Source organism: Nesterenkonia sp. K-15-9-6 (assembly GCF_052656005.1).
In genome coordinates this window covers 170,221-226,642 of the sequence record NZ_JBQYEY010000003.1, presented here as the reverse complement: position 1 = coordinate 226,642, position 56,422 = coordinate 170,221, and the positions used below count along the sequence as shown (strand labels likewise).

Here is a 56,422-nt window from a genome sequence, read left to right as displayed (position 1 = left end):
CGGGCCAGCCAGGCCTTCACGTCGGCGCGTCGTTCCCGCACGAAGCGCATGCCCGGTCCGGCCAGCCCCACCTGGGCGTTCCACACCATGGCCTCGCAGTCGCGGGCCGTGCCGCGCATGACTGCCGAGACCACGGGCCGCAGCGCGAAGGAGAATCGCAGGTGCTCGAGCCGACGCAGCACCTGCTCCTCGGTGACCTGGTCGAAGAGCGCACAGAGCTTCTCCGGGGGCACCATCTCCGCCAGGTGGAGGAGGGAGCCCGGGGAGAAGCTCATGAAGGAGACGTCGACCTGCGGAGCCGAGGCCGCGGCGTGGCGAGACCGGGCCCCTCGGCCCGGGACCAGCGAGGTCTCCGGGTCCCAGCCGAATCGCAGCAGGATCTGCAGCACCTTCTCCTCCAACCGGTGCCCGAAGGGCGAGGGGTGCTTGAGCTCCACCGCCAGGCCGACATCCCGGCCCGCGTCGACCAGCAGCTCCAGCAGATCCTCGAACGTCATCAGCTGCTCGCCGGGGCGCCCATACTCGGCGGGCAGCCGCGGCGTCTTCCAGGAGTGCACGTCGAGCCGGCGCATGTCGGCCAGGGTGAGGTCGGCGACCGCGCCGTGGCCGTCCGAGGTGCGGTCCACCAGGGCGTCGTGGAAGCAGACCACCTCTCCGTCACGGGTCAGGTGCACATCGATCTCGATGCCGTCCGCCCCTTCGTCCAGGGCACGTCGGTAGGCGGCCCGGGTGTGCTCCGGGAAGAGGCCGGAGGAGCCCCGGTGGGCGTAGACCTTCGCCCGACGGCGGGGACGCAGGGGGGTCATGAGGTCCAGGTCCGCCGGCAGCGGGTGCAGCGCGGGGTCGGGGATGCGCCCCACCGGGTGGGCCTGGGGCAGCGGGGACACCGGGCCGCTGGATCCGTGTCGACGTCGTTCATCAGCCACGGCTTCACGCTATCCCGCCGAGACCAACGGCGTGCGACGCCCAGGCGACGCGCCCCGGCGACTCCGGGTGAACAGCAGACGACAGGTCGGCCCCTCCCCTGCCCGGGGCTGTGGGGCGACCGGCCGCGCCGTCCATCAGGCGTCCCGATCCTCGCCAGGGGTTGCGGATGCGGAGCCCTCGGGGGCGCGCGACGGCGACTCGGGCGCCTCGGCCTGGACCTTCTGCAGCTGCTGCTCGGCCCGCTGAGCACGCTTGCGTGCACGCTCCAGCTTGAGCTCGCGGCGGCGGGCGTCGCTGTCACTGCGACGCTCCTTCAGCTGGGTCCGACGCTCGGCACGCAGCTCCTTCTTCCTTCCGCGCCGCTCCTTCCGGTCGGCGCGGAACTTCTCGCGCTCCAGCGCGCGGCGCATGTCGTCGATCAGTGCCTGGGGGGTCTGCTCCGGAAGCTCCCCGAAAGTGCGGTGCGCGGCGCGGACGATCTGCTTGGCCAATACGTGGTTGGCCGCTCCCCCGACCACCGCGCCGATCCCGAAGGGGATCGCACGGGCCACCATGGTGGTCCCCTGGCGGATGAAGAAGCGCTTGACGAACTGCCGCTTGATCTGGTCCACGACGAGGCCACCCACACTGGATGAGCTCGCCAAGGATCGCATCGGCACCAGGGTGGAGAACGGTCCGGCGCCGCGGCCATCCACCTGCTCGGAGAGCTCCCCGAGCAGCTGGCGCCCTTCCTCGCCCAGCATGATCCCCATGACGAGGACCTGGGCCCGCTGCGGGTCCTCCGTGGAGACCCCGGACAGCTCGGCCACAGACTGCGCGTACAGGGCGCTGGTCTCCAGGAAGCCGCCGGTCGCCACTGCCGAGAGTCCCAAAGACACGACGGTCCCCACCGAGGGGATCGCCGCGGTCGCGCCGATGGCGGCGCCCGCTCCGGTCATCACGCGGACGAACTCCTTGTCCAGTTCTCGCGCCAGCTGCCGGTTGCTCAACGTCGGGTGGTTCTTCCGCAGGTGACGCAGATTCGCCATCACCAGGGGGCGCTGCACGGTGACGGCGCGGGTCAGGAAGCTCTCGGCGGCCGGGGTCAGGCTCCCGTCGTCGGCGAAGGCCTGTCGGGAGGCGAAGGTCAGCGCCTGCTGGCCGAAGAAGGTCGCGGCCGCGCCCCGCATGATCGACCGGCCGCGCCGCTCCTTCTTCCGGCGGGGAGCCGGCGCCGGGCGTGGACTGGAGGGCCGGGGCGCCGGTGCCGGCGCCTCGGCAGGGGCGGGCGTGCGGTCGAGGGCACCACCGCGGGGGATCAGCGAATCAGGGGTCATTCTGCGGCTCCGATGGGTCGTCAGCTCCTCTGCCGCGGACGGGCCGCGACCGGGAGACGGGGACGGGGCGTTCTCCAAGGGAGACTAACGCATCCACCAGGACGCGGGGCAGTCGGGGCGCACCGCTGACGGGTCAGTCGGTCGCTCGGCCCGTGGGACGCGTCAGGGCGCCTGAAGATCCACCCAGACGAGGCGGTCGGCGAGCACGGCATTCCCGGCGGGGTCCACAAGGTCGAAGCCGAACTCACCCTCTGCGGGCCAGAAGATCCCGGAGTCGCTGACCTCGGCCTCGGCGTCGGGCAGCACGAGGGAGACGCGCCGATCCGGCTCCCCCTCGACGGCCCGGGTGGCGTGCTCGTCGGTGTCCGTGTCGTCTCCGGCGCGCGCGTTGAGCGGCTGGTCCGTGACGGCCTCCGGGAGCGGGTCCTGCACTGCCGGGGAGTCCAGCAGCGGCAGGTCACGGTCGTCCTCGGGCTCGGCCTCGGCCGGGGCGCTGTCCCCGGGCCCGGCGCCGGGCTCGCCGACCACCACGAAGGAGGAATCGGGCTCGAGGGCTCCGGCCTCCCCGACGTCGTCATAGATGTAGGCGCCGCCCTGAGGGTCAGCGGACACGTAGTCCTCGATGAAGCGACGCTCGTCGGCTGCTCGGACGTCGTCGAAGCTGCGGGCCTCCTGCTCCGGCGTCTGGCTGTTGGCGATGACGTGGAGGGTCTCGCCGTCGTCGCCGATCTCCACCGGCACGTCCCACAAGGAGGTGGCCGAGAGCCGCAGGACGGACTTGTCCAGATCGGAGTAGTCGGCCTGGGGCAGCGAGTTGTCCGGCATGTCCTGCCACAGGAAGTCCTGGAAGGTGCGGACCTCGTCCTCGAGGATCGGGTACGCCGAGTAGACCACCATCCCGTGCTGGCCGGGGAACTCGCCGTAGCCCAGGGCGTCGCCGGGGCCGCCGATGCGGCCGTCGCCGTCGAGGTCGGTGCCCGAGTCGATGCCCGAGTTCGTCGGGGCGGTGTAGACGTAGGGCAGGTCCAGGCCTGCCGGGGCCAGATAGCGGGCGTTGAGGGTGTCTGCGATCCGACCGTCGGAGTCGTGGGTGGTGCCGGTGAGGACCAGGATGTCCGGGGCGTTCAGATGCGCGGTGCGGGCCACGGTCCGAGCGGCGGGGCTGTGCCCGCCGCGGAGGGTCTCCAGCACGGTCTCTGCCGAATCGCCCGTCAGACCCGCGTGCAGGGTGGCGACCCGGACATCGCCCTCGGCCTTCTCCACCGTGGTGTCCGCGGCGTCGGCAGCATCCGCGGCCTCCTCGGGCGCCGGCGTCGGCAGAGGCTGCCCGGGGGCCGGGTACGACGGCAGCGACGGCGCGGAGGACTCCTCGCCGTCGCTGGCATGTGTCGCATGCGCCGGACCGGCGGCTCCCAGGAGGAGCCCTCCGGCGATTCCGGCGGTCGCGCTGATCGCCAGGGTGCGGCGAAGTCCGTGCGCGGACATACGTGGGCCTGTAGGCATGCTGACCACCGTAGCGGCGGCCGGTGCCTCATCCAACCCAGATCAGCTCAAAGATTGAACAGTTACGGAGGTGTGACACTCGGGCGATGGAACGATTCATCGTTGTGACATGTTCGTGATGTGGATGCATGGTGACACACGCCACAGCGGGGCCGCCCTGACCGGGACGACCCCGCCGTCACGATGCGCCTCGGGCCTCAGCCTCCAGACCGCCGCCCGAGGCGTCGCCTCATCCTTGGTCAGGATGCTTGGAGAGGTGCACGATCGCCGCGACCAGACCACCCCAGACGGTGATCAGCGCGACGAGCATCATCACGATCGCTGCAGCGTCCATCAGCGCTCCCCTCCTTCCGACGCGGACGAGTCGGCGGGTCCGCCGCGGCGGCGGCCATCGGCGCCGACCAGCTCGTCATAGTTGTCCTCATCGATCTCCGGGTCCTCCATATGCATGGCCGACCGGGCGTTCCACGGGCTGAGCGTCAGCACCACCGCGAGCACGGTGACCAGCGCCAGGGAGCCCCAGCCGAATGTGGCCACCACCCAGGTGTCGAAGCCGCCGTAGCCCTCGGCGATCTTGTCGGAGATGTCCATGTAGAGCAGAACAGCCAGCACGATCGGCAGCACGATGCCGATCAGCGCCTTCCAGACCGTGCCGACCCGGAAGGAGCCGTAGGCGTTGAGGCCCGCGGCCAGCACGTCCATCTTCCGGAACACCCAGGCCACCAGCAGGACCGCGACGAAGGCGCCGCCCACGATGCCGATGTTGTTGGAGAACGCGTCGACGGTGTCCAGGATCGTCACCCCGGAGACCCCGCCGATCAGCACGATCGAGATGATCGCGCTGGAACCTCCGACGACGGCGACCGTCAGACCGCGCGACCAGCCCGTCTTGTCCTTCACCGCGGAGATCACGACCTCCAGGATGGAGATCTGCGAGGTGAAGCCCGCCAGGGTCAGCGAGCCGAAGAACAGCACACCCACCAGGGCGGAGGCGGGAGCCTCGGAGATGATCGTCGGGAAGGCCACGAACGCCAGCCCCAGCCCGGAGGAGACGACCTCGTCCACGGCCGTGTTGGCCGCCAGCGCCAGGAAGCCCAAGGCCGAGAAGACACCGATGGCCGCCAGCAGCTCGAACGAGGAGTTCGCGAACCCGACCACGAGACCGGACCCGGTGGCGTTCGACTTCCGCTTCAGGTACGAGGCATAGGTGATCATGATGCCGAACCCGACCGAGAGGCTGAAGAAGATCTGCCCGTAGGCCTGGATCCACACTGTGGCGTCCGTCAGCGCGCCCCAGTCCGGAGTGAACAGGGCGTTCAGCCCGGCGGCGGCACCCTCGAGGGTCAACGAATAGGCCACCAGGATGGCGAACATGACGAACAGCACCGGCATCCCGATCAGGGACACCGTGGCGATGCCGCGGCGCACGCCGACGGCCAGGCAGAACAGCAGCAGCGCCCAGACGGCGATCAGCGGCCAGCCCACCTGCGCCACGAAGTCCACCGACAGACCTGCGCCTTCGGCGCCGCCGCCGTCGTACTGCAGGTACTCGGCGAAGAAGAAGCCCTCGGCGTCGTCGCCCCAGGCCTGGGAGAGTGAGAACCAGGTGTAGCTGGCCGCCCAGGCGATGATGGCCGCGTAGTAGATGGAGATCAGGAAGCAGATCCCCACCTGAAACCAGCCGATGACCTCCGCGCCGGGGTGCAGACGCTTGAAGGCCATGGGCGGGGAGCCGCGGAACTTGTGGCCCACGGCGTAGTCGAACAGCAGGATCGGGATGCCTGCGGTGAGCAGGGCGATGAGATACGGGATCAGGAAGGCGCCGCCACCGTTCTCATAGGTGATGTAGGGGAAGCGCCAGATGTTGCCCAGCCCGACAGCCGAGCCGATGGCGGTGAGGATGAAGGCCTTCCGGCCTGCGAAGGACTCGCGGATCCGCACGCCGCCGGCCGAGCCCGAGGAGCCGACAGAGCTGCTCATGGTCTCTCTCCTGACGGAAGAAGAAGAATTGATTGGATAACCTCTTATCCTGACAGAACATCTGCGCTATCGTCACCAGTCAGGGCCGCGCGGCTTGCCCTCGGGACTCCACTTAAGGCCTAATGGAGCATGAGCGTCAGTTTTTCGAGAATGCGATGCGCCATGACCATGACGGCGTCGACGCCGCTGCAGACTGCTGACCAGGCGACTGCTCCCTCCGGGAGGACCTGGCGGCGCGCACGGCTCCGCCGTCTTTTTCATGCCTTCACCACGATCGAGACGCTGACCGAGACGACACTGCAGCACAAGATTTCACGGTAATACACAACCAAGGAGGACTTCATGGCTTCGCACACCGAAGCAGAAGTGAACCATTGGTCGGTGAGCTACGTCTGGCGAAGCCTCAGCAAGCCAGTCTTCATCCCGGCCGTCCTGATCATCGCCGCCGCCCTGATCTTCGCCACCTGGTTCGGCCGGGAGCACGGCGACGAGGCCTTCGAACAGCTCAACAGCAACATCGTCAACGGGATCGGCTGGTGGTACGTCGCCATCGTCACCGGGTTCGTGCTCTTCGCGATCTGGGCCGGGCTCTCCAAGGCGGGCAACATCCGACTGGGCCGGGATGACGAGAAGCCGGAGTTTTCGATCCTGTCCTGGTTCACCATGCTGTTCTCCGCCGGCATGGGCATCGGCCTCGTGTTCTGGGGCGTGGCCGAGCCGCTGTGGCACATGGTGGCCCCGCCGGACATCAGTGGTGAGGTCGGCGTCGACGCCGCCGGTGAGACCCTGATGGCCACTCAGGCCGAGCTGTCCGGCACGGCCATCGGCCAGTCGCTGTTCCACTGGGGCCTGCATGCCTGGGCGATCTACGTGGTCGTCGGGCTGGGCCTGGCCTATATGACCTTCCGCCGTGGGCGCCCGCTGTCCATCCGGTGGCTGCTCGAGCCGGTCTTCGGCCGGCGGCTCATCGAGTCCTGGGTCGGTCACGTCATCGACGTCGTCGCGATCGTCGGCACCGTCTTCGGCGTGGTCACCTCGCTGGGCCTCGGCGTCCAGCAGATCGCCGCGGGGCTCGAGTTCATGGGCTGGGCGGAGTCCAACACGGCGCTGCTCACCTGGCTGATCGTGGGCATCACCGCCATCGCCACCATTTCGGTGATCACGGGTGTCCACAAGGGACTGAAGTGGCTGTCCAACATCAACATGACCATGGCCGCCGCCCTGGCCATCTTCGTCCTGCTGGCCGGCCCCACGCTGTACCTGCTGCAGCAGCTGGTGGCCAACGCCGGCGAGTATGCCTGGGCGTTCCCGCAGCTGATGTTCGAGACCGGCGCCTCCTACGCGGGCGGCGACGGCGGCGGCTGGTCCGCCGACTGGACCATCTACTACTGGGGCTGGTGGATGAGCTGGGCACCCTTCGTGGGCATGTTCATCGCCCGCATCTCCCGGGGCCGCACCATCCGTGAGTTCGTCTTCGGCGTGCTGCTGGCCCCGACCCTGATCGGCATCATCTGGTTCTCGATCTTCGGATCCTCCGGAATCTACTACCAGCTGACCGAAGGCGTCATGGTCGACGCCGAGGGCAACATCGGTACCGAGGCCGCGCTGTTCACCTTGCTGGAGCAGCTGCCGATCGCCTCCATCACCGCAGTGGTGGCGATCCTGGTGATCGCGTTCTTCTTCATCACCTCGTCCGACTCCGGCTCGCTGGTGGTCGACATCCTCTCCCACGGCGGCCGTCCCGACACGCCTCGCCTGACGCGAGTGTTCTGGGCTCTGGTCGAGGGTGCGGCGGCCATCGTGCTGATCGCCGCCGCGGGCGAGGCGGCCGACGCAGCTCTGCGCGTGCTGCAGGTCAGCTCCATCGCCGCAGCCGCCCCGCTGTCCATCGTGCTGGTGCTGGCGGTGATCGGCATGATCCGGATGCTGTACTACGAGGGCGCGACGGCGCCTCGCTATGTGCGGATTCGCCCGCAGGCCTCCCCGGCCTCCCTGGTGGACACCGCCCGCGAGGTGGCCGGGGCCGAAGAGGGCCCCGCGGTGGAGCGGAGCCTGCGCAAGATCGTCGCGGGCCAGGGCCGGGCCCTGTCCGGGTTCTTCGGCGGCACGTCCTCGACCCTGTCCGGCCTGCCATCCGGCACCGGCCGTGGGGTCACGGACAGCACCGTCACCACCACGGACGAGATGGTCTTCGCCATCCACGACGTCCCGGCCCACGCGACGCAGGTCAACCCGGAGACCGGCACGCTCAACCTCGACGAGGAGGCGTATTACCACGACCCGATCGCCGACGAGCAGTTCGACACCCCGGAGTTCGCCGAGTCCGCCGAGGGCTGGGAGCAGGAGTCCGGGCACCTCTACGACGAAGTCGTCGGCAACGGCGACTCCGGCGAGGAGGAGGAGAACCCGCAGGCCTGACCCGCTGAACGGTCCCTGAGAACGCCGCTGGGCCCCGTCCGAATCATCGGACGGGGCCCAGCGGCGTTCTCAGGCGGCTGCGATCATAGGACACCGCAGCCAGGCGGGGGTCAGGAGCCGGGATTGAACTCGGCCGGGTTCGGGCCGAGGCGCCCGCCCTTCTCCAGACCGTCGATGGCCTCCAGCTCGGCGTCGGTCAGCTCAAAGCCGAAGACGTCGAAGTTGGCGGCGATCCGCTCGTCGGTGACCGACTTCGGGAACAGGATGCGGCCCTGCTGCAGGTGCCAGCGGATGACCGCCTGCGCCGGGGTCACTCCGTGGGCCTCGGCGGCGGCCCGCACGGCCGACTCGTCGAAGACCTGCCCCTGCGCCAGCGGGCTCCAGGCCTCGGTGGCGATGCCGTGCTTCTGGTTCGCCTCCACGACCTCGCGCTGCTGCAGGTAGGGGTGGATCTCGATCTGGTTGACCGCAGGGGTGCGGCCGCCCAGGGCCACGATCCGGTCCAGGTGCTCCTCCAGGTGGTTGGAGACGCCGATCGAGGTGGACAGGCCCGCCTCAGCGATGTCCTCCAGGCCCTCCCAGGCACGCAGGTACTGGTCGGTGGCCGGCGCGGGCCAGTGGGTCAGGTACAGGTCCACGCGGTCCAGGCCGAGCTTCTCCAGGGAGGTCTCCATGGCGGCCTTGGCCTCAGCGCGGCCGAAGTCCGAGACCCAGAGCTTGGTGGTCACGTAGAGCTCGTCACGCGGAATCCCCGAGGCGGCGATGGCGCGCCCGACGCCCTCCTCGTTGCCGTAGACGGCCGCGGTGTCGATGTGCCGGTAGCCGACCTCGAGGGCCTTTGAGACCACACGCTCAGCGTCCTCGGCGGGCACCTGCCAGACGCCGAAGCCGAACTGCGGGATCTCCGTGCCGTCGTTGAGTGTGACAGTGGGTACAGCAGTCATCGCTTCCTTCTCTCTCACGGGTACACAGGCGAGCGAGAGCGCTCACTCCAGGTGTGAACCACCAGGATGTCAGGTTCATTCCGGCAACCAGCCATTTGTCTCCGGTGGCGCAACAAAACGTCACGACGACGGCGCGCCCTCCAGCCAGGCGCCCCGCGTCATCACCGCGCGCACCTCCAGATCATCACCCAGGACCACGAGATCGGCGAGGGATCCCGCCGCGAGGGTGCCGACCTCCTCGAGCCCGACCATCTGCGCCGGGTGGGCCGTCGCGGCCTGGAGGACTTGGCCCAGGGGAAGCTGCGCGCGCTGCACGCTGTGCCGCACGGCGGCCGAGATCGTCAGCGTGGAGCCGGCGATCGAACCGAGCTCTCCGGAGGGCTCCACCACGCGGGCCTCGCCGTCGTCCACCTGAACCTCCAGGCTGCCCAGCCGGTACCGGCCGTCGTCGGCCGCCGCGGCGGACATGGCGTCCGAGACCAGCACGCACCGGTGAGGCTTCACCGTGAAGGCCAGCCGCTGCGCGGCCGGGTGGACGTGCACGCCGTCGGCGATGAGCTCCACCCACGCGTCCGGATCCTCCAGCAGCGCGGCGACCGGGCCGGGCGCCCGGTGATGCAGGGACGGCATCGCATTGAACAGATGGGTGCCCACACTGGCCCCGTGGGTCAGCGCCTCGCGGATCAGATCGTAGTCGGCGTCCGTGTGGCCCACGGCGGCGACGACGCCGGCATCGACGAGCCTGCGCACCGCCTCCAGGCCTCCGGGCAGCTCCGGGGCGAGAGTGACCATGCGGATCAGCCCGGTGGCGAGGAACTCGTCGAGCGCCTGCAGATCGGGCGCGCGCAGGTGCTCCTCATGATGGGCGCCGCGACGCCGGGCGTTCAGCCAGGGCCCCTCCAGGTGGACGCCGGCGATCTCGCCGGACTCCACCAGCTCCCGCAGCCCGGCCAACGAGTCGCGCATCACCGGGTAGGGGTCGGTGACCAGTGAGGCCAGCATGGTGGTGGTGCCGTGACGCAGGTGTGCCGCCCGGACCGTGCGGGCCGCCTCCGCGCCGTCGAGGAACGAGGCCCCTCCCCCGCCGTGGACATGGACGTCCACGAATCCCGGGGAGAGCACACCGTGCTCGATGCTGACATCTGCCGGTGCGGGCGGCTCCCCCGGACCCGACTCCACGATGCGCTCCCCCTGGAGGCGGAGCCACCAGGGGGACACATCGCCGGCGGGGGTCAGGGCCGCCGTCGCGTGGATCAGCGTCATCCGCGCTGCTCCGAGGCGGGGGTGGACTCGGCGTCCTCGTCCTCACGGCCGGGCGTCTTGAGGTTCCAGAGCCTGATCACCGCGCGGAACAGCACGTAGTAGATCACCGCGTAGCCCAATCCGATGGGGATCAGCAGCCAGGGGTCAGTACCGATGTTCCAGTTGAGCACGAAGTCGAAGAGACCGGCGGAGAAGCCGAAGCCCATCTTGATCTCCAGGAAGTTCACCAAGGCCATCGCCGTACCCGTGAGGAATGCGTGGATGACGTAGAGCGGGAACGCGACGAACATGAAGGCGAACTCGAGCGGCTCGGTGACACCGGTCAGGAAGGCGGTGAGGGCACCGGCGCCCATCAGACCACCGACGGCCTTCTTCTGCGACGGCCGAGCCGCGTGATAGATGGCGAGGGCGGCAGCCGGGAGGGCGAACATCATGATCGGGAAGAAGCCGGTCATGAAGGACCCGGCCGTGGGGTCTCCGCTGAGGAATCGGGCGATGTCACCGTGGACGACCGTGCCTTCGGCCGTCTCATAGGAACCCAGGATGAACCACGGCGGGTTGTTCAGGATGTGGTGCAGACCCAGCGGGATCAGCAGGCGGTTCATCATGCCGTAGACGAACCCACCGAGCACGGCGTTCGCCGCGACCCATTCACCCAGGGCCGTGATCCCGGCGTCGAAGAGCGGGTAGATGAAGCTCATCAGCACGGCGATGATGATCGCCGCCAGCGCGGTGATGATCGGCACGAAGCGCCGGCCGCCGAAGAACGCCAGGTACGGGGGCAGCTTGATGCGGTAGTAGCGCTGCCACAGCCAGGCCGCGACCAGACCGATGACGATGCCTCCGAGCACGTGGAAATTGATCAGGGCCTGCTCCTCACCCTCGGCCGGTGCGCCGAGCACCAGCGGCGACATCGCCTCAGTGACGGCGTCATAGACCAGGTACCCGATCAGGGCGGCGAGTGCGGTGGAGCCATCGGCCTTCTTGGCCATGCCGATGGCCACACCCAGGGCGAAGAGCAGCGGCAGGTGGGCGAACAGAGCGTCACCGGCACTTCCGACGACAGACGCGACCTGGTTCCAACCCAGTCCCTCCTCGCCGAGCAGGTCGGGCTGGCCGAGACGCAGCAGCAGAGCCGCTGCCGGCAGGGACGCGATGGGCAGCAGCAGGCTGCGGCCGAACTTCTGCACCGGCGCCAGGTTGATCTTGGGCATCGTGGATCTCTTCTTGGTCTCGGGGCCGCTGTCGGCGGTTTCGGGCGAACTCATCGGAGCGCTCCTTCCAGGGGCGAGTGAATCGGTGGTGGTGGGGTGGTTCTCTGTGAAGTCGGGCCGTTCAGGAGGACGACACGTCGTCCCGGCTGAGACTCATGTGGACCTGATAGCGGTCCCCGCGGTAGCGGGAGACCACATGCTCGGCCGGTCGGCCCGCCGCGTGGGAGACGCGACGGAAGACCAGCAGCGGGGTGGCCGGCTCGGCCTCCAGCATCCGTGCCGTCGGAGCGTCCGCCGCCTCACCCCACAGGGTCTGCTCGGCGGCGTCGATGAGGACGCCGTAGTCGGCGGAGAAGATGTCATAGAGGGACCCTGTGAGGTCCCGGCGGTCGAGATCCGGGAACAGGGAGGCCGGATACCATCCGGTCTCCACGGCGATGGGCTGCCCGTCGGCGCAGCGGACCCGGGTCAACGCCCAGGCCCGGCCACGCGATCCGGGGGTGTCCATCCCCAGCGAGGCGGCCGCCTCCGGAGGAGGTTCCACCGCCTCGCAGCTGATCAGCCGTGTGGTCGGGTGCAGCCCGCGGCGGCGCATGTCCTGGGTGAAGGACGCCAGGTGCAGCCGGCTCTCCAGCCGGGGCTGCACCACGAAGGTCCCCTTGCCGGGCACCCGCCGCAGCAGACCGTCCACGATCAGTGAGTCCACAGCCTTGCGGACGGTGGCGCGGGAGACCCCGTACTCGGTCATCAGCGTGCGTTCCGAGGGGATCATCTCCCCCGGCGTCAGCGACTCCGTGGCCAGGCGCGCGACGGCGGCGCTGAGCTGGATGTGCTTCGGCTCAGGACCATCGGTGATGCGCTGGTCCTGCCGCTGCTCGTCCTCCAGGGTCACGTGATCCACCTCTCGACAACTCGCTGCGTGATTGATACGGTCTGGTACGTACCAGTTGACTATGGCGTCGATCACAGGCGATGTCAAGGGCACCACCACACAGCCCGTCGGTCCTTCTCCCGAAAGCAGGAATCCATGTCCCTCCCGCAGGCACGGTCTACCCAGATGGCGCGAGAGATCGCCGAGCAGCCCGAGGCGCTGCGCGCCACCCTCGAGGCGCTGCTCCCGTCCCAGGGGCGTCTCAGCGAGCTGCTCTCCGGCCGACGCCACGTCCTCTTCGCCGCCCGCGGCACCAGCGACCACGCCGCCGTCTACGGCCGCTACCTGCTGGAGACCCAAGCCGGCCTCACCGGTGGACTGGCCTCCCCCAGCGTCGCCACGCATTACCGGTCCGACCTGGACCTCGCCGACTCCGTGCTCGTCAGCGCCTCGCAGTCCGGGCGCACGGAGGAGATCGTCGCCACCCAGCGCTGGGGCCGGGACCACGGTGCGGCCGCCGTCGCGCTGACCAACGGTGCCACCTCCCCGCTGGCGGCCGAGGCCGACGTCGCCCTGATCACCCGTGCCGGCGAGGAGCTCGCCGTCCCGGCGACCAAGTCCTACACCGCCCAGCTGGTCGGCATGGTGGTGCTCACCCTCGCCGCGCTGCGCCGGCGAGACCCGCAGGCCGCGGACGCCCTGGAAGAGCGGCTGCGTCACGTCCCCGAGGCCGTCGAGCGCCTGCTCGCCGCACGCGCCGGGGTGGACGCCGCCGTCGAGGTCCTCGCCTCCCACCGCACCACGGTGGCCACAGGTCGCGGCCTGCTCATGGGCACCGCCCTGGAGACCGCCCTGAAGATCGAAGAGACCTGCCTGCGCCCAGTGCGCGGGTACTCCTACGCGGATCTGCGCCACGGTCCCATCGCCGCCGTCGGTGAGGGCGTGGCCGCCGTCGTGCACGCCGCCGCGGACGGCCCGCTGAGCGAGCCGATGGTCCACCTGGCCCGCGACCTGCAGGAGCGCGGTGCCACCGTGATCGGCATCGGAGGAAACCCCGAGTTCCAGGCCGTCGCGGACGTCCACGTGCCCGGTGCCGACCTGCCGGAGACCCTTGCCCCGCTGGCCAACATCGTGCCCGCCCAGCTGATCGTCGAGGAGCTCTCCCGCACTCTGGGCCTCGACCCGGACGCGCCCCAGGGCCTGGCGAAGGTCACCCGCACCGACGCGTGACCTGCCCCGGCATCCCGCAGCTACACCCACCTCGACCGCACCACCCACACCCCTAGAGAAGGAGCCCCTCATGGCTGACCGTGCAGAGCAGATCCTGGCCGGACTCGGCGGATCCGAGAACATCATCGAGATCGAGCCGTGCATCACCCGGCTGCGCACCGAGGTCGAAGACGCCTCGCTCGTGGACGAGAAGGCCCTCAAGGCCGCAGGCGCCCACGGCGTGATGATCAGCGGCACCGTGGTGCAGGTGGTCGTCGGACCTGAGGCCGACACCATCGCCGAAGACATCGAGGACCTCCGGTGACCGCTGAGAGACCGGCAGTCTCACCGACGCGGGTGGCCGCCCCCTGCCCGGGGCGGGTCCTCCCCCTCAGTGAGGTGCCGGACCCGGTGTTCTCCTCCGCGATGGTCGGGCCCGGCATCGCCCTGGACCCGTCGCCGGAGGAGACCACCGTCTGCGCCCCGCTGGCCGGGAAGATCGTGAAGATCCACCCGCACGCCTTCGTGATCCAGGCCGAGTCCGGCGTCGGGGTGCTGGTCCACCTGGGCATCAACACGGTCCGACTCGAGGGTGAGGGCTTCGAAGTCCTGGCCGAGCAGGGCGCCACCGTACACCGCGGCGACCCCATGGTCCGCTGGACGCCCGGGGAGATCACCGGCGACGGGATCTCCACCGTCATCCCCGTGGTGGCGCTGGACCAGCCGGAGGATGCCGTGACGACGACGACGGCGGACCACGTCACCGCCGGAGACGACCTGCTGCAGATCTCCCGGTGACCTCACCGGCCCGCCGAGCCCGGGACGACGCCCTCATCCCTGGTCAGCGGGACGCTCCTGCCTTAGTCTGACTGCATCGACGACGTCGCGGAGCCAGCCTCCGCGGCGTCGTCACCTCCCGGTGCAGCTGCCGCCTGACACCGGCGGCACCCGCACCAGACGAGCAGCAGAGGAGCAGAGATGACACCGTCCCCCGAGGCCGCGGCGCGACGCGCCGTCGTCGGCCGTGCCCTGCTGATCCTGGCGGCCCTGGGTGCCGCCGGCGCCGCAGGTGCCGGCATCGCCCAGCTGGCCTCCGCCGCCGACGACCACCTGATCTACGACGCCTGGCGCGCCTTCGGCCTGGTGGTCTTCGCCGGACTGTTCGCCCTGGTGGCCTGGCGGCCGACCGCCTACCCCGGCGTGCTGGAGCTGGCCTTCCTGCACAAGCTCGGCCTGGCACTGGCCGCCTGGTCCCAGCTGGAGACGGCCGACGGCGCCTGGTTGACGCTCATCCTGGACGGTCTGCTCGCGGTGGGGCTGCTGGTGGCCTATGTGCTGCTGGGCTGCCACCGGGCCTGGAAGCGGGCCAAGCCCGCCGACGCCGTCGCGGACTCCCCGGCGGCGAGACTGGGGCGGAAGTCCTCCGGGACGTCCCCACGGAAGTCCTCGGGGACGGAGCCCGCAACGCTGGAGGCCACCAAGCCGATGCCCGACCCGAGCGGACGCGGCGACCGACCGACCTCCACCGGCAGCACCTCAGGATCCGGGACCTCCACCGGCCTGAACGCGGCCGACGGCGGCTCCGGCGGCACCCAGGGACCCAGTGACTCCCAGGGACCCAGTGACTCCCAGGGACCCGGGGGCATCCCCCGTCCGCCGCGCACCTCCCGCTGAGCGGCTCCCCTGCCCCTCCCTCCGGCCGAGTTGGTCTGGAGTTGTGGATACTCGAGTCGATCGAGTCGAGTATCCACAACTCCAGACCAACTCGGCGTAGGGGGGAGGTAGCCCGGCCGAGACAACGATGTCGGATTCCTGCTGGCGCCGACGGCGTCACCGGCGCATGCTGGTGACGTGACCACCTCACTGCTCCCCGACGCCGAGGCCTGCATCAAGGCCGTGCGCACCCGTGACGCCCGCTTCGACGGGCGGCTCTACGTGGGCGTGACCAGCACGGGGATCTACTGCCGACCCAGCTGCCCGGCTCCGCCGCCGAAGCGTGAGCATCTGACCTTCCACCCGACGGCCGCCGCGGCCCAGCGCGCCGGGTTCCGGGCCTGCCGCCGCTGCCGCCCGGAGGCCTCTCCCGGCTCCCCGGAGTGGAACATCCGCCAGGACACGACCGCCCGGGCGATGCGGCTGATCGCCGACGGCGAGGTGGACCGCACCGGCGTGGAAGGACTCGCCGCGTCCCTGGGATACAGCTCCCGGCAGGTGGAACGGGTGCTCCGCGCCGAGCTCGGGGCCGGGCCGATCGCCCTGGCACGGGCCCAGCGGGCCTCCACCGCGCGGACGCTCATCGAAGGCACCGCGCTGAGCTTCACCGAGATCGCCTTCGCCGCCGGGTTCTCCTCGGTGCGGTCCTTCAACGAGACGGTGCGCGCCGTGTTCGCCGCCTCCCCCAGCCAGCTGCGAGCCGCTCGCCGGAACGGACGATCCGTGGCCGTCGTCCGGCCGGGGCCGGCCGCTGACCGGGCACCCCAGGGCGACGGCGGCACCCCGCACCGGCTGAGGCTGCGACTCGCCTACCGGCCCCCGCTGCACGTGCCGAGTCTGTTCGGGCATCTCATCGCCACCGCCGTCCCCGGAGTGGAGACCTGGTCCCCGGCCTCTGGGACCTTCCATCGGGCACTGCGCCTGTCGCATGGCCTCGGGGTGGCCTCCCTGACCCCGGACGACGGCGAGCGCGGCCGGATCGACGCCGAGCTGCGGCTCACCGATCTGCGGGACCTGACCTCCGCGGTGCAGCGGTGCCGCCGTCTGCTGGATCTGGATGCGGATCCGGTCGGCATCGACGAGGCCATGAGCGCCGACCCGGTGCTCGCCGAGCTGGTGGCCAGCACCCCCGGCTGCCGCCTACCCGGCACCACCGACCCCGAGGAGCTGGCCTTCCGTGTGGTGCTGGGCCAGCAGGTCTCCACCACCGCCGCCGGTACGACGGGTGCCCGCCTCACCCGGGCCGTCGGCGACCCGCTGCCCGATGCCCTGCGTGTGCCCGACGGCCCCACGCATCTGTTCCCCACGGCCGAGGCCCTCGCCTCAGCGGAAGCCAACGCCCCCTCGGACGATGACGACGACGGCACGGCCCTGCAGGGAACGGCCTGGCCAGGTATGCCGGCGTCGCGCCGCGAGACCCTCCACGGGGTGGCGGATGCTCTGACCTCCGGGCGGCTGCGTCTCGATGTCGGCGCTCCCTGGGCGGAGGTCCGCCGCGAACTGGCCGCCCTGCGTGGGATCGGCCCGTGGAGCGTGGAGATGATCGCACTGCGCGGGCTGGGGGATCCGGACGCCTTCCCCGCCACCGACCTGGGAACCCGGCTGGCTGCGCAGGGACTGGGCCTGCCCGGTGACCCGCGCCCGCTGACCGCACGCGCCGAGGCCTGGCGGCCCTGGCGCTCCTATGCCACCGCCCTGCTGTGGGCGAGCAGCGACCACGCCGTCGCCCGCCTGCCGCAGCCCTCACCCCACACGAAGGAGACCAGCCCATGAGCCGGACGCCCACACAGGACGCAGAGGCTTCCCAGGCGACACAGAACACCCAGTCAGCACAGGGTGCGCGGTCGCACAGCATGATCGACTCCCCGGTGGGGCCGCTGGCGCTGGTGACCGACGGCGAGGCGCTGACCGGCGTCTTCATGGCCGAGCACCGTCATGCCGCCACGGATCGTCGGGGTGAGGCGGTGGCTCTCGGTGACGCCGCCGCCGTCGTGCGCCGCGCCGCCGAGCAGCTGGGCGAGTACTTCGTCGGCGACCGCCGGACCTTCGACCTGCCCCTGGCGCCGGAGGGCACCGCCTTCCAGCAGCGGGTGTGGGCGGCGCTGCAGGAGATCCCCTACGGGGAGACCTGGAGCTACGGACAGCTGGCCGCGCACCTGGGGAGCCCCGGCGCCTCGCGGGCGGTGGGGCTGGCCAACGGCCGCAATCCGATCTCCATCATCGTGCCCTGCCACCGGGTGATCGGCGCCGACGGCTCGATGACGGGCTACGGCGGCGGCGTTCCCCGGAAGGAGCATCTGCTGGCCCTGGAACGCGGGGAGCAGCCGCTGTTCCCCGCGACCGGGGGACCCGTGCCCAGCTGAGCGGCGCCGGAGGGCAGCCAGCTGGGCGCAGATCCCCCACAGCGACCGGCAGGACCAGGGCGGAGAAGATCAGGGTCAGGCCCAGCGGAACTCGACGCCGCCGCCGAGATCGTGGCGACGGGCATCGCGCTCGGCCTCCGCACGGAGCCGGTCACGGCGCCCTGCCGTGTGCCCTGCCGTGTGCCCTGCCGTGCGCCCTGCCGTGCGCCGTGAGGTCCGGCGTGAGGTCCGGCGACCCCGACCCTGGGGCGCCCGGGCGTCCGCCTTCGGGCTCACGGCCGGCCCGTCGCCCCTGCCATCGCCACCGTCGTGCCCGCTGCCGTCAGCACCGGTGTCGCCGTCACCATCGGCGTCTCCGCCGTCCTCGGCATGGCGCATCCTCTGCTCGGCGGCCTCCACCATCGACTGCCGCACCTGCGTCATGGACCAGACAACGGCCGCCCCCAACAGCGCGGCGGCCGCGACGAACACCGTCGGCAGGCCGAAATGCTCGCCGATGAACCCGCCCAGCACCGCACCCAGCGGCATCAGCCCGAAGCCGACCGTGGTGATCGCGCCGGTCATCCGGCCCAGCACCTCACCGCTGACCAGGCGCTGGAACAGCGTGAAGGCGATGACATTGCCGGTCATGTTGAGGAAGCCCTGCAGGAGACCGGCGAGCAGCAGGACGTCGAAGCGGGGAAAGAGCACCGGCAGCAGCATGATCGGCACCTGCGCCAGGAAGGCGCCGAGCATCAGCGGCACCTCGGGAGCGCGCCGCGTCATCCGCTCCACCAGGAAGGAGGCACTGACAGCACCCACCGCACTGGCCACGGCGAAGAACGGGTACTGCGCCTCGGTGAGCCCGATCGCCGACCCCTGCCCCACCGCCCAGAGGACGAACACGGACATGAACGCCGTGGAGGCGAGGTTGGCGGCGCAGGACATGATCACCAACGGCCGCAGCACCGGGTGACGCCACACCAGGCGCAGCCCCTCGAAGACCGCGCTCAGACCGGCATCCGACGGCGACCTCTCCCCCTCGGCGGGCTGCTTCAGCTCCTCTGCGGCCCGCGGCTCTTCGGCAGCCCGCGTCACCGCGGTGGCTCGCGGCTGACCGGTGCGGCCCGCACGGTAGTCGCCGCGCAGCCCGAGGGTGATCAGCAGCACCGCCGCCGCACAGACCGCCGCGGAGAAACCCAGGAGCCAGCCGGCGCCGAGCACCACGAGCAGCCCGGCCACGGGGCGACCGATGAAGTCGTTGAAGACCTGCTCGGCGGCCATGGTGCGCCCGTTGGCGGCAGCCAACCGGGAGCGGGGCGCCACCTGCGGGACCATAGTGCGCCCAGCCAGATCCGCGAAGACCTGGGTGAGTCCGTAGAGACCCATGAAGAGGATCAGCACCTCGATGCGCAGCGCCCCGGCCAGGGCGACCGCGATCAGGCCCACCAGGACGACGACCCGCAGGCTCAGGGCCACGATCCGGACCCGGCGGCGGTCGGAACGGTCGATCACCACCCCGGCGAACAGCCCGAACAGGAGCCAGGGCAGCCAGAACAGCGCCGAGAGCAGGGAGATCTCCTGCGGAGACCGGGTCAGCGAGACGGCGATCAGCGGGATCCCGGTCATCAGGACGCCGTCCGCGAGATTCGCCAGCGCCACACTGCCCAGATGGGCCTGGAATCGGCGGCCGAGAGGCTCAGCTCCGGAGGTGCTCCCCTGGCGGACGCCGTCGTCGGACGTCTGCTCCGTCGTGGTGGTGTGCGCCATGGTGATCATCTCCGTAGACTGGTGCCGAGAAAAGTTTGCAGAGATTTCTCTGCAACAACTTCTATGCAAAGGTATCTCTGCATATGAGCGAGCGCAAGACCCCCGGCCCGGAAAGTTCTGCCCACGCGCCCGAGAAGATGCCCGGCGAAGCCGACCTGCAGATGGACGCGAAGACCATGAAGGCCTTCGCCCATCCGCTGCGGATGGCGATGTACTCCTACCTGTCCGACCAGGGCTCGGCCACCGCCACCCAGTTGGCCAAGCATCTGGACGAGAGCACCGGGCAGACCAGTTATCACCTGCGACAGCTGGAGAAGCACGGCCTGGTGGAGGAGGATCCGGAGCGCGGCACCGGCCGCGAGCGGTGGTGGAAGCCCTCCGGGTTCAGCCTGCGGGCCGAGCTGGTCCGCAACGACCCGCACCAGATGCCGGTGGCTCAGACCGTCATCCAACACCAGATGCAGGAGCGCCTCCAGACCCTGCGCCGGTGGATGACCCACATCGAGGAGGAGCCGCAGCACTGGATCGAGGCCTCCGTGGACTCGAGCTCGACGGCGACGATGACAGCGGAGGAGATGCGCGCGATGCGCGACGAGCTGATGGCGGTCATCGAACGCCACACCGACGCCGCCTCCGAGCGGGTGAAGACCTCAGGTCCGGGCAACGACGACCGCCGCGCCCGCGTCTATCTCAGCGTGCTGCCGCTGCCCTCACCCGAGGCCTGAGGCCGTCACACGCCCAGCCGGCGGCGCAGCTCCCGAGCATGGCGGCGGGAGACCTCCACCCGGCTGCGCTGGCGGTCGTTCATCACCAGCACCAGCGCACCACGGAAGTCCGGGACGAGCTCGCGCACATAGCGCAGGTTCACCAGATACGAGCGGTGGACGCGGAAGAAGTGACCCTGCAGGCGACGCTCGAGCTCATTCAGCGAGAAGGAGACCAACACCCGTTCATCGCCGAGCTTCAGCGAGGAGTACCCCCGGGCCGCGGAGGCATAGACGATGGAGTCCCCGTCCACCAGCATGGTCCGACCGTCCTTCTGCACGGGGATCCTCACCAGCGGCTCCGGCTCGGCAGCCCGCGGGCGGACCGCCTGGCGCTCAGCGTCGGCCGCGGCAGGGACGCCGTCGTCGTGGCGCGCTCCCGGCTCGGCACGCTCCCCTCCCGAGGAGAGCGCACGCTCCACGGCCCGCTGGAGACGCTCGGCGTCGAAGGGTTTGACCAGATAGTCGGCGGCGGCGAGATCGAAGGCCTCGACGGCGTGGTCCGGGTAGGCGGTGGTGAAGATGACCTGCGGCCGATGCGGCATCTCCCGGAGCTGTTCGGCGATCTCCAGCCCGGAGAGCCCGGGCATCCGGATGTCCAGGAACACGAGGTCGTAGTCCAGGGAGTTCAGCAGCACCAGCGCCTCTTCCCCGTTGGTGGCCTCCCCGACCACCTGCACGCGCCCGACCTCCTCGAGGAGATAGCGCAGCTCCTCGCGGGCGGGGGCCTCGTCATCCACGATCAGCGCGCGGGGCATCATCCGTTCAGTATAGAGCTGGCATCCAGGGTTCCATGACGGGCGTCACAGCGCGGATCCCGCCCCGACCCGCACTCACAGATCCAGACGGCCGCCCGTCCTGCGATACACCCAGACCACGAGCACGGCGTCCACGATCAGCCACGTCACCCATGAGACCGCCATGTACCCCCAGTAGCCGCTGGCCGACGCCGAGGAGAGGGGCTCCATGAAGTTGTACTGCACCATCTGGAAGAGGTTGTTGAACAGGGCGTGGGCGAACACTGCGGGCCAGACGCTGCCGGAGAGATACCGCAGAGCGCTGACGAGGACGGCCGCCAGCAGCAGATCGATGGTCTTGGAGACGACGTCGCGCCCGTCGAGCTCCCCGGCGTGGGCGAGCGCTGCGAGGAGCGGCAGATGCCACAGCGCCCACAGGCCGCCGATGAGGGCGGTGGTCGCCGCGAATCCGTGCCGGCTCAGCAACGACGTGAGGTATCCCCGCCATGCCAGCTCCTCCCCCGCCACGGGGATCATGAACACGACCGCCACCGGCAGCGTCAGCAGCGCGGCCAACGCCGCGCCCTCCACCCAGCGCAGCTCGATCATGCCGGCCGCCCCTGAGGCGAGGAGCGGGACGACAGCGGTGATCACCAGAGCGATGAGAGCCACGAGCGACATCGCGAGGATCGAGCCGCTTCTGCCGCGCAGGGTCGCCCCGGAGGCGGCCCAGAGCCTCCACGGGGCCTCCCCCGCCTCGCCCCCTGGGGCCTGCCGAACCCGGGATCGATGGACGGCATGGAGGACCAGGATCGCCAGGAACGGCACCCATTGGAACACCGGAGTGAGCACGGTGAGATAGGCCGGATCCGCCCCGGCGTAGACAGGCATGGTCGCCAGCACCACTGCGGCCATGACGAGGACCGCGAAGGCAAGGACGAACGGCGTGGCCCTCGGGCGCCCGGCCGCCAGTTTTGTACGCTGTACAGACTCCATGATGGTCACGATAGAGGTGCCGCAGTGACGCGAACAAGTGGGAGGGCCCGGAAACCTGGCCCACGAGGCGATCTGTCGGTCCCGCTGGTGCTCGCCGCCGCGACCGCGGTGCTCGAGCGGGACGGGATGGACGCCTTCAGCCTCCGGGGCGTCGCCCGCGAGCTCGGCGTGGCCCCGAATGCGCTCTACACCTACGCACGGTCACGCGATGCGCTCCTCGAAGAGGTCGCGGACGCGGCGCTGGAGCACCTGGATCTCACACTCCTGTCCCCCGACGGCGCCAGCCCGAGCCCGGGCACGCCGCGAGCCGACCCAGACGAGGACCAGGAGGCGGCACGACGGCGCGTGGTCGACTTCGCGGCCCACGTGCTGGCGGAGTTCCGTGCGCATCCGGCGATCGCGCGTGTGCTGTTCGACCGCCCGATCGGCGGCCCGGGGGCCTACCGGCTCAACGAGGCGCTGATCGGCGCGATCCACAGGTGCGGCCCGAGCGTGCCGGTTTCCGCCCGCATCGCCTACGCCCTGACAGCCCTGGTCTTCGGCCACGCGATCATCGAGGTCACCGATGATGCCCGCACCCGCTGGCCGCCCCTACCTGATCCGGCCACGAGTCCGCTGAGCGTCGCCGGCGCCGAACCGGTCCCGGAGATCGAGGACGTCTTCCGCTGGTCCGTGGAGAACCTGCTGATCGGATGCGGCTGCTGACCGCGCCCCGGCCCGGACACGGCGTCAGAGCCGGCCTGGAGCCGCGCGGGCGCCCGTCACGTCATCGGCACACGCAGGTCCACCACGGTGCCGCCGCTGCGCGGAGTGGAGATGGAGAGGTCATAGCGGTCCCCGAACAGGGACTCCAGCCGCTCGGTGATGTTCGTCAGCCCCACTCCTGCGTGGCCGACGGCGTCCACCCCGGTCAGCACGCTGTCCTCATGGTCGCCCACATCCTGGTCCCCGCTGAGCAGCTTCGCCAGCACCTCGGCATCCATGCCGACGCCGTCGTCGGAGACCCGGATATGGGTGGTGCGGGTCAGCGGGTCCACCCGGGCCCGCAGCCGCACTGTGCCGCCCTCCTTCTTGTCCGCGATGCCGTGCTTGACCGCGTTCTCCACCAGCGGCTGGATGGTCAGCACCGGCACCCGGGAGGTCAGCACCTGCGGGTCGATGTCGTAGCGGACCTGCAGCCTGTCCCCGAAGCGGGCCTGTTCCAGGGACAGGTAGGTGCGCACGAAGTAGTACTCCTGGGCGAACTCGGCGAAGTGCCCCTCCTGGCGGACCGCGTAGCGGAAGAACTCGGAGAGCCGCAGCAGCAGCTCGCGGGCCTCCTCCGGCCGGGTGCGCGCCTTTGAGGCGATGGTGTTGAGGATGTTGAACAGGAAGTGCGGATTGATCTGAGCCCGGAGGGCGTCCAGCCGAGCGTGGGTGGCCAGGCGGCGCTCCCGGTCCAGCTCGGCGAGCTCCAGGTGCAGGGACAGCATGGTGGCCATGTCCTCCACCAGCTGTTTGGGCGGGATCTCGGTGCGCGCCTGGAACACCCCCAGGGAGCCCACCACCCGCGAGCCGATGGCCAGCGGTGCGATCACCGCGGAGCGCAGCGCACAGTCCGGGACCTTGCAGCCCAGCCCGGCCGCGTCCCGCACCACCACGGTGCGGCCCTTCTCGATGGCACGCACCGCCGCGCGGGTCTGCATCTCCCCGCCCACCCGGTGGTGGTCCGCCCCCGGCCCCACGAAGGCGAGGATGTCCTCCCGGTCCGTGATCGCGATGGCGTCCCCGGAGAGCATGGGACGCAGCAGCTCGGCGGTGCGGCGGGCCGCGTCCGGGGTGAGCCCGGAGCGCAGCGGCACCGAGCGTCCTGCAGCCGCCAGGTCCCGCACTCCGCGGGCCGCCTCGAGCCGGTCCCGCTCATCCCGGGGCGGGATGCGGCCGCCCACGCTGCCGCCCACTCGGCCGCCGCGGCGACCACGGGGCCCGCGCAGCGCCGACGGGTAGCCCAGCACGACGGCGAGCGTGAGCACCGTGCCGGCGCCGATGGTCGGCAGGATCGCCAACGGCGGATGCACCAGCACCTGGGTCACCAGGTACACCAGGGTCCAGATGGCCACCACTGCCCCGGCCAGGATGAGGCTACCGCGCATCGTTCCTCCTTCTGCCCGGCCGCGGCAGGCGGGTTCGACGGCGGCCGGCGGCGTCGTGCCGCTCCGCCCGCCGGGCGGCGATGGTCAGCCGGGCGAGCCGCTCGGCCTGCCGGTCCGCCGCGGTGCCGTGCATGATCCTCCAGGCCTGTTCGACGTCGTCGGGCGGTGTGGTGCGCAGGGAGACCACGACGGCGACGACGCCGGCCACCGGGGCGGCCACCAGAGTGGGGGCCACCAGCAGCTCCCGCCACCAGGCCGGCTCCAGCAGGCTTCCGGCGGTGAACATGACCACCGCGAGCGCCCCGCCGGTGAGCATCCCGGCCACCGCACCCCGGGCGCTCAGACGGCGCCACCAGATGGCCAGCACGATCACCGGGGTCAGCGCGGAGCCGGCGACGGCGAACGCCCAGGTGACCATGGTGGCCACCAGGGACGGCATGGCGGGGGTGAACGCGTCGGGCCGCAGGGCGATGGCCAGGGCGGCGGCGGTGGCGGCGGCCACCAGGGTGGTGAGCCGGCCCGCCCACACCGCCTGACGCTGGGTGGCATGCGGGTTGATGTGGCGTTCGTAGACGTCATGGCCCCAGGTGGCGGCGGAGGCGAGCAGCAGCCCGGCCACGGTGGACATCGCGGCGATCAGCGCGGCGGCGGCCACCAGCCCGAGCCCGGATTCGCCGCCGTAGATGCGCCCCAGCACCGGCAGGGCGTGCTCGGGGATGCGCAGCACCCCGTCGATGGTGAGCGGCTCCAGCCAGGGGTGGTCGGCCACGGCGGCGGGGATGATGTCCCGCGCGGCGGTGCCCAGCATGACCGCCAGCGCGTAGAAGGCGCCGATGAGCATCAGCACCCAGACCGTGGTGGTGCGGGCGGCCCGCCCGGTGGGGGCGGTGAAGTAGCGGTTCATCACATGGGGCAGCCCGGCGGTGCCGAGCCCCAGGGTGACCACCAGCGCCACCTGGCCCAGCTGCCCGTAGCGGGCGCCGGGCTCGCCGAACACGGCGGCCTCGCCGTCGTCGATGTGGTTGGTCTCGGGCTGCAGCTCCCAGCCCTGGGCGCCTTCGGCGGGGTTGCTCAGCGGCTCCTGGCTGAGCTGCTCCACTGCCTGCCCGTAGCGGAAGCCGTCCCCGGTGACCACCAGCGCCAGCCAGATGAGCGCGGTGAGCAGCAGCAGGAACTGGACGGCCTGGTTCCAGGTGGTGCCGCGCATCCCCCCGAAGGCCACGACGACGGCGATCACGGCGGTGGAGAGCAGCACCCCGGTGGCGTAGGGGCTCAGTCCCATCACGCCGTGGCCGACCAGCAGCTCCCAGGTGATGCCGCCGCCCACGGACTGCGGGATCAGGTAGAAGAGGATCACCAGCTGCACGATCCCCACGGCGGAGAGCCGGACCGCGTCGGACCCGAGCCGCCGGCCCAGGAAGTCAGCCAGGGAGAATTCGCCGAAGCGGCGCAGCGGGGCGGCCACCAGCAGCAGCACCGGCACGAACCCTGCGGCGAAGCCGACGGCGTACCAGGCGCCGTCGAGCCCGGAGACGTAGACCGCAGCAGCGACCCCGAGGAAGGAGGCCGCGGAGAGGTAGTCCCCGCAGATGGCCCAGGAGTTGGTGACGACTCCGACGCGCTGCCCGGCCAGGTAGAAGTCCACCGTGGAGGAATGCCGCGGGCGGGTGATGAAGGAGACCCCGAGGACGATGACCAGCACGGCGGTCAGCGTGATGATGGAGGCGGCGGTCATCGGCCGGCCTCCCGGTCGTCGTGACCGTCCTGCGGGTCGTCGGCGTCGGCGTCGGCATCGGCATCGGCATCGGCATCGGCATCGGGATCATGGAACGGCGATTCGGGCGGGACTGCGGCGTCGAGCAGGATGCGGCCGTCGTCGTCGTGCCGATCGTGCGGCTGCCTGCGGGCCTCCCTCGTGGTATTTTCCGCAGGCTCGTCGAGGACATGCTCCGTTCCGACCCCGGCATGGCCCAGCATGCGGGACTCCACCGAGGAGCTGAGAGTCGCGGCGGCGATGCCGATGACGGCGAAGACCACGTAGAGGCCGACGCCGGCAGTGAGGAAGCCGGGGCTGAGATGGCCGACCAGCTGGGCCTCGGACCACCAGTCCAGGGTCATGGTCAGCACCGGGAAAGCGGCCACCAGCAGCAGGAACACCACGAAATAGGTGGCTGCGATACGGCGCAGCGTGCGGAAGACGGCGTCGACCTCGGCCGGAGTGTCTCTGACCTCCGGGGAATCGCCCCAGGAGTCCCCGAACCCCCGCAGCCCCAGGTCATCGCGTCTCATGCCGCCAGTCTAGGCAGGCGCCCGGACCCTCCGGAGCGGCAGCGAGGCAACCCGGCCGACGGAGCGCTCATGCTGCGGGCCGGGCCCTCCACAGGCGCACGGCCACCCGGATCAGGACGACCGCGCCGCCGGCGGCGAGGATGAGCCCCATGCCGGGCAGCAGTCCGCCCCAGGAACCGGTCTGTGCGGACAGCTGGATCAGCCGGACCGTCTGCGCTCCGACAATCAGGGCCACCAGCGCCCCGGGGATGATCGCATGCGCGATCGCCAGGCCCCGCTTGGGGACGAACCCTCCGGCGAAGGCCAGGAAGCCGACGGCGAGAGTGACCACACCCGGCCCGTCGGTGCCGCGCAGCGCGAAGCTCTCCCCCGCGATCGGGATGACGACCCACGGCAGGAACGCGGAGATGATGAGCATCAGGCCGCCGAGGATCATGGCGGAGCTGCCGGCGTGGAACACGCCCCAGCCGGTGGCACGGCCCGCCTTGATGCGGGCGGTGATGCCGCCGAAGATGCCTCTCTCTGATCCGCCGGAGCCTCCGGCCCCTGCGGGCGAGCCCGTCGTGCTGCTGCCCATCGCTGCGCCGTTCGCCGTCGTCGTCATGCCCCGATTCTACGAGTGACCAGGGTCACAGGGGCCACCCCGTCCGGCGAATGACCGCCGGACGGCAGTCAACAGTCCACGAACGGCAGGTTCCGCGCCGCGAGCGGTCACCGACACCCCGCACCGACCGCTCGCAGACCCATACCCGCCGCTGGCGAACACAGGGGCGCCGTCTGCGGAGCATCGCTTGTGAGCTGACTCACAGTGGGGTTTCTTGGTCTCATGACCTGCGCCGCCCGAGTGTGGCGCGCAGCCGTCCTGGGCAGCACCGCACAGGATCACTCCGCATTGGAAGGGAAGGGAGCCTCCCATGGCCGACACGGCATATGAGAGCACCTCCGGCGGCGCTCAGCCAGAACAGGACAACTCCTGGCGTGAGCGCTACTGGAAGAAGAATCTGCGCCTGATGATCGTCCTGCTGGCGATCTGGTTCACCGTCTCGTTCGGCTTCGGCGTGCTGCTGATCGAGCCGCTGAACGCCATCGAGATCCTGGGCTTCCCGCTCGGGCTCTGGTTCGCCCAGCAGGGATCCATCTACACGTTCGTGATCCTCATCCTGGTCTACGCACTGTGGATGGACCGGATCGACGACGAGTTCGGCGTCTCGGAGCGCAACGGGGACGGTGAGCGAGCATGAGCGACATCCAGTTCTGGACCTTCTTCTTCATCATCCTGACCTTCGGGCTCTACATCTTCATCGCCTGGCGCTCGCGGGTGAAGGAGACCAAGGAGTTCTACGTCGCCTCCCAGGGCGTGCCGACCATCGCCAACGGTGCGGCGGTCGCCGCCGACTGGATGTCAGCCGCCTCCTTCATCGGCATGGCCGGCCTGATCGCCTTCCTGGGCTCGGACGGCTCGGTCTACCTGATGGGCTGGACCGGCGGCTACGTGCTGCTGGCCCTGCTGCTGGCCCCCTACCTGCGCAAATGGGGCAAGTTCACCGTCCCGGAGTTCGTGGGCGACCGCTACTCCGAGTCGGTGCGCATCGTCGCCGCCGTCGCAGCCATCGTGGTGTCCTTCACCTACGTGGTCGGCCAGATGAACGGCGGCGGCATCGTCTTCAGCCGCTTCCTGGGGCTCAACCTCACCTGGGGCGTCATCGTCGCCGCCGCGATCATCTTCTTCTACGCGGTGCTCGGCGGCATGAAGGGCATCACCTACACCCAGGTGGCGCAGTACACCGTGCTGATCATCGCCTACCTGATCCCCGCCGTCGCGGTGGCCCAGCAGACCACCGGCATCCCGGTGCCGCAGATCTCCTACGGGAAGATCCTCGCCGAGCTGGACGCGCTGAGCACGGAGTTCGGCCTGCATGAGTTCACCCAGGCGTTCGCCGGACGCGACGGCGGCCAGATCGACGTGTTCCTGGTGACCGCCTCGCTGATGCTCGGCACCGCAGGCCTGCCGCACGTGATCATCCGGTTCTACACCACCAAGACCGTCCGCGGCGCCCGGTACTCGGCCTTCTGGGCCCTCTTCTTCATCTCCCTGCTGTACCTCACCGCTCCCGCGGTGGGCGCGTTCACCAAGCTGAACCTGCTGCAGGGCGTGCAGGGCGCCACGGTGGATCAGCTGCCGGCCTGGATCGAGACCTGGGGCGCCACCGGCCTGGTGAGCGTCGCCGAGGGCGTCGACACCATCGAGACGGTGTCCAACAACGCCGCCTCCGGTGCGGATCTGATCGTCAACAACGACATCCTGGTGCTCGCCTCTCCGGAGATCGGCGGCCTGCCCGCCCCGATCATCGGCCTGATGGCGGCCGGCGGCATGGCGGCGGCCATGTCCACCGCGGCCGGGCTGCTGCTGGTCATCTCCTCGGCCGCCTCTCACGACCTCTACTTCCGGGTCTTCAAGAAGGAGGGCGCCTCCGAGAGCCAGCAGATGCTGGTGGGACGTGTGGCGATGGCCGCGGCGATCGTCATCGCGATCTTCGCCGGCATCAACCCGCCAGCGTTCGTGGCCCAGGTGGTGGCGTTCGCCTTCGGACTGGCGGCCTCCACGTTCTTCCCGATCCTGATCCTCGGGATCTTCTGGAAGCGCGCCAACGGAGTCGGCGCCACCGCCGGCATGCTGACCGGTCTGGTCTTCACCGCTACGTACATGATCTACACGCTGGAGGTGTTCGGCACCGGATCCAACGACCACATCCTGGGCATCAGCCCCGAGGGCATCGGTGCCGTCGGCGCCCTGGTCAACTTCATCGTCACCATCGTGGTGTCGAAGCTGACCGCCCCGCCGTCGCACGAGGTGCAGGAGATGGTCGAGTCCATCCGCTACCCGCAGCAGCGGAAGGTGGGCGCAGACGTCTGACGCTCCGGGTATCGGGCTCAGCCATCCCCTTGCCTGAGCCGCACATCCGGACGGTGGCGGCCCCGTTCGCGAGGTTCCTTCGAGACCTCCGGACGGGGCCGTCGTCGTGAGTTATGGGGTCCGGCCCACCTCACACCAACCCACCCCACCTCACACCAACCCACCCCGCCCCGCCGAGTTGGTCTGGAGTTGCGGGTATTCGACTCGATCGAGTCGAGTACCCACAACTCCAGACCAGCTCACGCCGGGGCGATGGTGTTCTCCCGCACCCAGCCCAGGTAGCCCGGGGAGCCGTCGAGGATCGGCTGGACGATCAGCTCGGGCTCCTCGTACGGGTGGTCCCTGGTCAGCAGTTCCTTGATCCCTGGGACGGCCGCGGCGGTGGTCTTCACCGTGAGCAGCTGCTCGGGGTCATCATGCACCTCGCCCTTCCAGCGATAGAAGCTGCGGACGGCGCTGACCTGCACGCAGGCGCCGAGGCCGGCGTCGAGAAGCACGGCGGCCAGGCGTTCGGCCTGCGGCTCATCCTCCACGGTGGTCTGGACGGACACGAACTCTGCGGCGGTGGGCTGGACATCGTCACACATGGCTCCAGTGTGCCGCACACCCCGCCGGTGACGTGGTCTGAAGTATGCGAAACTCGACTCGATCGAGCCGAGTACCCGAAACTCCGGACCAACTCGGCCCCAACGGACAGCCTGAGCCCGGGGGACGCCCTCAGTCCAGGTGCTTGGCGGTGGTGTCCGGGGCCAGGCGCAGCATCACGACGACGGCGGCCGCCACGCCCACCAGGCAGACGGTGAAGGCCCCCGCCAGCCCCAGCCAGGGCTGCAGCCAGCCCACGAAGAGCAGGGGCCCCACGCCCGCGCCGATGCGGGAGACCGTGGAGGCCCAGCCGAAGCCCGAGCCGCGCATCTCCGTGGGGTACAGCTCGGAGACGTAGGTGTAGAGCACCGGGATGGCGATCTGGATGATCAGCCCGAAGCCGAGCACCATGACCAGCACCAGGGACTGGACGTCCATGACCAGCGCGAGCCCCACCAGCAGGGCGGTGGCGACCGGGGCGCTGACCGCCAGCAGCGCCTTGCGGCCCGTGGCCTCCACCAGCACGGTGGAGATCAGCACCCCCACGAGCCCGACGCCGGCCATGCCGGCCGAGGTGATGAACGCACGGGACTGCTCGTAGCCGGCCTCGATGAGGAAGTGCGGCATCCACTGCAGGGCGATGTAGTAGACGGTCATCACCGCCAGGAACATCACCCACGCGACCGTGGTGATCCGCCAGCTGTGCGCCCACACTCGACGCAGCTGCACCACCAGGGAGCCGAGGGTCAGGCTGGAGGACTCCGTGCCCGGGATCAGCACGTACTCCCGCGGGGCCGCCCCGGTGCGGGCCACCATGCCGTCGATGATCCGCCGGGCTTCCTCGGTCCGGCCTTGTCGGATCAGATACATGGGGGATTCGGGGACGAAGAGCCGTACGGCGAAGACCAGCAGGGCGGGGAGGATCATGGCCAGAAGCGGCAGCCGCCAGTCGCCCCAGACGCCGACCAGCAGAGCGGAGACGAACCCGGCCAGCGCCGCCCCGATGGGCCACCAGCCGTCCATGGCGGTCAGCACCCGGCCCCGATGCTTGGCAGGGGTGAACTCGCCGACCAGGGCGTAGTCCACCGGCACGCATCCGCCCAGGCCGATGCCGGCCAGGAAGCGGAAGAGCACGAACCAGCTGAGGTCGTTGGTCATGGCCCCGGCGATGGTGAAGATCGAGAAGATCAGCAGCGTCCAGGCGAAGGCCTGCTTGCGGCCGATGCGGTCCGCGATGGTGCCCCACATGACTGCGCCGACCGCCATGCCGATGAGGTTGGCGGTCCCGATCCACGCGGCCTGGGAGGGCGTGAGTCCCCATTCCTCGCTGAGCAGCGGGATGAGGATGCCGTTGAGGGAGACGTCCCAGGCGTCGAACATGAAGCCGAGGCCGCCGATGAGGAAGATCCGGCCCTGAGTGTTCCAGCGCCACGGCAGGGACTGGACGATCATCTCCCCGGTGGGGCGGGCGTCACGGGGTGCGGTGGTGGTGTTCTGAGGCACGAGCACTGAGTGTAGAGCAGACGACGGCGGCCCCGGAGTCCATGGCCGAGCCGCCCTCATCGGACGTCATCTCGGCGTGGACTCTCGGGGCCGCCGTCGTCGTGCTGCTTCTGGGACGCGGGACCGACGAGCTCCGCAGAAGGGGCGTCAGTCCGTGGCGATCACTCCCAGGTGATCTCGAGCTCCTCGGCGGTCATGTCGACCACCGGGTCGCCCAGCCAGCGCGGGTCGCCGGTCCACAGCTCGTAGAGGTCGGTGCTGCCGCCTGAGCGTCCCTCGTACTCCACGTCGACGGTGATGCTCACATAGTCGGATCCCACCAGGTTCGGGTTGCTCCAGTCGAGCCGCGGCTCGATGTTCTGCAGGGCCTGCTGGTCGGAGGTCGACATCGAGCGCTCGATGGAGCCTTCGATGACTTCGGCGCCGGAGACCTCGTCGGGCATGTCCAGCCCGCAGCCGGCCTCCTTCTCATTGGAGGCCACGCAGTCCTCCACCTCGGTGATGATCAGGTCCCGCCAGGTGTCCTCAGCCTCTTCGGTCAGCGCCGGAGTCAGGTCCGCCGTGGAGACGTAGGTGTCGGTGGCGTGGACGACGCTGTCGCCGTCGAACATGAAGTTCTCGTGGGCGATGTCCAGCTCATAGGCCGCACCGAAGAACACGTAGGTGTCGGAGGTGGTGAACTCGACGCCATTGAGCGTGACGTCCAGGGAGCCCGCCGAGGGTTCGCTGATGCTGATCGCACCGTCGAGGAACCAGGAGTCGCCCTCGTCATCGGTGGAGGTCCAGAAGCGGTGGGTCACGGACTCCTCACCCAGGGTGAAGGAGGCGGTGACCTCCTCGCTGAACGCGTAGTCGCCCACCTCCACCTCGTTGACCGAGATCTCGGAGATCGGCGCGAGCTCCACCGAGACGTCCAGGACCTCCTGGGTCATATGCGTGGTGTCGGAGGGCGCGTCGATGAGCGAGAGCGCGCCCTCGGCGTCTCCCTCCGCGAGCGCAGTCAGATACGCCTCGACTGCTCCGTGCGGTGTGGAGTCTGCGCCCGGCTCGACGCTCGACTCACCCTCGCCCTCGCCACCGTTCTCGCCGCCGTTCTCCGCCTCGGCATCTCCTCCGCCGCGGCCGAGCACGAGGAACAGCACCACGGCGATGACGATGATCAGCAGCGCCGCCCCGCCGATCAGTCCGAAGATCAGGCCCTTGCCCGGCCCCTTGCCGGAGCCGTCGGGGCCGCCCGGGCCTCCGGGCTGGCCAGGTCCACCAGGGCCGCCGGGACCACCGGGACCTGCTGCTCCGCCGGCGCCATAGCCGGCCTGCCCGTACTGGTCACCATACTGCTGGCCGCCGTAGCCCTGCTGCCCGTAGCCTGGCTGGCCCTGCTGGCCGTACCCGGGTTGGCCCTGCTGGCCATATCCGGGCTGCCCCTGCTGGCCGTAGCCGGGCTGGGCGCCATAGCCTCCCGCTGCCTGCGGGCTGGTTGCGCCCGGCTGCCGAGGGTCGGGCTGGCCCTGCTGGGGGTCCTGCCCCGGCTGCCAGCCGCCTTGCTGTCCGTATGGGTTGTTCTCCGACATGAGTCGCCCCTCTGTCAGTCAGTCGATGCTGACTCCGGTCCTGATCACAGTGCGGTGGATGGGTCCACGTGCCGGAGTCCAGACCCGAAGGGCTGACCTCGATGCAGGCGCGAACCATCGCGGAACACACTGGTCCCGCACTCTCCCTCGGGCGCAACCCTACCTTCATCATGTAGCGGGTTCCGCATGGTGACAGTCATGCAGACGGAATGTTGTGAAGTCGTGACGTACGTGTCAGGGCGGCACGCATAGCCGCCCTGTCGGCGTCGTTCTGGTCCTGTGCCGACGCCGAGGGACGCTCTGCTGCGCTGCGGTCAGTCCAGGGTGCCCGCACGGAAGGAGCGGGCGGAGACCTCCAGCTCCTCGGCGGTGCGGATCAGCTGGTCCGCCCGGGCGGTCATGCGACGGGCGACGTCCTGGGAGGTGCCCTCATGGTTGTCCGCCCAGAGGGCCTCCCCGCGGGCGATGACCCGGCAGAAGGCGGCGGCCCGGTCGAAGGCGACGTCGATGTCCCCGGTATACATGCCCGCCAGGACCATGTCCGCCAGCTTGGTCATCTCATCGGACGTGGGCGGCTCGGGCACGCCCGCGATCGCAGCGGTGGTGGTGCCGTCCCCACGGCCGGTGCGGTAGTACTCGGCCAATCGGCGGGGGTTCTCCTGGACGGCGGCGCGGATGGCGTAGATCCGCCACAGGCTGCCTGCCAACGAATGGGCCGGGGAATCAGCCCACAGCTCCGCGATGGCCTCGATGCCCTCCGTCTCGGCGAGCCTGATGAAGCGTTCGGTGATCTCCGGATCGTCCGAGTCCCGGCCGTGGTACACCAAGGCGTGGGCGGTGTCGTGGGCGGCCTGCGAGATCGTCGCCGGGTCGGCGCCGCCCTCCTGCTCGTCGAACACCGCGGGCTCGGTCATCTTCGGTCGGCGATGGCGGGCTGTGCTGCTCATCACGTCTCCTTCCGGTGGGGGCAATTATGCCGTGAATCGTCGCTGGTCACCAGGGTGTCAGCAACATGTCCGGCAGGAGCGCGATTCCTGGGCGAGAGAAGTCCCACAGGGCCTCGGAGCGAGGCAGGCGGCTCGTCGCCTGAGCTCCTCGGGACGGCGACGACGCCGGCACCCGCCTCCGACCGCCCGGAGTGATGGGCTACGATGGAAGTCGTCCTCGAGCCGCCACGAGGTGCGCCCCGCGGTGCTCCGAGGACCGCATCGCGGGCCTTTAGCTCAGTTGGTAGAGCATCGGACTTTTAATCCGCTGGTCGCGGGTTCGAGCCCCGCAGGGCCCACCATTGAAACCCCTGGTCAGAGCGCCGACACAGCCGGCTCCCCCTCGGACCTCGATCGGCTGCCGCCGTCGCCCGGGTCTCATCCCCGTGCGGCCTGGGCCCTGCCCCGCACGGGATAGCGCAGATGCAGCACGCCTTCGCCTGCGATGACGACGTCAGGATCCTCGAGCAGCAGCGGACCGTCGCTGAAAGACCCGAAGAAGGGCTTGCCTCGGCCGAAGATGACGGGCACCAGGTCCATCGCCACGTAGTCCACCAGCCCCAGCTCCAGAGCTTGCCCACCCATATTGCCGGAGGCGATCCCGATCTCGCCCTCGCCGGCGAGCTCCTGGGCCAGCGCAACGCCGTCCTGGACGGATCCCACGAAATGGAACGGCGCCTCGGGATGCCAACCGTCGGGCTTGGGGCGATGCGAGACGACCACGACATGGTCGCTGGCGGGAGCGTGCCCCTCCCAGCCATTCGTGATGTCGAACAGGTGCCGTCCGATGACCCCCACTGTCTGCCGGCCCCACATGCCGCGCACGTACTCCGCGGAGGCTGCGGAGACCCGGAACGGGGCGCCACCATGCACATCAGCATGGGACTCGTCATCCTGCAACGGATGGTCACCGGAGAAGTACCAGTCGTGCATCGCGCCGACGTCGTCATCCTCCTTCGCGATGAATCCGTCCAGTGTGACGACATTGTGCAGGTAGGTCGTGGCCATCGTGTGCTCCGTCCTCAGTCGCGCGGTGTGGAGTGTGGGATGAGCTCCTGGGCGTGGCCGTGGAGGGTGCGCTGCCCGATGGGCTCGCGTCACAGACACATCACGCCACCTTCATTGAGTGAAGCCTGCATGAGGATCTGACGTCAAGGATCGTCATGGTACAACCCCGAACCGGGAAAACGGACAGTGCTGCGGACTGGCGCGCGCCGCCGAGATGGTCGGGCGCCGATGGACCCTGCTGATCCTGCGGGACCTGTTGGTCGGACCTCAGCGATACTCGGATCCCGCCGGCGCACTGCCCGGCAACCCCTCCCACCTGCTGTCCACCCGGATGACCGAGCTGGCGCAGAGTGTTCTGATCTCCCCACGGCCGCCCTCCTCGTCCTCACCTCCACCCACAGCTGCGCCATGACGCGGACTTCGCCACCTGGCATCATGAACTCATGGCTCATCTGCACCTCACCGGAGAACCTGCGGCCGACGACCTGCTCTCGAACGACCCCTTCGCCCTGCTGACCGGCATGCTCCTGGACCAGCAGGTCGCCATGGAGGTCGCGTTCGCAGGACCCCAAAAGCTGCACGAGCGCCTCGGCACCTTGGACCCGGCGACCATCGCCGACTACGACGCCGAGGAGTTCACCGCGGCCTTCCGCGAGAAGCCCGCGGTGCACCGCTTCCCCGGCTCCATGGCGACTCGCGTGCAGAAGCTGGCCGAGGCTGTCGTGGACGACTGGAACGGCGACGCCGCAGCGATCTGGACCCACGACGCCCCGTCCGGCCCCGAGGTGCTCAAACGCCTCAAGAAGCTGCCCGGCTTCGGGGAGCAGAAGGCGAAGATCTTCCTCGCACTGCTGGGCAAGCAGCTCTCCTTCGACGGCGAGGGCTGGCGGGAGGCCAGCGCGCCCTACGGCGAGGCAGATGCCAAACGGTCAGTGGCCGACATCTATGACCGAGAATCACTGCTCGAAGTCCGCGAGACCAAACGTGCCGCCAAAGCCGCGGCCAGGGCCGAGAAGTCCAGCTGAGGTCAGACGGCGGCCAGGGGCGCCGCGCGAACCCGCCCCCACCGGAGTCCGCGGATGACGTCCGGCAACATGCCGTTGACCTGATGCCCTCTATCATCGGAGCACACGGCCTGCCGACGCCCGGAAGGACACCACCCGATCATGATCAGCAATGGCGCTGACCACCCCGCACCCCCGGAGACCCCTGCCTCCGGCTCCCGCACCGCCGACGGCGCGCCCCCGCGCCACACGTCTCCGCGCCGCACCGCGTCCTGGACGCCGACTCTGGAACGCGACCCGGGGATGCCGGCGAGCACCTGGCGGCTGCGCAGCGACGCCTGGGAGTATCTGCGGTTCGCGGTGAAGCGCCTGGCACTGGGCAGCGACGACGTCGAGGTCCTCGCCTCTGACAGCGAGATCCACCGCTCCCTGCGCGCTCTGGAGACCATCGAGATGTACTGGGCCGGCTTCGGCCAGCGCTATGTGCGCACCATCGGCGAACTCCTGGAGGACGGCGACTACCGCACCGCCTTCGACCTGATCGGCCGCGTGGTGCACCGGCTGCGCGGCGACACCGTGCCGGATGAGCCCCGGGACGAGCACCTGGAGGAGCCTGAGCGACCCGAGACCACTTCGGACCCGGATCCGCGCCCGCGGTTCGAGGTGCTGATCATCGACGAGACCACCGCCGCCGATCGAGACACCATCCGTTCCGAAGGGCTGCGGCTGCGCTCGCCCGCCGACGCGTTCACCTATGAGTTCGTGGTCGTGCCCTCCGCGGACGACGCCGTCGCCGCGGTGCTGACGAATCCGCACATCCTGGCCTGCGTAGTGCGTCCGGGGTTCAGCGAGCACACCCACCAGCCGCTCAGCCGCGACCTCCGGGAGACCATCGCCCTGGCCCGCTCCCAGGTGTCCGAGGGGTCGGCGTCGTCGCAGAGCCAGCTGGCCTCGGTGCAGCGGGTGCTGCGCCTGGCGGACACGCTGGCCGCACTGCGCCCTGAGCTGGACCTCTACCTGATGGCCGGCGCCCACCTGGAGGAGCTGGCCGGGGCGCTCACCCACCGCTTCCGGCGGGTCTTCTGGCGCGAGGACCAGCTGGAGCTGCACTTGTCCCTGCTGCGCCGTGCCTCCCACCTGTATGACACGCCGTTCTTCACCGCCCTACAGGACCACGCCCGCCGCCCGGTCGGAGTCTTCCATGCGCTGCCGGTGGCTCGCGGAGGCTCCGTGGTCTCCTCCCAGTGGATCAAGGACCTCGCGGAGTTCTACGGGCTGAACCTGCTGCTGGCCGAGACCAGCGCCACCTCCGGCGGGCTCGACTCCCTGCTGGCGCCCACCGGCACCATCAAGAAGGCCCAGGACCTGGCGGCCCGGGCCTTCGGCGCCCGGCAGACGTTCTTCGTCACCAATGGCACCTCCACCGCGAACAAGATCGTCCACCAGGCGCTGACCGCACCGGGCGACGTCGTGCTGGTGGACCGCAACTGCCACAAGTCCCACCACCATGCGGTGGTCCTCACCGGAGCGAAGCCGGCCTATCTGGAGGCCTACCCGCTCAACGACTTCGCCTTCTACGGGGCTGTGCCGCTGGACCGCATCAAGCAGCTGCTGCTCGACTACCGGGCCGCCGGGCGCCTCGACGAGGTACGCATGGTGACCTTGACCAACTGCACCTTCGACGGGATCGTCTACGACCCCGAGCGGGTTATGGCCGAATGCCTGGCCATCAAACCGGACCTGGTGTTCCTGTGGGACGAAGCGTGGTTCGCCTTCGCCGCATTCCACCCGGTCACCCGGCGTCGCACCGCCATGAACGCGGCGAAGAACCTGGAGGAGCGGCTGAAGTCCCCGGCCCATGCCGCCGCCCACCGGGCCCAGCAGGAACGGCTGCACGACGCCGACGGCGCCCCCGCCCCGGACGAGGTCTGGCTGGCCGAGCAACTCATCCCCAGCCCGGAGGCCCGCATCCGGGTCTACGCCACCCAGTCCACCCACAAGACGCTGACCGCCCTGCGGCAGGGCTCCATGATCCACGTCTACGACCAGGACTGGGAGCGGGAGGCCGAGGAGTCCTTCCATGAGGCGTACATGACCCACACCTCCACCTCGCCCAACTATCAGATCCTCTCCTCCCTGGACATCGGGCGCCGTCAGGTGGAGCTGGAGGGCTACGCGCTGGTGCAGCGCCAGCTGGACCTGGCCTCCAGCCTGGCCCAGACGATCGCCCGCCACCCGCTGCTGCGCCGCACATTCCGTGTGCTCACCGCCCACGACCTCATCCCGGCCGAGCTCCGAGGAGTCGGCAGGCCCATGCCGCTGCGCCACGGGCTGGCGCCCCTGTGGGAGGCCTGGGCCCATGATGAGTTCGTCGTCGACCCCAGCCGCATCACCATCGAGATCAGCCGCACCGGCGTCGACGGGGACACGTTCAAACACGAGCACCTGATGGACCGGTACGGCATCCAGGTCAACAAGACCAGCGGGAACACGGTGCTGTTCATGACCAACATCGGCACCTCCCGCAGCGCCATCGCCTACCTGATCGAGGTGCTGGTGAAGCTGGCCGAACGCTTCGACGACGCCCTGTCCCGGCGCCACCCCGACGACCGTGCCACGCCCGAGGAGCCGCTGCCCCCGCTGCCGGACTTCAGCGCCTTCTCCCCGGACCACGCCACTGATGCGACGCTTCCCGACGGCGACATGCGCACCGCGTTCTTCGCCGGGCAGCAGCGCCGGAACACCGAGCATGTGTTCCCGGAGGAGCTGCGTGCCCGGGTCGCCGCCGGCGAGCGCCCGGTCTCCGCCGGCTTCGTGACCCCCTACCCGCCCGGCTTCCCGGTGCTGGTGCCCGGACAGGTCATCACCAGCGACGTGCTGGAGTTCATGGCAGTGCTCAGAACCCGCGAGGTCCACGGCTATGACCCGCACCGGGGCTACCGGATCTTCGCGACGCCGCCGTCGGACGTGTGACGAACCTCACGCCGCCGCGCGCCGCCACTCAGCGGCGGGCTCATCGGCGCGGCAGGGAGGAGGCGCCGTCAGAGACGCGCGCCATCCGCCGCGAGATCGCCGCGGCGAGCGCCGTCGCCGCCTCCGGCACCTTGTGCAGGTTCAGCACCGGCTCGAACAGTTCTGCCTCCAGCAGCACGATGCCGTGCTGGGCGCTGGTGACCAGGTCGACTCGGGCATAGAGCGGGGACTCCGCCGGGGAGGCGGCGTCGATGGCGGCCATGACCTGGTGGGCGAAGGACGCCTCGGCGGCAGTGGCCTCCACCGGCTGCGGGTCTTCGGAATACTCGCCGCCGGCCAGTCCCCCGCCGCGGGCCAGGATCGCGCCTTTGCTGATGGTGTGGGTGTGCTGGCCGTCGATGAAGTACAGCGCCTTCTCCGCGCCCGCGGAGAGTTCCGGCACCTCCGGCTGGATCATCACGGTGCGTCCTGCCGCCAGGATCTGCTCGCCCAGGCGCCGGGCGTCGTCGCTGGAGGCCTGCAGCAGCCCGGTGTGCAGGGCGCCGGCGGAGACCGTGGGCTTCAGCACGATCCAGTCGTCGTCGTGGGCGGCCAGGGCTGCGTTCAGCTGCTCAGCAGTGTCCGCCCACCGGGTGGGCACCGTGGCCACCCCGTGGGACTCGAGGTCCCGCAGGTAGACCTTGTCCAGATTCCAGTCCACCAGGGCCGGGGTGTTCAGCACCGGCACATGCCGATGCGTCTCATGCAGCCAGGCGCGGATCTCATCCTCCCTCCAGGGGTAGTCCCAGGGACTGCGCAGCACCAGGAGGTCGTAGTCGCCCTCACCCGGGGTGTGGGCGTGCCAGACCACGGGGGTGGCCCGCAGCCCGGCGGCGCGCAGCGCGGGCAGCAGCACCTCGGTGTCCGGGTCCTGCACCCCCGGCAGGTACTGATCGGTCACGACGACGCCGACATGTGCGCTCACGGTCCACCTCCGCTGATCCTCGGGACGCCTCGGCAGGATGACGACGCCGGGCCTCTCGACGATACAACGGCGGGCGGCACCGCCGCCCGCCGAGTCCTGCGCCTCACTTTTCTGCGGCCAGCACAGCGGCGCGAGCGGCGACCGCCCCATGTGTGGGGGCCACAGCGATCAGCCCGTCATAGAGCTGCAGGAGGCGGGCCCTGTCCAGCCTCCCGGTGCGCTTCCGATCGCCATGGACCGACTGGATGGCCGCCTCCAGCTGGAAGCGCCCCAGCGGCGCGCCGAGCCGGTGCGCCCGGTGCAGGAACGCCTCGGCCTGCCGGATCAGCCGAGGGTCCCAGAGGGCGGTGTCCTGCTCCTGGATGGGCGGCCACGGATCTGAGGCACGGGCCGGAGCGCGCGACTGGGCGAAGGTGAGCAGCGCGGCCAGCCCCCACGCCTCGTCGGCCAGCGACTCCCGGACGGCGTCGCGCTGGTCGAGCCAGTCACTCGCGTACGCCCCGTAGATGGCCTCCAGGACGGCAGCCAGCCGGGCCGGCATGTCCTCACGGGTGGGGATATGGAAGGGGATGCCAGCGTCGCGGATGCGGCGTTTGGTCCGGACCAGTCGCTGGGCCATCGTCGCCGTCGGGACGTCGTAGAGACTCGCCACCTGCTGGGCCTCACGGCCGAAGACCACCTGGAGCATCAGCGGGGTGCGCATGGACTCGGCGATCCCCGGGTGGGCGCAGGCGAACAGCAGCTCCAGACGTCTGTCCGGGATCCGGTCGACGTCGACCTCGTCCAGCTGAACGCCACGGGCCGCCAACCCCTCCGCAGCCCGTGCGTCAGGACGGTCCGCATCGATCGGCACCGAGGTGCGCACGGCCGCAGACCCGAGATGATCTCGCAGCCGGTTCCTGGCGACCGTCAGCAGCCACGCCTCCGGGCGCTCCGGCACCCCGCTCTCCGGCCAGGTGCGCAGCGCCCGCTCGAAGGCGTCGGCCAGGGCGTCCTCCGCCAGGGCGAGGTCCCGCACGGCGGCCGCCAGCAGGGCCAGCAGACGGGCCCGGGACTCTGCGGCCAGGCGCTCCACCGCCTCGCGGGCGGGCTCCGGGGCAGCGTCATGGGTGGTGTCGACCTCCGCCGGAGGCTCGTTCCGATGCACCGGTGCGCCTCCGACCGGTCAGCTCACCGGCGCTTCGCCCAGCCACTGACTGTCCACGAAACGGGTGGCCACGGGGCGGATCTCGATGTGCCCCCACTCGACGGCCGGCGCCCGTCCCGCCCAGGCGACGGCCTCGTCGAGATCCGCCACCTCCACGGTGACGATGCCGCCCAGGCGCTCCTCGCCGTCGGCGAAAGGGCCCTCCTGGATGCGGAGGTCCCTTGGTGAGCCGGAGACCGACGTCGTCGCGTGAGTGTCATGCAGGACTTCCAGACCACGCAGCACGCCGGCCTCCTCGAGCGATGTCGCGTAGGCGTCGAACGCCCGCATCCCTTCGGCGAGCTGTTCCTCGGTGAGCTCTCCGGGGGCGGGCTCCGGGTAGTAGAGCAGCAGGGTGCATCGCATGGTCACCACGTCCTTTCGTCGGGATGATGATCTGACACAGTGATGACGATCGGCGCGGGCCAGAATCGACACCTGCCACCGATGCGGCCTCTGCAGCCTCGTCTCCGTCAGTGCCGTCAGTGCGGCCAGTTCTCCGCCACGATGCCTGCGACCTCTTCCGAGGTGTCGTCGTCCCATTCCTCGACGTCCATACTGGACACCGTGACCCACGCGCCCTCGAGCCGGATGTCGATCGCTGAACCCGTCCGGAAGGCGTCCTGCCCGATGCCGGAGATCTCCTCGGCGTCGTCATAGGAATCCTTGAGCTGTTCCCACTCCTCCGGCTCGCCCGCATACTGCCAGGTGGGGAAGATGACGACGTCCACGGAGCTCAGGGCGAACTCGTCATCGGTCTCCAGGTCCCACACGCACTCGCCAGCGTAGAGGCCCGAGGCGAGGTCATGGTCGTCGGTCCCCTCCTCGAATGGGACCCCGAGGATCGACTCAAGGTCGTCCGGGGTGAGCAGCTCGCAGGTGTCGAGGTCCAGCTGGGCCCATGCCTCGTCCTCATCAGCCGGTCTGTCCCCGTCCGTAGAGCCGGCGTCGTCCTCAGCCGCGTCGGCGTCGGCCCCGTCGGCGTCGGTGTCCGGCTCCGCCTCGACGTCGGCGTCCGGCTCCTCGTCGGCGTCAGCCTCGTCCCCTCCGCAGGCCACCACTCCCGCGGCCAGGAGAAGGGCGGCTGACACACCCGGCAGCCTCCTCTGCGGCGTGGCCCGGCGGTCAGAGGCGTCCTGCGGAGAAGTGTCGCAGAGATGTTCGTCAGTGCCCGTGGCGGCGTCCATGCGGGTCCTGGTGTCCATGATGGTCATACTCCGTCCCGGCGGCTCCCCCGGCCGCCCTCATCAGGTGGCCCCAGATGGTAATGCACGCACACCGTCCAGCGGGAGGGTCGATCACCCGGGCCAGAGTCGGAGACTCCGGCGTGCACACGACGCTGACCTGTCAGCCGTCCAGCTGGGCCCGCCAGATCGGCCAGCCCCAGCAGAGGCAGAACGGATGCCCGGCCGGGTCGGCGTACACCTGGAATCCGGTGGCAGCGTCGAGGTCCTCGGCCGCCTCCAGCAGCTCCGCTCCGAGCCCCATGACCCGCTCATGCTCGGCCCGAATGTCCTCCACATAGAGGTCCAGGTGCATCTGCTGCGGCTGGCCGTCCGGCCACTCAGGCCTCACATGGTCCGGGGCGTGCTGCACGGCCAGCGGGTAGTCGCCGTCCACCTCCACCTCATACCAACTGGGATCAGAGGGTCTGACCCGGCCCCCGTACACGCCGGCCCAGAAGGAGGCGACTGTGGCGACGTCGTCGGCGTCCAGGACCACGATCTGCTGCGCGAATCTCATGGACGCATCCTGACATCCACGTGCGGGCCGGGTCCCGGGCTGCCGCCCGGTCTCGCCCACCCCCGGCTGTCAGCATCGCCGGGACGTCAGCGCTGGTTGATGCGCACCATGGCGCCACCGGGGTCCCGCACGGCGCAGTCCCGCACGCCCCAGTCCTGATCCATGGGCTCCTGGATGACGTCGGCGCCGCCGGCAGCCAGGGACTCGAAGAGCCCGTCCACGTCGTCGGTGGCCAACGTGACCGCCGCGAAGGCGCCTTTGGCCATCAGCGAGCGGATGGCGGCGAGCTCCTCCTCGGTGATGCCCGGGTCGAGACCCGGCGGGTGCAGCGCGATGGCGGTCTCCGGCTGGCCGGGAGGGCCCACCGTGAGCCACCTCTTGTCCTCATAGGAGACGTCCTGCCGCACCTCGAAGCCGAGCAGGTCACGGTAGAAGCGCAGGGACGCCTCCGGGTCCAGATGGGGCAGGAACGCGTGCTGAATGGTGATGTTCATGGAGCTCACACTACGGAGCGGGCGCCTGTCCAGCTTCTCGATTCCTGATCACTTCTCCACCTCGGGCCCGACCCCGGCGCGGCCGGCTGATCTGCTTGGCCACACAGGGCGGCAACCCCCGCAATGACGCCGCCGCCCGCCGTCGATACTCGCGGGGCGGCATACCCACCAGCTCGGTGAACCGGGTGGAGAAGGTGCCCAAGGATGAGAACCCGACCTCGAAGCAGATCTCGGTGACGCTGAGATCCCCACGTCGCAGCAGCGTCATGGCGCGCTCCACCCGGCGGGTCATCAGGTAGGAGTACGGCGACTCCCCATAAGCGAGCCGGAACTGCCGGCTCAGATGCCCCGCCGAGAGATGGACACCCCGGGCGAGACTCTCCACGTCCAATGGCTGGGCATAGTCCCGGTCGATCCGATCACGGACCTGACGCATCAGCACCAGGGTGGCGTGACGATTCTCAGCATCCCGGACCATCGGTCACCCCACGGGCGCGATGCGGGCCCGCAGCAGGCAGAAGATGTTGCCCTCGGGATCCTGCAGGACGTGCCATTCCTCCTGACCGGACTGCCCGACATCGGCGGGACGAGCCCCGGCGGCCAGCAGCCGGTCCAACTCGGCTGCCTGGTCCCGGTCGGTGGCGTTGAGGTCGAGGTGCAGCCGCGGAGCGTCCACTGGCGTCAGCTCGTCCCGAGGGCTGAGGATGATGGTGGGCTGGGAGCCTCCGAACCCGTCCCGGGCGCCGATCTCGATGCTGCCGTCGCCGGGGCGGTCCAGGACCACGAAGTCCAACACCTCGCACCAGAACTCCGCCAGCCGCTCCGGCTCCCGACATTCCAGCACCAGCTCACCGATCCTGCACGCCATGCGCAGCCCCTCCTTCGTCTCGTCACGGCCGTCCGGCGCCCCCGGGCGGCCTGGCAGCATCCTGCCACGTCCCGAGAACCCCAGGGAATGGGCCACCGACCCTGCTGCGGCAGATGCCGCCCCCGGTAGCCTGGGGATGCGGGCGACGACGACGCAGCGTCCCACCCGCTGCTCAGCTCGTCCGGCACGCTCAGGAAGTGACCCGATGGCTCCCACGGTCGACGACGTCCGCACCCTGGCCCTGTCCCTGCCCGAGGTCGTGGAAGGCACCTCGCGCGGGCATCCCCAGTGGTCGATCCGGGGTGCGGCCTTCGCCTGGGAGCGGCCGTTCACACAGGCCGACATCCGGCGCTTCGGCGATGAGACGCCGCCGTCGGGCCCGATCCTGGCCGTCCGCGTGGATGACCTCGGGGAGAAGGACGCTGTCCTCGGCTCAGGGGTCCCGGGCCTGTTCAGCACCCCGCACTTCGACGGCCACCCCTCCGTGCTGATCCAGCTGGACGCGGTCAGCGGCGAGGATCTGCGCGTGGCACTCGAGGACGCCTGGTTCGCCTGCGCGCCCGCGGACCTCGCCGAGGAGTTCCTGGGCCGGCGTCGGGACAGACGCTGATCCGCATCGAGTTGGTCTGGAGTTTGCGGTACTCGACTCGATCGAGTCGAGTACCGCACACTCCAGACCAACTCACGGGAAGGACGCTCACGGGAAGGGAGAAGGGAGCTCGCTCGCCGAGACGTCAGAAGAGCCCGACGGCCTGCCCATCGGCGTCGATGTCGATGCTCTCCGCCGCCGGGGAGGAGCCCAGACCGGGCATGGTCTGCATGGTGCCGCAGATCGGGTAGACGAATCCGGCCCCGGCGGAGAGCCGCACCTCCCGCACCGGCAGCCGCCAGCCGCTGGGCGCCCCCACCAGCTTCGGGTCCGAGGACAGCGACAGGTGGGTCTTGGCCACGCACACCGGCAGCCGCCCGTATCCGGCCTCGGTGTAGGCTGCGAGGTCCTTGGCGGCCGCCGGCGAGAGGTCCACGCCGTCGGCCCCGTAGACCTGCGTGGCGATGGTCTCGATCTTCTCCACCAGCGGCGCCTCGTCGGAGTACAGGAACCGGAACTCGCTCGGCTCCTCCGCAGCCTCGGCCACCGCATCGGCCAGGTCCGCGGCGCCGGCGCCGCCGTCGGCGAAATGCGTGGACACCGCACACCGCGCGCCCTCCTCGGCGGCCACCTGCGCGATGACCTCGTGCTCGCTGGGGAAGTCCGTGGGGAACGCGTTGACCGCCACCACGGGGGTCACCCCGTGGCGGCGGATGATCCGCAGCTGCGCCCGCAGATTCTCCGCGCCGGTGCGCACGTCCTCCGGGCTCTCCCGCAGCATCCCCTCGGGCAGCGGCCGCCCAGCCACCACCCGGTGCCTGCCGGAGTGCACCTTCAGTGCCCGCACGGTGGCCACGACGACGGCTGCGTCCGGCGCCAGTCCGGAGATCCGGCATTTGATGTTGAAGAACCGCTCCGCACCCATATCCGCGGCGAAGCCGGCCTCGGTGATCAGGTAGTCGGTGGCCCGGCCGCCGATCAGGTCCGCCACCACCGAGGAGTTGCCGGTGGCGATGTTGCCGAAGGGCCCACAGTGCACCAGGGCAGGCGTGTGCTCCACGGTCTGCAGCAGGTTGGGGCGGATGGCCTCCTTGAGCAGCACCGTCATGGCGCCGGCGGCTTTGATGTCCTCGGCGGTGACCGGCTCACCGTCACCGGTGGTGCCCACCACGATCCGTCCCAGCCGGGCCCGCAGGTCCTCCAGTGAGCGCGCCAGGGACAGAGTGGCCATCACCTCAGATGCCGCCGTGATGTCGAAGCCGGTCTGGCGGACCGGCCCGTTCGCCGTCGGCCCTCCCCCGGCGGGCCCCAGGCCGGAGACGATCTGCCGCAGGGAGCGATCGTTGACGTCCATGACCCGGCGCCAGGTGACCCGCTCCGGATGCAGCCCGGAGGGGCTGCCGCGGTGCAGGTGGTTGTCCACCATGGCGGCCAGCTGGTTGTGCGCCGCGGTGACCGCGTGGATGTCCCCCGTCAGGTGCAGGTTGAGCCGCTCCATGGGCACCACCTGGCTCCACCCGCCGCCGGTGCCGCCGCCTTTGATCCCCATGGTCGGCCCCAGGGAGGGCTGCCGGACGGCGACGGCGGCCCGTCGGCCCGTGCGCGCCATCCCCTGGCTGAGCCCCACCGCAGTGGTGGTCTTGCCCTCACCCAGCGGGGTCGGAGTGATCGCTGTGACCAGGATGTACTTGGCCTGCGGGCGGTCCGCGAGACGATCGATCGCGGCGAGGTCCACCTTCCCGACGCCCCGCCCGTAGGGCTCGATGAGGTCCTCGTCCAGGCCCAGCTCAGCGCCGATCTGATGGATGGGCCGCAGCTCGGTCCGCGAGGAGATCCCCAGGCTGTCCTGGGCGCTGAGCGGCACGGCCCCCTGACCGTTGCCACGAGCGCTGGCCTCCGTGCGGCCCTCGTCGGATCCGGTGTGACGGGTGGTGGTCATCCAGGTGTCCCTCCTTGAGGCGCGCTGGTCGGCGCCGACGTCGGTGCCCGGCCGGTGCGACCGGAGTGGACGTGACGGGGTGGTCGGCTGAGACTACGACGCCGCGGACCGCCGCGGCCAGACTCGCCGCCAGCGGGTTCAGTTCTCCGTGGCCGGATGCCCGTTGCCCGCGACGAACGCCTGCTTGGGCGTGTCCTTGGTGGGATCCACGAACGGCTTGGGCACCACCACGGCGGGCACGATGCCGGCCGGAGTCTCGATGTCCAGCTCCGTGCCGATGTCGCTGAGCTCGGTCGGCACCATGGCGAAGCCGATGTTGCGCTCCAACCGGGGGGAGAAGCAGGCGGAGGTGACCTCGCCGATGCGTTCTCCTCCTCGCCAGACGGGGAAGGCCTCGATCATGGAGCCGTCGTTGAAGGTGCCCAGCGGTGCGCCGCCGATCTCCACCCCGGCCAGACGACGGCTGACACCCTGCTCCTTGATGCGGGTCAGGGCCGCCTTGCCGATGAAGTCGGCCTCCTGTTCGAGATCCACCATCCAGTCGTATCCCATGCCGACTTCGAAGGGGTTGGTGTCGAAGGTGATGTCGCAGCCGTGGGCGAGGATGCCGGCCTCGATGCGCCGCATATGGCACGGCCCGATGACGCGCATCCCGAACGGCTCGCCGGCCGCCCAGACGGTCTCCCAGAGCCTGACGCCGTCGCGGGAGGCGTTCTTGACGTAGATCTCGAAGCCCAGCTCCGCGGTGTACCCGGTGCGGGAGACGATGACCTCCATGCCGTCCAGCTCATACTCCTGGAGCCGGTAGTAGCCGATGTCGAAGACGCCGTCGCCGAAGATCGCGGCCATGACCTGCCCAGAGAGCGGGCCCTGGACCTGGACGGGGCCGACGTCGGCCTCTTCGACGGTGACGTCCAATCCGGAGTTGATGGCCAGCCCGCGGGCCCAGAGCAGGATGTCGCTGTCAGCCAGGGAGAGCCAGAAGTGGTTCTCTCCGAGGCGGAGCAGGACGGGGTCGTTGAGGATGCCGCCGTCCTCGCCGGTGATGAATACGTACTTGCACTGTCCGACCTCACACTTGGTGAGGTCACGCGGGACGAGCATGTTGGTGAACTCGAAGGCGTCAGGTCCGGTGATCTCGATCTGCCGTTCCACGCCGACGTCCCACAGGGTCACCCCGTTGAGCAGCGCCCAGTACTCGGCGACCGGATCGCCGTAGTGCCGGGGGTGATACGTGTGGTTGTACACGCTGTACATCGCCACTCCATGCCGCCGCGACGCCCAGAAGAACGGTGATTTCCTCAGGCGCGGATACAGCAGGATCCGTGGGTCCGGGACGACGGCTCCGAGGCCGTCGTCGAGGGTCAGCGGGCCTTCATCGAGCGTCATGGGATCCTCCCCGGCTGCCACATCTTCGGGACACTTCCAGCATGACACTGTGTCGCGTACCACACAATAGGTTGCGCCCTGCGCGACGGTGACCCTTGCCCTGCGAGGCCGACCGCGTCATGCTCGAAAGGGATGAGGCCTGCCATGAACGCCCAGACGAGTCCGGAGAACGCCACCGCCCCGACGCATCGCCCCCCGGGGGCACCGGTGAGGTCCGTGGACCGCGCCCTGACCGTGCTGAGCATCCTGGCCCGCGACGGCGAGGCCACCCTCAGCCAGATGGCCCGAGAGCTGGGAGTGCACAAGTCCACCGTGGGTCGCCTGGCCGAGGTGCTGATCCACCATGACCTGGTCGAGGCTCCCGACGGCGCCGGCGGGTACCGCCTGGGCGTGGGCTGCCTGCGGCTGGCCGGCGCCACGGCGGCGCGGCTGGACCTCTCCCTGGAGGCCCAGCCCGTGTGTGACGAGCTCTCCGCCCAGATCGGCGAGACCACCAACGTGGCCATCACCCGCGACGGCGTGGCCATCAACGTCTGCCAGGCCGAGGCTGACACCGCCGTCGCCATGCGCAACTGGATCGGCCAGCACACCGCCCTGCACGCCACCTCCAACGGGAAGGTGCTGCTGGCGCACCTCTCGGAGGAGGACCGCCACACGGTGTTCGACGCCGGCTTGGAGCCCTTCACCACGCACACGCTCACCCGCCCCACCGAGCTGACGGAAGAGCTGCAGCGCATCCGCGGCCGCGGCTGGGCCTACGCCGTGGAGGAGTACGAGGAGGGGCTCAACGCGGTGGCGGCCCCCGTCTTCGACCACAGCGGCGCCGTCGTCGCCGGGATCAGCGTGGCCGGCCCGTCCTACCGTCTGCCGCCGGACCGGCTCCCGGACGTCCGGGAGCCGGTGATCCAGGCCGCCGACACCCTGTCGAGGCGCCTGGGCCACGGCGGCCGTCGCTGACCGCCGGCGAAACGCCGGCTCCTCCCCGACCTGGCACCCGGCCTGTCAGCCCTTCAGCCCTTCAGCCGACGATGCTCCGGATCGAAGGGCGCCGTGCGGCCCACGGTCAGCACCTCGGCCGGCAGCCGCACCCCCAGGTACTCCACCAGCAGCTCCGTGCCGAGCACCGCGCGCTCGGGCGGCAGGTAGGCCAGCATCACGAATCGCCCCAGCGACGGCGCCGGGCCCGCGCTGGTGACATAGCTGCGCCGCCCGCGGCCGTCCACCAGGGGTGAGCCGTCGACGTCGAGCACCGGCTCATTGCCGGTGGGGAACCGCGGCTCCGCGGCCCCGACGCCGGTGAGCGCGAGGGTGCACAGCACGGCGGCGGGCTCCTGGGCGCGGGCCGCAAGGTAGGCACCCTTGCCGAGGAAGTCCGCCTCCTTGACTGTCGGCAGCGCGAGCCCGGCCTCCACCGGGTCCCGCTCCGGGGTGAGCTCCGCGCCGAAGAGCCGATGCGCCTTCTCCAGCCGACCGGTGGTCCCATAGACCCCGCCCCCTGCGGCGATCAGCCCGTGTGGCCGCCCGGCCTCCCACAGGGCGTCCCACAGCGGCAGCCCGTGCTCGGTGGGCAGGTGGATCTCCCAGCCGAGGTCGCCCACATAGGAGATGCGCACCATCAGCGTCGGGATCCCGGCGAGCACCACCTCCCGTGCCGTGCCGAAGCGGAAGCCGTCAGCCGAGACGTCGTCGTCGGTCAGCGATGCGACGATGTCCCGGGCACGCGGCCCCCAGAGACCGATCGCGCAGGTCGCCGAGGTCAGATCCTGGATCTCGACGCGCCCGGCGTCGAGCTCAGCGGCCAGATGACGGCGGAACCAGGCCAGGTCCCGGGCGCCGTCGGCGGCTCCGGTGATGACCCGGAAGTGCTGCTCCCCCAGCCGCACGATGGTCAGATCCGAGCGGAAGCCGCCGCGGACATCCAGCAGCGGAGTGTAGGTGACCCGTCCCACGGGCCGGTCCGCATTCGCCACCGCCATCCGCTGCACCCCCTCCAGCGCCGCCTGGCCGGTGACGTCGAAGACGCTGAACGCGGTGAGGTCGAACATGGCTGCGTGCTGGCGCATCCTCAGATGCTCGGCCTCGATGATCGGTGACCACCAGCGGACGTCCCATTCGTGGACCCGGTGGTCGATCCGGCGCGCATACTCCTCCACCAGAGGCGCGTTGGCCGCGTACCACTGCGGCCGCTCCCAGCCCGAAGCCTCGAAGAACTCCCCGCCCAGCGCCTGGGTGCGCGGATGGAACGGACTGGTGCGCATCGGGCGACTGCTTGCCCACTGCTCACGCGGATGCGCGATCCCGTACACCTTGGGGAAGCCCTCAGCCGCCCGGGCCCGCACGTGGCGCCGGGTGCGGGCATAGGGCGGGAAGCGGGTGACATCGGCCCCATGGACGTCCACCTCGGAGGCCCCGTCGGTCATCCACTCGGCCACCGCCCGCCCGACGCCGGGTCCTTCCTTGATCCACACCGCCGCCGCGGACCACAGGCCGCGGACCTCCGCGGTCTCTCCGAGCAGCGGCGCACCGTCCGGGGTGAGGGAGAGCAGCCCGTTGATCGCCTGGGTGACCTCCACGCCGTCGCGGCCCTGCTCCCCCAGCAGCTCCGGGTAGAGCTGCCGGGCATGGGCCAGCTGCGGGGCGAAGTCCTCTGCGGTGAAGGGCATCTGGGTGGGCGAGGCCTGCCCTGGGGCACCGAAGGGCGGGATCTCGTCGGGCTCGTGGAGGATCGGCCGGTGCGCGTAGGAGCCGACCTCCAGATCCGGTCCGCGCTGTCGGGCGTACATGCGGGCGTCCATGTCCCGGACCAGCGGCAGGGAGATCCACTCCTCGGTGGCGGCCAGCTCCGGAATCGGCCCGAGGTCCATCATCTGGTGCACTGCGGCCACCAGCGGGATGCGGGCATCCGCCAGGGCGGCGATCCGGGGACTCCAGACCCCGCAGGCGACGACGACATGCTCCGCCTCCACCCGGCCGTGATCCGTGACCACCGCGCGGATGCGGCCCGGCACCCCGCCGTGCGGGCCGGCGTCGACCTCCAGCCCGGTCACCTCCGTGCGGTCGGCGACGGTCAGTGCCCTGCGCTCCTCGGCCCGGGCGCGCAGGAGCTCCGCGGCGCGGACGGCGTCGACGATGGCACCGGTGGGCGTGTGGAAGCCGGCCAGCAGCAGATCCTCGCGGATGTGGGGCATGAGCTCGCGGACGCGGGCGGGGCCGATGAGCTCGGCCTCCACGCCCCAGGCGGCCGCCGAGCTCATCCGGCGACGCAGCTCCTGCAGCCGCTCCGGAGTGCGGGCCACCTCGATCCCGCCGCGCTCGGTGAGCACGCCCAGTGCCCGGTACTGCCGCAGCGAGTCCAGGGTCAGCTCGGTGATCTCGCGCGAATGGTCCACGGGGAACACGAAGTTCGAGGCATGGTCGGTGGAGCCCCCGGGCTCCGGCAGAGGGCCCTTGTCCACCAGGAGGATGTCCCGCCAGCCGAGCTCGGCGAGATGTCGCACGATCGAGCTGCCGACGATGCCGGCCCCGATGACGACCACCTGTGCGCTGTCTGGAATGCTGACCATCGCTCTCACCACCATTGCCGGGCGATGTCTGTGCCCCGATGATAGTGCCGCGCTCCGGGGCCTGGCCATGGTGGATCGGAGCGGGGTGCGGGGCGGGGTTCGGGACAGGGTTCGGGACAGGGTTCGGGGCAGGGGTCGGGGTGGAGTGCGGGGCCCCGACGCGACGACGCTCATCGCCCACCCGAGCCGACTCCCGTCATACATGGCCCTCCTGCGGCGACGAGATTACGCTGAGCCAGGACGATGAGGGGCGGGGACGGCCACAGCCTCCCGCACGCCCGGAAGGAAGAGGACCTATGACTGCACCCGCCTCGGGCTGGTATCCGGACCCCGAACAGCAGGACCAGCTGCGCTACTGGGACGGCCAGCAGTGGACCCCGCACCGGACGCCGATGCCGCACCGCACGCCCCCGTCCGGGCACGCCCAGGCCGCGGGGTTAGGCCAGTCTCGCCAGCCCACCGGGTACGGGCAGGCCGCCGGGTACGGTCAGCCTGCCGTACCCGGCCAGCCCAGCGGATACAGCAGCCATTCCGGGTATGGCCAGCAGCCGGGCCACTCTCAACCTCCCGGCCACCCCGGACAGCCCCCGCATGACCAGCGTCCGCCCTGGGAGCAGCAGCCGGCGCAACGCTCCTCCGGCCGCGGCCTGATCATCGGGCTGGGGCTCGGCATCGGGCTGTTCCTGGTCCTCGTCGTCGTCCTCGTCGTGGTCATCGTCTCGCGCATCGGAGCCGACGAGGACACCACCACGACCACGGGGCCGGAGCGACCCCAGGAGAACCCCGAGACCCTCTCCGTCGACGACTCCGTCACGGTGCACGTCCCCGACGACGCCGAGACCCGCCTGCAGCTCAGCGTCGAAGAGGCCGGCCTCTACCACGTGGCCACGCAGAGCGAGCAGGGCACCGACCCGGTCCTCGCGCTGCAGGACGCCGACGGCACCGAGATCGCCTTCGCCGACGACGGCGGCACCGACTCCCCCAACGTCATGGACGGCGGATTCGAGACCGCCTTGGTCCCGGGCGAGTACGACGTGGTGGTCACCGAGTTCTCCGGCGACCCCGCTGAGGTGACAGTGACCACGGAACAGATCGCCGTCGCCGAGCAGCTCGAGGACGGGGAGCACACCGTGGAGGCTGCCGCGGACGCCGCCTGGCTGGCGACCGTCGACGTCCCGGACGGAGCCCGCGTGGTGCTCGACGTCCGGGGCGACGACGGAGCAGACCTGGTCCTCGACGTCGTGCTCCCCGACGGCTCCGAGGAGCGCAACGACGACCGCAGCGTCAGAGATCCGGAGTCGGACAGCGTGCTGGACCCGTATCTGGAATTCGACGTCGACGAGGGCGGGGTCCTGACCATCATGGTCTCCGGCTCCGGCTCCGGCGCCGCCTCCGGCACCATCAGCATCGAGGTCGAGGACTGAACGGTCGACGACTGAACGGTCCAGGATTCATCGGCCCTGCCGACCGGCCCCATCAGTCCCCGTGAGCAGACACACGGGAACCGGATCCGAGAACACAGTTGACCGCAGCGACTTCCAGGGGGACACTGGGAATGTGCCGGGCTGCAGGTAACCCCCGGGCTCCAACCTTTAGCCGCTTCGAGCGGCCACGCGCCGTGAGGCGTTCCCAGCCCGGCACCCCAAACCACATAGCGGACGCGCCCTCAGCAGGCACCGTCGTCAGCTCTGAACCCGCCCATGCCCTGACATGCGGCGGGTTCACCTGTCTGCAGAGCCCGCCGAGCCTCCCAGATCTGACCCATGACCCCGGATCCCGTCGCGGAGCCACCGACACAATCGATTCATCTTCCCGCTATACACTCTCCACGGACATCGCTTCACCGGGAGACCAGATGAGGACCACGGCATGAACGCACGACGACAGCGCCACTCGCAGGCGGTGGAGCTGCTGACCGACATCGGCCGGGAGGTCCGGACCGGGGTCAACCTGCTGTCCCAGCTGCTGGGCATGCCCGCCGCCGACCGCCGACCGCTCCGCGAGGAGCTCATCGGCCTGGAGGGCACCGCCATGGACCTCCATTTCAACCTGATGACGCATATCCGCAGCGTCTTCCTCACCCCGCTCCCCCGGGAGGACATCTACGCCCTCTCCCAGCTGCTGAACCGCACCCTCGAACATGTGGTGGCCGCCGGAGATCTCATCATCGCCCGGGAGAACCTGGTGCTGCCGCGCCAGAGCTCGGACCAGCTGGAGACCATGGGCCGTCAGGTGGACCTCACGATCGACGCGCTGGCCCGGCTCGACGACTTCGACCACCTCGAGGAGTACTGGATCCAGATCCAGCGGCTCACCAAGCAGGCCAATCGCACCCACCGGGAGTGGCTGATCTCCTCCGACAGCGCCTTCCAGCCCAACATCGCACTGCAGCAGGCGCAGATCGCCAGCGCGATGCTGCAGGCGGTGGAGTCGCTGCGGATGGTCAGCACCACGGCGGGGTCGATCATCGTCCGGGAGTCCTGAGGCCCGCCACGTGGAGATCCTGCTGCTCGTCCTCATCGTCGTCGTCCTGCTGCCCAACCTTTTCGTCGCCGGCATGCACGACGTCGCCAACTCCATCGCCATCCCCACCCGCACCCGAGCGCTGACCCCGCGGATCGCGACCCGGCTGGCCGCCGGGGCCAACGCGTTGGGAGTGCTGATGACCATCCCGCTGGGAGTGCACCTGTTCTCCTGGTTCGACTTCCCGCGGATGGACCCGCAGATGGTCCTGGGCGTCCTGCTGACCTCACTGATCTCCCTGCTGGGATGGAACCTGTGGACCTACTTCCGGGGGGTGCCGACGTCGACGACCCACGCCCTGCTGGCCGCACTGATCGGCGGCGCCCTGGCCTCGATGATCCTCGACGGTACGGACTCCAGCGCGGTGCTCGGCCTCCCGTGGGCGGCCCCGCTGGCCACCCTGCTGCTCTCCCCGCTGGTCGCCTTCGGCCTGGCCTATCTGCTGGTGTTCCTGGCGGTGCGGGTCGCCCGGGGGGCGGATCCCGACGCCGTCAACGAGACCAGCCGGACCGTGCAGGCGGTGTGCGCCGGGCTCACCAGCCTGGGCACCGGCCTGCAGCAGGGACAGCGGTTCGCCTTCATCCTGCTGCTGGCCCTTCCGGCGGCGAACATCGACCACTCCGGCGCCTGGATCCCCGTCGCCTACGTCGTCTTCGCGCTGCTCATCGGGCTGGGCTGCCTGACCGGCGGGTGGCGCATCGGCCACATGCTGGGCCACCGACTGGTCACCATCGACCCGCTGCGCGGCATGGTCTCCACCACGACCACCTCGGCGCTGCTGTTCGTCGGCTCCATGGCGATGTCGCTGCCGCTGTCGACCTCCCTGACCGCGGCCTCCTCGGTGATCGGGGCCGGGTCCAACCAGCGGTTCGCCACCGTGAACTGGCCACAGGCGATCCGGCTCTTCGCCTACTGGGCGGTGACCCCTCTGGCGGTCGGTGCGGCCTCCGGGGTCCTGCTGCTGGCACTCTCTCCGCTGCTGGAGTACTGACGCCCGGCACGCCCTGCCCGTTGGCCCCGGAACAATTGTCGGAATACGCGCACTTAAGCGAGGTTTAGCGACAATCCCTCCGGGGGCAACCCAGGGCGGAGCCGCTCAGCCGAACCGGCCGGAGACGTAGTCCTCGGTGGACTTCTCCTTCGGGTTGTTGAAGATCGTGGAGGTGTCGTCATACTCGATGAGCTTCCCCGGCTTGCCGGTGCCCGCGATGTTGAAGAACGCCGTCCGTTCGGAGACCCGGGCCGCCTGCTGCATGTTGTGCGTGACGATGACGACCGTGTACTCCTCCTTCAGCTCGGCGATGAGGTCTTCCACCGCAAGCGTGGAGATCGGGTCCAACGCGGAGCACGGCTCGTCCATGAGGATCACATCAGGCTTCACCGCGATGGTCCGGGCGATGCACAGCCGCTGCTGCTGACCGCCCGAGAGTCCCGACCCGGGCTTGTCCAGGCGGTCCTTGACCTCGTTGAACAGGTTCGCCCCGCGCAGGGACCGCTCGACGACGTCGTCGGCCTCCGCGCGGGAGAGCCGCGTCCCGTTGAGCCGGTACCCGGCCAGCACGTTGTCCCGGATGCTCATGGTGGGGAATGGGTTGGGCCGCTGGAAGACCATGCCGACCATGGTCCGCACCGTCACCGGGTCCACCCCGGGGCCGTAGATGTCATCGCCGTCCAGCAGCAGCTTCCCGGAGACGGTGGCCCCCGGCAGCACCTCATGCATGCGGTTCAGACTCCGCAGGAAGGTGGTCTTTCCGCAGCCGGACGGGCCGATGAACGCCGTCACCGACCGGGAGGCGATCTCGATGCTCACCCCCTCCACGGCGAGGAAGTCGCCGTAGTAGACGTTGAGGTCCTTCGCCTCGATGCTCTTGGACATGTCTCACTCTCTCACTGGATCGGCGCCGGGTGTTGCCCGGCAGGATGAGGGCCTGATCGGCGCTCCGGGCAGCCCCGCCCGGTCTGTCAGTGGCCCGTCTGTCAGCGCCCGGTCTGTCAGCGGCCCGTCTGCTTCGGCGCGAAGACCTTGGCCACCAGGCGGGCGATCAGGTTCAGCAGCATGACGATGATGATCAGCACCAGAGCCGCCGCCCAGGCCCGCTGATGCGACGGGTCCGAGAAGTTCGGGGAGGTCGGGTTCTGGAACTGACGATAGATGTACACCGGCAGTGCCGTCATCCATCCGGAGAACAGGTTCCAGTTCACGTTCACCACGAACCCGGCGGTCACCAGGAT

General features: G+C 70.1%; 53 protein-coding genes and 1 tRNA gene (2 of these 54 running past the window's edge). 20 read left to right on the top strand and 34 right to left on the bottom strand.

Annotated features, from left to right (window positions below):
- The 5 genes from SD455_RS03370 to SD455_RS03350 all read right to left on the bottom strand — a co-directional run.
- Positions 1-926: the 5' portion of a glycerophosphodiester phosphodiesterase gene (locus tag SD455_RS03370; protein WP_311026191.1), read on the bottom strand. Its footprint begins 163 nt before the window's first position; only the first 926 of its 1,089 coding nucleotides appear in the window; its start codon is at positions 924-926; its stop codon lies off the left edge, out of view.
- A 135-nt stretch (positions 927-1,061) separates the two neighbouring features.
- On the bottom strand, positions 1,062-2,243 hold the full coding sequence (locus tag SD455_RS03365; protein WP_311026190.1) for a hypothetical protein: 1,182 nt from the start codon (positions 2,241-2,243) through the stop codon (positions 1,062-1,064).
- Between the two features lie 162 nt (positions 2,244-2,405).
- On the bottom strand, positions 2,406-3,746 hold the full coding sequence (locus SD455_RS03360; RefSeq protein ID WP_445507240.1) for an endonuclease/exonuclease/phosphatase family protein: 1,341 nt from the start codon (positions 3,744-3,746) through the stop codon (positions 2,406-2,408).
- Positions 3,747-3,975: 229 nt separating this feature from the next.
- Positions 3,976-4,080 carry a methionine/alanine import family NSS transporter small subunit gene (locus SD455_RS03355; RefSeq protein WP_170922698.1) on the bottom strand — a complete coding sequence of 35 codons (105 nt, stop codon included), beginning with the start codon at positions 4,078-4,080 and terminating at the stop codon, positions 3,976-3,978.
- Positions 4,080-5,726: a sodium-dependent transporter gene (locus SD455_RS03350; RefSeq protein ID WP_311026189.1), complete on the bottom strand. Its 1,647-nt coding sequence runs from the start codon at positions 5,724-5,726 to the stop codon at positions 4,080-4,082. The genes SD455_RS03355 and SD455_RS03350 overlap by 1 nt, the downstream gene beginning before the upstream one ends.
- Before the next feature lie 342 nt (positions 5,727-6,068).
- On the opposite strand from SD455_RS03350, the gene SD455_RS03345 reads away from it, so the two are divergent.
- The gene (locus SD455_RS03345; protein ID WP_311026188.1) at positions 6,069-8,144 is read left to right on the top strand and encodes a BCCT family transporter; all 2,076 of its coding nucleotides are present in this window, start codon (positions 6,069-6,071) and stop codon (positions 8,142-8,144) included.
- A 110-nt stretch (positions 8,145-8,254) separates the two neighbouring features.
- Here the strand turns inward: SD455_RS03345 and SD455_RS03340 are convergent, their stop codons facing one another.
- The 4 genes from SD455_RS03340 to SD455_RS03325 form a co-directional block, all read right to left on the bottom strand.
- Positions 8,255-9,088: an aldo/keto reductase gene (locus SD455_RS03340; RefSeq protein ID WP_070161234.1), complete on the bottom strand. Its 834-nt coding sequence runs from the start codon at positions 9,086-9,088 to the stop codon at positions 8,255-8,257.
- 120 nt (positions 9,089-9,208) lie between these two features.
- Entirely contained in the window at positions 9,209-10,351 is a 1,143-nt protein-coding gene (gene nagA / locus SD455_RS03335) for an N-acetylglucosamine-6-phosphate deacetylase (RefSeq protein ID WP_445507239.1), read from the bottom strand.
- A complete protein-coding gene (locus SD455_RS03330; RefSeq protein ID WP_083277636.1) occupies positions 10,348-11,619 on the bottom strand; it encodes a PTS transporter subunit EIIC in 1,272 nt (423 codons plus the stop codon). Before SD455_RS03330 ends, nagA begins: the two co-directional genes overlap by 4 nt.
- 67 nt (positions 11,620-11,686) lie before the next feature.
- Positions 11,687-12,457: a GntR family transcriptional regulator gene (locus SD455_RS03325; RefSeq protein WP_311026185.1), complete on the bottom strand. Its 771-nt coding sequence runs from the start codon at positions 12,455-12,457 to the stop codon at positions 11,687-11,689.
- Between the two features lie 165 nt (positions 12,458-12,622).
- Here SD455_RS03325 and SD455_RS03320 point away from each other — a divergent pair, with 165 nt between their 5' ends.
- The 6 genes from SD455_RS03320 (at position 12,623) to SD455_RS03295 (ending at position 17,721) form a co-directional block, all read left to right on the top strand.
- Positions 12,623-13,666 (top strand): SIS domain-containing protein, encoded by a 1,044-nt coding sequence (locus tag SD455_RS03320; RefSeq protein WP_445507238.1) that lies wholly within the window; start codon positions 12,623-12,625, stop codon positions 13,664-13,666.
- 70 nt (positions 13,667-13,736) lie between these two features.
- Positions 13,737-13,970 (top strand): glucose PTS transporter subunit EIIB, encoded by a 234-nt coding sequence (locus tag SD455_RS03315; protein WP_070161229.1) that lies wholly within the window; start codon positions 13,737-13,739, stop codon positions 13,968-13,970.
- Entirely contained in the window at positions 13,967-14,443 is a 477-nt protein-coding gene (locus SD455_RS03310; RefSeq protein ID WP_139827800.1) for a PTS sugar transporter subunit IIA, read from the top strand. The genes SD455_RS03315 and SD455_RS03310 overlap by 4 nt, the downstream gene beginning before the upstream one ends.
- A 180-nt stretch (positions 14,444-14,623) precedes the next feature.
- Entirely contained in the window at positions 14,624-15,319 is a 696-nt protein-coding gene (locus tag SD455_RS03305; RefSeq protein ID WP_445507237.1) for a hypothetical protein, read from the top strand.
- A 177-nt stretch (positions 15,320-15,496) separates the two neighbouring features.
- On the top strand, positions 15,497-17,131 hold the full coding sequence (locus SD455_RS03300; protein WP_445507236.1) for an AlkA N-terminal domain-containing protein: 1,635 nt from the start codon (positions 15,497-15,499) through the stop codon (positions 17,129-17,131).
- Complete coding sequence (locus SD455_RS03295; RefSeq protein ID WP_311026181.1) at positions 17,128-17,721, top strand: methylated-DNA--[protein]-cysteine S-methyltransferase; 594 nt, start codon at positions 17,128-17,130, stop codon at positions 17,719-17,721. The genes SD455_RS03300 and SD455_RS03295 overlap by 4 nt, the downstream gene beginning before the upstream one ends.
- 75 nt (positions 17,722-17,796) lie before the next feature.
- Here SD455_RS03295 and SD455_RS03290 read toward each other — a convergent pair whose 3' ends face one another.
- A complete protein-coding gene (locus tag SD455_RS03290) occupies positions 17,797-19,470 on the bottom strand; it encodes an MFS transporter (RefSeq protein ID WP_445507235.1) in 1,674 nt (557 codons plus the stop codon).
- Between the two features lie 83 nt (positions 19,471-19,553).
- Between SD455_RS03290 and SD455_RS03285 the strand changes: the two genes are divergently transcribed.
- Positions 19,554-20,195: an ArsR/SmtB family transcription factor gene (locus SD455_RS03285; protein ID WP_445507234.1), complete on the top strand. Its 642-nt coding sequence runs from the start codon at positions 19,554-19,556 to the stop codon at positions 20,193-20,195.
- 5 nt (positions 20,196-20,200) lie between these two features.
- Here SD455_RS03285 and SD455_RS03280 read toward each other — a convergent pair whose 3' ends face one another.
- The gene (locus SD455_RS03280; RefSeq protein WP_311026178.1) at positions 20,201-20,995 is read right to left on the bottom strand and encodes a LytR/AlgR family response regulator transcription factor; all 795 of its coding nucleotides are present in this window, start codon (positions 20,993-20,995) and stop codon (positions 20,201-20,203) included.
- A gap of 72 nt (positions 20,996-21,067) precedes the next feature.
- Complete coding sequence (locus SD455_RS03275) at positions 21,068-21,967, bottom strand: CPBP family glutamic-type intramembrane protease (protein WP_445507233.1); 900 nt, start codon at positions 21,965-21,967, stop codon at positions 21,068-21,070.
- 87 nt (positions 21,968-22,054) lie between these two features.
- Here SD455_RS03275 and SD455_RS03270 point away from each other — a divergent pair, with 87 nt between their 5' ends.
- Positions 22,055-22,672 (top strand): TetR/AcrR family transcriptional regulator, encoded by a 618-nt coding sequence (locus SD455_RS03270; protein WP_070161218.1) that lies wholly within the window; start codon positions 22,055-22,057, stop codon positions 22,670-22,672.
- 56 nt (positions 22,673-22,728) lie between these two features.
- Here the strand turns inward: SD455_RS03270 and SD455_RS03265 are convergent, their stop codons facing one another.
- From SD455_RS03265 to SD455_RS03250, 4 genes are all read right to left on the bottom strand, one after another.
- Positions 22,729-24,099, bottom strand: a complete 1,371-nt coding sequence (locus tag SD455_RS03265) for a histidine kinase (RefSeq protein ID WP_311026175.1) — start codon at positions 24,097-24,099, stop codon at positions 22,729-22,731.
- Positions 24,089-25,834, bottom strand: coding sequence for a sodium/solute symporter (locus SD455_RS03260; protein WP_445507232.1), 1,746 nt, complete (start codon positions 25,832-25,834; stop codon positions 24,089-24,091). The genes SD455_RS03265 and SD455_RS03260 overlap by 11 nt, the downstream gene beginning before the upstream one ends.
- Positions 25,831-26,388: a hypothetical protein gene (locus SD455_RS03255; RefSeq protein ID WP_070158639.1), complete on the bottom strand. Its 558-nt coding sequence runs from the start codon at positions 26,386-26,388 to the stop codon at positions 25,831-25,833. Before SD455_RS03255 ends, SD455_RS03260 begins: the two co-directional genes overlap by 4 nt.
- 67 nt (positions 26,389-26,455) lie before the next feature.
- On the bottom strand, positions 26,456-26,992 hold the full coding sequence (locus SD455_RS03250; protein ID WP_311026172.1) for a hypothetical protein: 537 nt from the start codon (positions 26,990-26,992) through the stop codon (positions 26,456-26,458).
- A gap of 310 nt (positions 26,993-27,302) precedes the next feature.
- On the opposite strand from SD455_RS03250, the gene SD455_RS03245 reads away from it, so the two are divergent.
- Both SD455_RS03245 and SD455_RS03240 read left to right on the top strand, forming a co-directional pair.
- Positions 27,303-27,629 carry a DUF4212 domain-containing protein gene (locus tag SD455_RS03245; RefSeq protein WP_445507231.1) on the top strand — a complete coding sequence of 109 codons (327 nt, stop codon included), beginning with the start codon at positions 27,303-27,305 and terminating at the stop codon, positions 27,627-27,629.
- A complete protein-coding gene (locus SD455_RS03240; protein WP_445507230.1) occupies positions 27,626-29,302 on the top strand; it encodes a sodium:solute symporter family protein in 1,677 nt (558 codons plus the stop codon). The genes SD455_RS03245 and SD455_RS03240 overlap by 4 nt, the downstream gene beginning before the upstream one ends.
- 239 nt (positions 29,303-29,541) lie before the next feature.
- Here the strand turns inward: SD455_RS03240 and cutA are convergent, their stop codons facing one another.
- The 4 genes from cutA to SD455_RS03220 all read right to left on the bottom strand — a co-directional run bounded on the left by cutA (position 29,542) and on the right by SD455_RS03220 (position 33,908).
- Positions 29,542-29,889: a divalent-cation tolerance protein CutA gene (gene cutA / locus SD455_RS03235; RefSeq protein ID WP_445507229.1), complete on the bottom strand. Its 348-nt coding sequence runs from the start codon at positions 29,887-29,889 to the stop codon at positions 29,542-29,544.
- A gap of 130 nt (positions 29,890-30,019) precedes the next feature.
- Positions 30,020-31,339, bottom strand: coding sequence for an MFS transporter (locus SD455_RS03230; RefSeq protein ID WP_445507247.1), 1,320 nt, complete (start codon positions 31,337-31,339; stop codon positions 30,020-30,022).
- Between the two features lie 212 nt (positions 31,340-31,551).
- Positions 31,552-32,961, bottom strand: a complete 1,410-nt coding sequence (locus SD455_RS03225; protein ID WP_445507228.1) for a hypothetical protein — start codon at positions 32,959-32,961, stop codon at positions 31,552-31,554.
- A 314-nt stretch (positions 32,962-33,275) separates the two neighbouring features.
- Positions 33,276-33,908, bottom strand: coding sequence for a hypothetical protein (locus SD455_RS03220; RefSeq protein WP_070158634.1), 633 nt, complete (start codon positions 33,906-33,908; stop codon positions 33,276-33,278).
- Between the two features lie 265 nt (positions 33,909-34,173).
- Here SD455_RS03220 and SD455_RS03215 point away from each other — a divergent pair.
- Positions 34,174-34,249: transfer RNA gene (locus tag SD455_RS03215), tRNA-Lys, on the top strand.
- 76 nt (positions 34,250-34,325) lie between these two features.
- Here SD455_RS03215 and SD455_RS03210 read toward each other — a convergent pair.
- Positions 34,326-34,955 carry a dihydrofolate reductase family protein gene (locus SD455_RS03210; RefSeq protein ID WP_070162672.1) on the bottom strand — a complete coding sequence of 210 codons (630 nt, stop codon included), beginning with the start codon at positions 34,953-34,955 and terminating at the stop codon, positions 34,326-34,328.
- 214 nt (positions 34,956-35,169) lie between these two features.
- Here SD455_RS03210 and SD455_RS03205 point away from each other — a divergent pair, with 214 nt between their 5' ends.
- The 3 genes from SD455_RS03205 to SD455_RS03195 all read left to right on the top strand — a co-directional run bounded on the left by SD455_RS03205 (position 35,170) and on the right by SD455_RS03195 (position 38,932).
- Positions 35,170-35,367: a winged helix-turn-helix transcriptional regulator gene (locus tag SD455_RS03205; protein ID WP_445507227.1), complete on the top strand. Its 198-nt coding sequence runs from the start codon at positions 35,170-35,172 to the stop codon at positions 35,365-35,367.
- 31 nt (positions 35,368-35,398) lie between these two features.
- Positions 35,399-35,980: an HhH-GPD-type base excision DNA repair protein gene (locus SD455_RS03200; protein ID WP_445507226.1), complete on the top strand. Its 582-nt coding sequence runs from the start codon at positions 35,399-35,401 to the stop codon at positions 35,978-35,980.
- Positions 35,981-36,121: 141 nt separating this feature from the next.
- Positions 36,122-38,932 (top strand): aminotransferase class I/II-fold pyridoxal phosphate-dependent enzyme, encoded by a 2,811-nt coding sequence (locus tag SD455_RS03195; RefSeq protein ID WP_445507225.1) that lies wholly within the window; start codon positions 36,122-36,124, stop codon positions 38,930-38,932.
- 40 nt (positions 38,933-38,972) lie between these two features.
- Here SD455_RS03195 and SD455_RS03190 read toward each other — a convergent pair whose 3' ends face one another.
- The 8 genes from SD455_RS03190 to SD455_RS03155 form a co-directional block, all read right to left on the bottom strand.
- Positions 38,973-39,896, bottom strand: a complete 924-nt coding sequence (locus tag SD455_RS03190) for an ATP-grasp domain-containing protein (protein WP_445507224.1) — start codon at positions 39,894-39,896, stop codon at positions 38,973-38,975.
- A gap of 103 nt (positions 39,897-39,999) precedes the next feature.
- Positions 40,000-41,043 carry a DUF6596 domain-containing protein gene (locus tag SD455_RS03185; protein ID WP_445507223.1) on the bottom strand — a complete coding sequence of 348 codons (1,044 nt, stop codon included), beginning with the start codon at positions 41,041-41,043 and terminating at the stop codon, positions 40,000-40,002.
- Positions 41,044-41,061: 18 nt separating this feature from the next.
- Positions 41,062-41,448, bottom strand: coding sequence for a YciI family protein (locus SD455_RS03180; RefSeq protein WP_445507222.1), 387 nt, complete (start codon positions 41,446-41,448; stop codon positions 41,062-41,064).
- Between the two features lie 116 nt (positions 41,449-41,564).
- A complete protein-coding gene (locus tag SD455_RS03175; protein WP_445507221.1) occupies positions 41,565-42,287 on the bottom strand; it encodes a hypothetical protein in 723 nt (240 codons plus the stop codon).
- Between the two features lie 142 nt (positions 42,288-42,429).
- Entirely contained in the window at positions 42,430-42,825 is a 396-nt protein-coding gene (locus SD455_RS03170) for a VOC family protein (RefSeq protein WP_445507220.1), read from the bottom strand.
- 86 nt (positions 42,826-42,911) lie between these two features.
- On the bottom strand, positions 42,912-43,319 hold the full coding sequence (locus SD455_RS03165; protein WP_070162734.1) for a VOC family protein: 408 nt from the start codon (positions 43,317-43,319) through the stop codon (positions 42,912-42,914).
- A gap of 10 nt (positions 43,320-43,329) precedes the next feature.
- On the bottom strand, positions 43,330-43,797 hold the full coding sequence (locus tag SD455_RS03160; RefSeq protein WP_070162683.1) for a helix-turn-helix transcriptional regulator: 468 nt from the start codon (positions 43,795-43,797) through the stop codon (positions 43,330-43,332).
- 3 nt (positions 43,798-43,800) lie between these two features.
- Positions 43,801-44,187 carry a VOC family protein gene (locus tag SD455_RS03155; RefSeq protein WP_070162736.1) on the bottom strand — a complete coding sequence of 129 codons (387 nt, stop codon included), beginning with the start codon at positions 44,185-44,187 and terminating at the stop codon, positions 43,801-43,803.
- A 205-nt stretch (positions 44,188-44,392) separates the two neighbouring features.
- Here SD455_RS03155 and SD455_RS03150 point away from each other — a divergent pair, with 205 nt between their 5' ends.
- Positions 44,393-44,797: an MmcQ/YjbR family DNA-binding protein gene (locus tag SD455_RS03150; RefSeq protein WP_445507219.1), complete on the top strand. Its 405-nt coding sequence runs from the start codon at positions 44,393-44,395 to the stop codon at positions 44,795-44,797.
- Between the two features lie 124 nt (positions 44,798-44,921).
- Here the strand turns inward: SD455_RS03150 and SD455_RS03145 are convergent, their stop codons facing one another.
- The gene (locus tag SD455_RS03145; protein ID WP_445507218.1) at positions 44,922-46,715 is read right to left on the bottom strand and encodes a formate--tetrahydrofolate ligase; all 1,794 of its coding nucleotides are present in this window, start codon (positions 46,713-46,715) and stop codon (positions 44,922-44,924) included.
- A gap of 138 nt (positions 46,716-46,853) precedes the next feature.
- Complete coding sequence (locus SD455_RS03140) at positions 46,854-48,104, bottom strand: glycine cleavage T C-terminal barrel domain-containing protein (protein ID WP_344684978.1); 1,251 nt, start codon at positions 48,102-48,104, stop codon at positions 46,854-46,856.
- A 144-nt stretch (positions 48,105-48,248) separates the two neighbouring features.
- Here SD455_RS03140 and SD455_RS03135 point away from each other — a divergent pair, with 144 nt between their 5' ends.
- A complete protein-coding gene (locus SD455_RS03135) occupies positions 48,249-49,061 on the top strand; it encodes an IclR family transcriptional regulator (protein ID WP_445507217.1) in 813 nt (270 codons plus the stop codon).
- A gap of 53 nt (positions 49,062-49,114) precedes the next feature.
- Here the strand turns inward: SD455_RS03135 and SD455_RS03130 are convergent, their stop codons facing one another.
- Positions 49,115-51,667, bottom strand: a complete 2,553-nt coding sequence (locus SD455_RS03130) for a GcvT family protein (protein ID WP_445507216.1) — start codon at positions 51,665-51,667, stop codon at positions 49,115-49,117.
- 296 nt (positions 51,668-51,963) lie between these two features.
- Here SD455_RS03130 and SD455_RS03125 point away from each other — a divergent pair, with 296 nt between their 5' ends.
- From SD455_RS03125 to SD455_RS03115, 3 genes are all read left to right on the top strand, one after another.
- Positions 51,964-53,091 carry a DVUA0089 family protein gene (locus SD455_RS03125; RefSeq protein WP_445507215.1) on the top strand — a complete coding sequence of 376 codons (1,128 nt, stop codon included), beginning with the start codon at positions 51,964-51,966 and terminating at the stop codon, positions 53,089-53,091.
- 445 nt (positions 53,092-53,536) lie between these two features.
- Positions 53,537-54,151, top strand: a complete 615-nt coding sequence (locus tag SD455_RS03120; RefSeq protein WP_083277818.1) for a DUF47 domain-containing protein — start codon at positions 53,537-53,539, stop codon at positions 54,149-54,151.
- A 10-nt stretch (positions 54,152-54,161) separates the two neighbouring features.
- Positions 54,162-55,181 carry an inorganic phosphate transporter gene (locus SD455_RS03115; RefSeq protein ID WP_070162695.1) on the top strand — a complete coding sequence of 340 codons (1,020 nt, stop codon included), beginning with the start codon at positions 54,162-54,164 and terminating at the stop codon, positions 55,179-55,181.
- A gap of 105 nt (positions 55,182-55,286) precedes the next feature.
- Here SD455_RS03115 and pstB read toward each other — a convergent pair whose 3' ends face one another.
- Together pstB and pstA are read right to left on the bottom strand one after the other, a co-directional pair.
- The gene (pstB, locus tag SD455_RS03110; protein WP_070162697.1) at positions 55,287-56,066 is read right to left on the bottom strand and encodes a phosphate ABC transporter ATP-binding protein PstB; all 780 of its coding nucleotides are present in this window, start codon (positions 56,064-56,066) and stop codon (positions 55,287-55,289) included.
- A gap of 116 nt (positions 56,067-56,182) precedes the next feature.
- Positions 56,183-56,422, bottom strand: the 3' portion of a protein-coding gene (pstA, locus tag SD455_RS03105; protein ID WP_445507214.1) for a phosphate ABC transporter permease PstA. 1,044 nt of this gene lie beyond the right edge of the window; 240 of the gene's 1,284 nt are visible here — the last part of the coding sequence; its start codon lies off the right edge, out of view — the gene reads right to left on this strand; it ends in the stop codon at positions 56,183-56,185.

Coding starts and splice junctions, on each gene's coding strand:
- nagA (WP_445507239.1), bottom strand. CDS start 10,351: ATGACGCTGATCCACGCGACGGCGGCCCTGACCCCCGCCGGCGATGTG.
- SD455_RS03250 (WP_311026172.1), bottom strand. CDS start 26,992: ATGACGACGACGGCGAACGGCGCAGCGATGGGCAGCAGCACGACGGGC.
- SD455_RS03350 (WP_311026189.1), bottom strand. CDS start 5,726: ATGAGCAGCTCTGTCGGCTCCTCGGGCTCGGCCGGCGGCGTGCGGATC.
- SD455_RS03365 (WP_311026190.1), bottom strand. CDS start 2,243: ATGACCCCTGATTCGCTGATCCCCCGCGGTGGTGCCCTCGACCGCACG.
- SD455_RS03355 (WP_170922698.1), bottom strand. CDS start 4,080: ATGGACGCTGCAGCGATCGTGATGATGCTCGTCGCGCTGATCACCGTC.
- SD455_RS03320 (WP_445507238.1), top strand. CDS start 12,623: ATGGCGCGAGAGATCGCCGAGCAGCCCGAGGCGCTGCGCGCCACCCTC.
- SD455_RS03295 (WP_311026181.1), top strand. CDS start 17,128: ATGAGCCGGACGCCCACACAGGACGCAGAGGCTTCCCAGGCGACACAG.
- SD455_RS03170 (WP_445507220.1), bottom strand. CDS start 42,825: ATGAGATTCGCGCAGCAGATCGTGGTCCTGGACGCCGACGACGTCGCC.
- SD455_RS03330 (WP_083277636.1), bottom strand. CDS start 11,619: ATGAGTTCGCCCGAAACCGCCGACAGCGGCCCCGAGACCAAGAAGAGA.
- SD455_RS03155 (WP_070162736.1), bottom strand. CDS start 44,187: ATGGCGTGCAGGATCGGTGAGCTGGTGCTGGAATGTCGGGAGCCGGAG.
- SD455_RS03275 (WP_445507233.1), bottom strand. CDS start 21,967: ATGGAGTCTGTACAGCGTACAAAACTGGCGGCCGGGCGCCCGAGGGCC.
- SD455_RS03180 (WP_445507222.1), bottom strand. CDS start 41,448: ATGCGATGCACCCTGCTGCTCTACTACCCGGAGCCCGCCCCCGGAGAG.
- SD455_RS03255 (WP_070158639.1), bottom strand. CDS start 26,388: ATGAGACGCGATGACCTGGGGCTGCGGGGGTTCGGGGACTCCTGGGGC.
- SD455_RS03285 (WP_445507234.1), top strand. CDS start 19,554: ATGAGCGAGCGCAAGACCCCCGGCCCGGAAAGTTCTGCCCACGCGCCC.
- SD455_RS03305 (WP_445507237.1), top strand. CDS start 14,624: ATGACACCGTCCCCCGAGGCCGCGGCGCGACGCGCCGTCGTCGGCCGT.
- SD455_RS03360 (WP_445507240.1), bottom strand. CDS start 3,746: ATGCCTACAGGCCCACGTATGTCCGCGCACGGACTTCGCCGCACCCTG.
- SD455_RS03280 (WP_311026178.1), bottom strand. CDS start 20,995: ATGATGCCCCGCGCGCTGATCGTGGATGACGAGGCCCCCGCCCGCGAG.
- SD455_RS03265 (WP_311026175.1), bottom strand. CDS start 24,099: ATGCGCGGTAGCCTCATCCTGGCCGGGGCAGTGGTGGCCATCTGGACC.
- SD455_RS03345 (WP_311026188.1), top strand. CDS start 6,069: ATGGCTTCGCACACCGAAGCAGAAGTGAACCATTGGTCGGTGAGCTAC.
- SD455_RS03130 (WP_445507216.1), bottom strand. CDS start 51,667: ATGGTCAGCATTCCAGACAGCGCACAGGTGGTCGTCATCGGGGCCGGC.
- SD455_RS03205 (WP_445507227.1), top strand. CDS start 35,170: ATGGTCGGGCGCCGATGGACCCTGCTGATCCTGCGGGACCTGTTGGTC.
- SD455_RS03120 (WP_083277818.1), top strand. CDS start 53,537: ATGAACGCACGACGACAGCGCCACTCGCAGGCGGTGGAGCTGCTGACC.
- SD455_RS03340 (WP_070161234.1), bottom strand. CDS start 9,088: ATGACTGCTGTACCCACTGTCACACTCAACGACGGCACGGAGATCCCG.
- SD455_RS03225 (WP_445507228.1), bottom strand. CDS start 32,961: ATGTCGGAGAACAACCCATACGGACAGCAAGGCGGCTGGCAGCCGGGG.
- cutA (WP_445507229.1), bottom strand. CDS start 29,889: ATGTGTGACGATGTCCAGCCCACCGCCGCAGAGTTCGTGTCCGTCCAG.
- SD455_RS03145 (WP_445507218.1), bottom strand. CDS start 46,715: ATGACCACCACCCGTCACACCGGATCCGACGAGGGCCGCACGGAGGCC.
- SD455_RS03200 (WP_445507226.1), top strand. CDS start 35,399: ATGGCTCATCTGCACCTCACCGGAGAACCTGCGGCCGACGACCTGCTC.
- SD455_RS03140 (WP_344684978.1), bottom strand. CDS start 48,104: ATGACGCTCGATGAAGGCCCGCTGACCCTCGACGACGGCCTCGGAGCC.
- SD455_RS03230 (WP_445507247.1), bottom strand. CDS start 31,339: ATGATCGTCCAGTCCCTGCCGTGGCGCTGGAACACTCAGGGCCGGATC.
- pstB (WP_070162697.1), bottom strand. CDS start 56,066: ATGTCCAAGAGCATCGAGGCGAAGGACCTCAACGTCTACTACGGCGAC.
- SD455_RS03240 (WP_445507230.1), top strand. CDS start 27,626: ATGAGCGACATCCAGTTCTGGACCTTCTTCTTCATCATCCTGACCTTC.
- SD455_RS03315 (WP_070161229.1), top strand. CDS start 13,737: ATGGCTGACCGTGCAGAGCAGATCCTGGCCGGACTCGGCGGATCCGAG.
- SD455_RS03245 (WP_445507231.1), top strand. CDS start 27,303: ATGGCCGACACGGCATATGAGAGCACCTCCGGCGGCGCTCAGCCAGAA.
- SD455_RS03220 (WP_070158634.1), bottom strand. CDS start 33,908: ATGAGCAGCACAGCCCGCCATCGCCGACCGAAGATGACCGAGCCCGCG.
- SD455_RS03135 (WP_445507217.1), top strand. CDS start 48,249: ATGAACGCCCAGACGAGTCCGGAGAACGCCACCGCCCCGACGCATCGC.
- SD455_RS03210 (WP_070162672.1), bottom strand. CDS start 34,955: ATGGCCACGACCTACCTGCACAATGTCGTCACACTGGACGGATTCATC.
- SD455_RS03195 (WP_445507225.1), top strand. CDS start 36,122: ATGATCAGCAATGGCGCTGACCACCCCGCACCCCCGGAGACCCCTGCC.
- SD455_RS03160 (WP_070162683.1), bottom strand. CDS start 43,797: ATGGTCCGGGATGCTGAGAATCGTCACGCCACCCTGGTGCTGATGCGT.
- SD455_RS03165 (WP_070162734.1), bottom strand. CDS start 43,319: ATGAACATCACCATTCAGCACGCGTTCCTGCCCCATCTGGACCCGGAG.
- SD455_RS03260 (WP_445507232.1), bottom strand. CDS start 25,834: ATGACCGCCGCCTCCATCATCACGCTGACCGCCGTGCTGGTCATCGTC.
- SD455_RS03175 (WP_445507221.1), bottom strand. CDS start 42,287: ATGGACACCAGGACCCGCATGGACGCCGCCACGGGCACTGACGAACAT.
- SD455_RS03150 (WP_445507219.1), top strand. CDS start 44,393: ATGGCTCCCACGGTCGACGACGTCCGCACCCTGGCCCTGTCCCTGCCC.
- SD455_RS03290 (WP_445507235.1), bottom strand. CDS start 19,470: ATGGCGCACACCACCACGACGGAGCAGACGTCCGACGACGGCGTCCGC.
- SD455_RS03125 (WP_445507215.1), top strand. CDS start 51,964: ATGACTGCACCCGCCTCGGGCTGGTATCCGGACCCCGAACAGCAGGAC.